At 39.3% G+C, this 57,671-nt stretch carries 54 protein-coding genes and 2 tRNA genes (1 of these 56 running past the window's edge); 15 read left to right on the top strand and 41 right to left on the bottom strand.

Annotated features, from left to right (window positions below; genetic code table 11):
* Both I6E85_RS03580 and I6E85_RS03575 read left to right on the top strand, forming a co-directional pair.
* Positions 1-744, top strand: the 3' portion of a protein-coding gene (locus I6E85_RS03580; protein ID WP_024590578.1) for an amidohydrolase. The gene continues 96 nt to the left of window position 1, outside the view; 744 of the gene's 840 nt are visible here — the last part of the coding sequence; the start codon falls outside the window, past its left edge; it ends in the stop codon at positions 742-744.
* Between the two features lie 49 nt (positions 745-793).
* The gene (locus I6E85_RS03575) at positions 794-1,165 is read left to right on the top strand and encodes a hypothetical protein (protein WP_024590577.1); all 372 of its coding nucleotides are present in this window, start codon (positions 794-796) and stop codon (positions 1,163-1,165) included.
* 95 nt (positions 1,166-1,260) lie between these two features.
* On the opposite strand, the gene I6E85_RS03570 is transcribed toward I6E85_RS03575, so the two are convergent.
* The 4 genes from I6E85_RS03570 to I6E85_RS03555 form a co-directional block, all read right to left on the bottom strand.
* Positions 1,261-2,436: a mandelate racemase/muconate lactonizing enzyme family protein gene (locus I6E85_RS03570; RefSeq protein WP_007375956.1), complete on the bottom strand. Its 1,176-nt coding sequence runs from the start codon at positions 2,434-2,436 to the stop codon at positions 1,261-1,263.
* A gap of 26 nt (positions 2,437-2,462) precedes the next feature.
* Positions 2,463-3,230 carry a class II aldolase/adducin family protein gene (locus I6E85_RS03565; RefSeq protein WP_024590576.1) on the bottom strand — a complete coding sequence of 256 codons (768 nt, stop codon included), beginning with the start codon at positions 3,228-3,230 and terminating at the stop codon, positions 2,463-2,465.
* A 165-nt stretch (positions 3,231-3,395) separates the two neighbouring features.
* The gene (locus tag I6E85_RS03560) at positions 3,396-3,719 is read right to left on the bottom strand and encodes a c-type cytochrome (RefSeq protein WP_002957866.1); all 324 of its coding nucleotides are present in this window, start codon (positions 3,717-3,719) and stop codon (positions 3,396-3,398) included.
* 183 nt (positions 3,720-3,902) lie between these two features.
* Entirely contained in the window at positions 3,903-4,442 is a 540-nt protein-coding gene (locus I6E85_RS03555; RefSeq protein ID WP_002957867.1) for a DUF2058 domain-containing protein, read from the bottom strand.
* Positions 4,443-4,640: 198 nt separating this feature from the next.
* Between I6E85_RS03555 and I6E85_RS03550 the strand changes: the two genes are divergently transcribed.
* Positions 4,641-5,789: an MFS transporter gene (locus I6E85_RS03550; RefSeq protein ID WP_010554361.1), complete on the top strand. Its 1,149-nt coding sequence runs from the start codon at positions 4,641-4,643 to the stop codon at positions 5,787-5,789.
* Here I6E85_RS03550 and I6E85_RS03545 read toward each other — a convergent pair.
* Positions 5,756-6,256: a prolyl-tRNA synthetase associated domain-containing protein gene (locus I6E85_RS03545; RefSeq protein WP_024590575.1), complete on the bottom strand. Its 501-nt coding sequence runs from the start codon at positions 6,254-6,256 to the stop codon at positions 5,756-5,758. The two genes, I6E85_RS03550 and I6E85_RS03545, sit on opposite strands and share 34 nt — an antisense overlap.
* A gap of 1 nt (position 6,257) precedes the next feature.
* The gene (locus I6E85_RS03540; RefSeq protein ID WP_024590574.1) at positions 6,258-6,653 is read right to left on the bottom strand and encodes a hypothetical protein; all 396 of its coding nucleotides are present in this window, start codon (positions 6,651-6,653) and stop codon (positions 6,258-6,260) included.
* A gap of 166 nt (positions 6,654-6,819) precedes the next feature.
* Between I6E85_RS03540 and I6E85_RS03535 the strand changes: the two genes are divergently transcribed.
* From I6E85_RS03535 to I6E85_RS03520, 4 genes are all read left to right on the top strand, one after another.
* Positions 6,820-6,895 (top strand) — tRNA-Ala (locus I6E85_RS03535).
* A gap of 179 nt (positions 6,896-7,074) precedes the next feature.
* On the top strand, positions 7,075-8,337 hold the full coding sequence (locus I6E85_RS03530) for a PotD/PotF family extracellular solute-binding protein (protein WP_024590573.1): 1,263 nt from the start codon (positions 7,075-7,077) through the stop codon (positions 8,335-8,337).
* Entirely contained in the window at positions 8,337-11,555 is a 3,219-nt protein-coding gene (locus tag I6E85_RS03525; RefSeq protein WP_024590572.1) for a response regulator, read from the top strand. Before I6E85_RS03530 ends, I6E85_RS03525 begins: the two co-directional genes overlap by 1 nt.
* A 59-nt stretch (positions 11,556-11,614) precedes the next feature.
* Positions 11,615-13,822 (top strand): EAL domain-containing protein, encoded by a 2,208-nt coding sequence (locus tag I6E85_RS03520; protein WP_197236609.1) that lies wholly within the window; start codon positions 11,615-11,617, stop codon positions 13,820-13,822.
* 76 nt (positions 13,823-13,898) lie between these two features.
* Here I6E85_RS03520 and I6E85_RS03515 read toward each other — a convergent pair whose 3' ends face one another.
* Both I6E85_RS03515 and proB read right to left on the bottom strand, forming a co-directional pair.
* The gene (locus I6E85_RS03515; protein ID WP_024590570.1) at positions 13,899-15,146 is read right to left on the bottom strand and encodes a glutamate-5-semialdehyde dehydrogenase; all 1,248 of its coding nucleotides are present in this window, start codon (positions 15,144-15,146) and stop codon (positions 13,899-13,901) included.
* Positions 15,143-16,249 (bottom strand): glutamate 5-kinase, encoded by a 1,107-nt coding sequence (gene proB, locus I6E85_RS03510; RefSeq protein WP_010554355.1) that lies wholly within the window; start codon positions 16,247-16,249, stop codon positions 15,143-15,145. Before proB ends, I6E85_RS03515 begins: the two co-directional genes overlap by 4 nt.
* An 870-nt stretch (positions 16,250-17,119) precedes the next feature.
* Here proB and I6E85_RS03505 point away from each other — a divergent pair.
* Positions 17,120-18,967 carry a sodium:proton antiporter gene (locus tag I6E85_RS03505; RefSeq protein WP_007586413.1) on the top strand — a complete coding sequence of 616 codons (1,848 nt, stop codon included), beginning with the start codon at positions 17,120-17,122 and terminating at the stop codon, positions 18,965-18,967.
* 69 nt (positions 18,968-19,036) lie between these two features.
* Here I6E85_RS03505 and I6E85_RS03500 read toward each other — a convergent pair whose 3' ends face one another.
* From I6E85_RS03500 to rpsJ, 21 genes are all read right to left on the bottom strand, one after another.
* On the bottom strand, positions 19,037-19,675 hold the full coding sequence (locus I6E85_RS03500) for a tetratricopeptide repeat protein (protein ID WP_007586412.1): 639 nt from the start codon (positions 19,673-19,675) through the stop codon (positions 19,037-19,039).
* Between the two features lie 111 nt (positions 19,676-19,786).
* Positions 19,787-21,100: an adenylosuccinate synthase gene (locus I6E85_RS03495; protein ID WP_010554354.1), complete on the bottom strand. Its 1,314-nt coding sequence runs from the start codon at positions 21,098-21,100 to the stop codon at positions 19,787-19,789.
* Positions 21,101-21,314: 214 nt separating this feature from the next.
* Positions 21,315-22,193 carry a protease modulator HflC gene (gene hflC, locus I6E85_RS03490; protein ID WP_010554353.1) on the bottom strand — a complete coding sequence of 293 codons (879 nt, stop codon included), beginning with the start codon at positions 22,191-22,193 and terminating at the stop codon, positions 21,315-21,317.
* A 5-nt stretch (positions 22,194-22,198) separates the two neighbouring features.
* Positions 22,199-23,368 carry an FtsH protease activity modulator HflK gene (gene hflK, locus I6E85_RS03485; protein ID WP_010554352.1) on the bottom strand — a complete coding sequence of 390 codons (1,170 nt, stop codon included), beginning with the start codon at positions 23,366-23,368 and terminating at the stop codon, positions 22,199-22,201.
* A gap of 100 nt (positions 23,369-23,468) precedes the next feature.
* Positions 23,469-24,758: a ribosome rescue GTPase HflX gene (gene hflX, locus I6E85_RS03480; protein WP_007586404.1), complete on the bottom strand. Its 1,290-nt coding sequence runs from the start codon at positions 24,756-24,758 to the stop codon at positions 23,469-23,471.
* A 15-nt stretch (positions 24,759-24,773) separates the two neighbouring features.
* Positions 24,774-25,037 (bottom strand): RNA chaperone Hfq, encoded by a 264-nt coding sequence (gene hfq, locus I6E85_RS03475; protein ID WP_007586402.1) that lies wholly within the window; start codon positions 25,035-25,037, stop codon positions 24,774-24,776.
* A 78-nt stretch (positions 25,038-25,115) separates the two neighbouring features.
* A complete protein-coding gene (miaA, locus tag I6E85_RS03470; protein WP_197236608.1) occupies positions 25,116-26,033 on the bottom strand; it encodes a tRNA (adenosine(37)-N6)-dimethylallyltransferase MiaA in 918 nt (305 codons plus the stop codon).
* A 10-nt stretch (positions 26,034-26,043) separates the two neighbouring features.
* The gene (gene mutL, locus I6E85_RS03465; RefSeq protein ID WP_197236607.1) at positions 26,044-27,891 is read right to left on the bottom strand and encodes a DNA mismatch repair endonuclease MutL; all 1,848 of its coding nucleotides are present in this window, start codon (positions 27,889-27,891) and stop codon (positions 26,044-26,046) included.
* A gap of 36 nt (positions 27,892-27,927) precedes the next feature.
* Positions 27,928-29,271, bottom strand: a complete 1,344-nt coding sequence (locus tag I6E85_RS03460; protein WP_197236606.1) for an N-acetylmuramoyl-L-alanine amidase — start codon at positions 29,269-29,271, stop codon at positions 27,928-27,930.
* Positions 29,272-29,298: 27 nt separating this feature from the next.
* Entirely contained in the window at positions 29,299-29,766 is a 468-nt protein-coding gene (tsaE, locus tag I6E85_RS03455) for a tRNA (adenosine(37)-N6)-threonylcarbamoyltransferase complex ATPase subunit type 1 TsaE (RefSeq protein WP_007586392.1), read from the bottom strand.
* 487 nt (positions 29,767-30,253) lie between these two features.
* The gene (gene rpsQ / locus I6E85_RS03450) at positions 30,254-30,511 is read right to left on the bottom strand and encodes a 30S ribosomal protein S17 (protein ID WP_002957888.1); all 258 of its coding nucleotides are present in this window, start codon (positions 30,509-30,511) and stop codon (positions 30,254-30,256) included.
* Positions 30,511-30,702: a 50S ribosomal protein L29 gene (gene rpmC / locus I6E85_RS03445; RefSeq protein ID WP_002957889.1), complete on the bottom strand. Its 192-nt coding sequence runs from the start codon at positions 30,700-30,702 to the stop codon at positions 30,511-30,513. The genes rpsQ and rpmC overlap by 1 nt, the downstream gene beginning before the upstream one ends.
* Positions 30,702-31,115 (bottom strand): 50S ribosomal protein L16, encoded by a 414-nt coding sequence (gene rplP / locus I6E85_RS03440; RefSeq protein ID WP_002957890.1) that lies wholly within the window; start codon positions 31,113-31,115, stop codon positions 30,702-30,704. Before rplP ends, rpmC begins: the two co-directional genes overlap by 1 nt.
* Before the next feature lie 12 nt (positions 31,116-31,127).
* A complete protein-coding gene (gene rpsC, locus I6E85_RS03435; RefSeq protein WP_002957891.1) occupies positions 31,128-31,829 on the bottom strand; it encodes a 30S ribosomal protein S3 in 702 nt (233 codons plus the stop codon).
* 11 nt (positions 31,830-31,840) lie between these two features.
* Positions 31,841-32,173, bottom strand: coding sequence for a 50S ribosomal protein L22 (rplV, locus tag I6E85_RS03430; protein ID WP_002957892.1), 333 nt, complete (start codon positions 32,171-32,173; stop codon positions 31,841-31,843).
* 13 nt (positions 32,174-32,186) lie between these two features.
* A complete protein-coding gene (gene rpsS, locus I6E85_RS03425) occupies positions 32,187-32,465 on the bottom strand; it encodes a 30S ribosomal protein S19 (RefSeq protein WP_004588689.1) in 279 nt (92 codons plus the stop codon).
* Positions 32,466-32,480: 15 nt separating this feature from the next.
* Positions 32,481-33,305 (bottom strand): 50S ribosomal protein L2, encoded by an 825-nt coding sequence (rplB, locus tag I6E85_RS03420; RefSeq protein ID WP_002957895.1) that lies wholly within the window; start codon positions 33,303-33,305, stop codon positions 32,481-32,483.
* Positions 33,306-33,320: 15 nt separating this feature from the next.
* Positions 33,321-33,623: a 50S ribosomal protein L23 gene (gene rplW, locus I6E85_RS03415; RefSeq protein ID WP_002957896.1), complete on the bottom strand. Its 303-nt coding sequence runs from the start codon at positions 33,621-33,623 to the stop codon at positions 33,321-33,323.
* Positions 33,620-34,225 (bottom strand): 50S ribosomal protein L4, encoded by a 606-nt coding sequence (gene rplD / locus I6E85_RS03410; RefSeq protein WP_002957897.1) that lies wholly within the window; start codon positions 34,223-34,225, stop codon positions 33,620-33,622. The genes rplW and rplD overlap by 4 nt, the downstream gene beginning before the upstream one ends.
* A 17-nt stretch (positions 34,226-34,242) precedes the next feature.
* A complete protein-coding gene (rplC, locus tag I6E85_RS03405; protein WP_002957898.1) occupies positions 34,243-34,878 on the bottom strand; it encodes a 50S ribosomal protein L3 in 636 nt (211 codons plus the stop codon).
* Positions 34,879-34,905: 27 nt separating this feature from the next.
* Positions 34,906-35,217: a 30S ribosomal protein S10 gene (gene rpsJ / locus I6E85_RS03400; RefSeq protein WP_002957900.1), complete on the bottom strand. Its 312-nt coding sequence runs from the start codon at positions 35,215-35,217 to the stop codon at positions 34,906-34,908.
* A 417-nt stretch (positions 35,218-35,634) separates the two neighbouring features.
* On the opposite strand from rpsJ, the gene plsB reads away from it, so the two are divergent.
* Entirely contained in the window at positions 35,635-38,073 is a 2,439-nt protein-coding gene (plsB, locus tag I6E85_RS03395) for a glycerol-3-phosphate 1-O-acyltransferase PlsB (protein ID WP_197236605.1), read from the top strand.
* Positions 38,074-38,093: 20 nt separating this feature from the next.
* Here plsB and tesB read toward each other — a convergent pair whose 3' ends face one another.
* On the bottom strand, positions 38,094-38,951 hold the full coding sequence (gene tesB / locus I6E85_RS03390; RefSeq protein WP_002957902.1) for an acyl-CoA thioesterase II: 858 nt from the start codon (positions 38,949-38,951) through the stop codon (positions 38,094-38,096).
* A gap of 77 nt (positions 38,952-39,028) precedes the next feature.
* Between tesB and I6E85_RS03385 the strand changes: the two genes are divergently transcribed.
* Together I6E85_RS03385 and I6E85_RS03380 are read left to right on the top strand one after the other, a co-directional pair.
* Positions 39,029-39,487, top strand: a complete 459-nt coding sequence (locus I6E85_RS03385; protein ID WP_024590563.1) for an EVE domain-containing protein — start codon at positions 39,029-39,031, stop codon at positions 39,485-39,487.
* 69 nt (positions 39,488-39,556) lie between these two features.
* Positions 39,557-40,591 carry a hypothetical protein gene (locus I6E85_RS03380; protein ID WP_024590562.1) on the top strand — a complete coding sequence of 345 codons (1,035 nt, stop codon included), beginning with the start codon at positions 39,557-39,559 and terminating at the stop codon, positions 40,589-40,591.
* 36 nt (positions 40,592-40,627) lie between these two features.
* Here I6E85_RS03380 and I6E85_RS20920 read toward each other — a convergent pair whose 3' ends face one another.
* Together I6E85_RS20920 and I6E85_RS03375 are read right to left on the bottom strand one after the other, a co-directional pair.
* Positions 40,628-40,825 carry a PLDc N-terminal domain-containing protein gene (locus I6E85_RS20920; protein ID WP_007587044.1) on the bottom strand — a complete coding sequence of 66 codons (198 nt, stop codon included), beginning with the start codon at positions 40,823-40,825 and terminating at the stop codon, positions 40,628-40,630.
* Positions 40,825-41,892: a potassium channel family protein gene (locus I6E85_RS03375; RefSeq protein ID WP_024590561.1), complete on the bottom strand. Its 1,068-nt coding sequence runs from the start codon at positions 41,890-41,892 to the stop codon at positions 40,825-40,827. The genes I6E85_RS20920 and I6E85_RS03375 overlap by 1 nt, the downstream gene beginning before the upstream one ends.
* A gap of 169 nt (positions 41,893-42,061) precedes the next feature.
* Here I6E85_RS03375 and I6E85_RS03370 point away from each other — a divergent pair, with 169 nt between their 5' ends.
* Positions 42,062-43,372, top strand: a complete 1,311-nt coding sequence (locus tag I6E85_RS03370; RefSeq protein ID WP_024590560.1) for a short-chain fatty acid transporter — start codon at positions 42,062-42,064, stop codon at positions 43,370-43,372.
* A gap of 46 nt (positions 43,373-43,418) precedes the next feature.
* Here the strand turns inward: I6E85_RS03370 and I6E85_RS03365 are convergent, their stop codons facing one another.
* The 5 genes from I6E85_RS03365 to I6E85_RS03345 form a co-directional block, all read right to left on the bottom strand.
* Positions 43,419-45,530 carry a peptidase domain-containing ABC transporter gene (locus I6E85_RS03365; protein WP_081709158.1) on the bottom strand — a complete coding sequence of 704 codons (2,112 nt, stop codon included), beginning with the start codon at positions 45,528-45,530 and terminating at the stop codon, positions 43,419-43,421.
* Positions 45,531-46,097: 567 nt separating this feature from the next.
* Positions 46,098-46,271 (bottom strand): hypothetical protein, encoded by a 174-nt coding sequence (locus I6E85_RS03360; RefSeq protein WP_155945840.1) that lies wholly within the window; start codon positions 46,269-46,271, stop codon positions 46,098-46,100.
* A 13-nt stretch (positions 46,272-46,284) separates the two neighbouring features.
* Positions 46,285-46,467: a hypothetical protein gene (locus tag I6E85_RS03355; protein WP_133120273.1), complete on the bottom strand. Its 183-nt coding sequence runs from the start codon at positions 46,465-46,467 to the stop codon at positions 46,285-46,287.
* A gap of 202 nt (positions 46,468-46,669) precedes the next feature.
* Positions 46,670-47,911, bottom strand: a complete 1,242-nt coding sequence (locus I6E85_RS03350) for an HlyD family efflux transporter periplasmic adaptor subunit (RefSeq protein WP_101164345.1) — start codon at positions 47,909-47,911, stop codon at positions 46,670-46,672.
* Between the two features lie 131 nt (positions 47,912-48,042).
* Positions 48,043-49,059: a metalloprotease gene (locus tag I6E85_RS03345; RefSeq protein ID WP_197236604.1), complete on the bottom strand. Its 1,017-nt coding sequence runs from the start codon at positions 49,057-49,059 to the stop codon at positions 48,043-48,045.
* Between the two features lie 166 nt (positions 49,060-49,225).
* On the opposite strand from I6E85_RS03345, the gene I6E85_RS03340 reads away from it, so the two are divergent.
* Complete coding sequence (locus I6E85_RS03340) at positions 49,226-50,437, top strand: EAL domain-containing protein (protein ID WP_197236603.1); 1,212 nt, start codon at positions 49,226-49,228, stop codon at positions 50,435-50,437.
* 32 nt (positions 50,438-50,469) lie between these two features.
* Here the strand turns inward: I6E85_RS03340 and I6E85_RS03335 are convergent, their stop codons facing one another.
* Positions 50,470-51,546: a hemolysin family protein gene (locus I6E85_RS03335; protein WP_024590554.1), complete on the bottom strand. Its 1,077-nt coding sequence runs from the start codon at positions 51,544-51,546 to the stop codon at positions 50,470-50,472.
* 84 nt (positions 51,547-51,630) lie between these two features.
* Here I6E85_RS03335 and I6E85_RS03330 point away from each other — a divergent pair, with 84 nt between their 5' ends.
* Positions 51,631-54,126: a S9 family peptidase gene (locus I6E85_RS03330; RefSeq protein ID WP_024590553.1), complete on the top strand. Its 2,496-nt coding sequence runs from the start codon at positions 51,631-51,633 to the stop codon at positions 54,124-54,126.
* Between the two features lie 216 nt (positions 54,127-54,342).
* Positions 54,343-55,047, top strand: a complete 705-nt coding sequence (locus I6E85_RS03325) for a response regulator transcription factor (RefSeq protein WP_002957913.1) — start codon at positions 54,343-54,345, stop codon at positions 55,045-55,047.
* Here I6E85_RS03325 and I6E85_RS03320 read toward each other — a convergent pair.
* The 3 genes from I6E85_RS03320 to I6E85_RS03310 form a co-directional block, all read right to left on the bottom strand.
* Positions 55,044-56,555, bottom strand: a complete 1,512-nt coding sequence (locus I6E85_RS03320; RefSeq protein WP_024590552.1) for a YifB family Mg chelatase-like AAA ATPase — start codon at positions 56,553-56,555, stop codon at positions 55,044-55,046. The genes I6E85_RS03325 and I6E85_RS03320 overlap by 4 nt on opposite strands.
* 34 nt (positions 56,556-56,589) lie before the next feature.
* On the bottom strand, positions 56,590-57,204 hold the full coding sequence (locus tag I6E85_RS03315) for a trimeric intracellular cation channel family protein (RefSeq protein WP_197236602.1): 615 nt from the start codon (positions 57,202-57,204) through the stop codon (positions 56,590-56,592).
* 255 nt (positions 57,205-57,459) lie between these two features.
* Positions 57,460-57,536, bottom strand: a tRNA-Met gene (locus I6E85_RS03310).
* Between the last annotated feature and the right edge of the window lie 135 nt (positions 57,537-57,671).

The following is a 57,671-nucleotide window of genomic DNA, read 5'->3' as shown; positions in this document are numbered from 1 at the left end:
AACCTAGAAAAAATTAAACAACCAATAAGTGCAGAGCAACTTGTTAAAAGTACTGATTTTGAACTTGCGGGTATTGTGCACATTGAGGCTGGGTTTGATAACACCTCCCCTATTAACGAGCTAAACTGGCTAGACTCGCATTTAAAAGGTATTCCATTTAAAGCCATTAGTTACAACCAAATTGACGCATCGGCTGATCAGTTTATAAACTCGTTAGAAGCTTTAGCTCATCTGAGTTTGTGTGGCATTAGAGATATAACCGAAGGTACTGACGCAAAGCGTTTATTAGATGCTAATAGTTTTAAAAACCTAACAATATTATCAGATACCCAACTGCATTTTGAAGCTCAATTTGATATTGAAAATAGCGAAATAACCAAACAAATAGCTTACTACGCTAAGCAGCTACCGCAGCTTCAAATTATAATTAATCATGCAGGACTGCCAAGTAATTTAAATGATTGGCGACAAGGTGTTGAGTTACTTGCTCAGCATGACAACATAGCAATTAAATTCTCTGGTTTTGAATTACTACAACTCACCAGCGAGCAACAAGCAGCGTGTTTTAGTTTTCTTTTTAATCACTTTGGCCAGCAGCGTATTATGTTTGCTAGCAACTTCCCTGTGTGCCAAATAAATACAAGCTACAACAATCTATGGCACTGCCATAAGGCGTTATGCTCAAACGATAAGACATGGCATGACCTTAGCTATACAAACGCTAAGCACTACTACCAAGTGTAAGTAAAACTAGTTATATTAAACTCTCTTTTTATGATAATACGGCCAATTTATGAAAATGTACTTTTTACTAATCGTTGTATTTTCAGCGCTTCTTCTCAATGGCTGCATATCTCAAAACCCAGACCCGACACCTAAGCTGCAACATGCCCTACTGGCAAAGCCAAATAAAACAGCCGTTAGCAAAGCAATTAAAACACTTGTACATATGCAAGAGACTCAATTAGCTGATGATGTATTTACTACCAGCGGCACAGTAACCCTTAGCAATGTAGATGGTAATAATATTATCGACACGCAAAGTCGCAATACACCCGATCAGTTTGAATTGATGATTAAAGGTAATCAGTGCTACATACGCCATCTCGATAGCAAAGCAACTATTGAACTTAAAGACGTGGAATGTAAAGTCAACGAGTTATAACAAGCTTTACCTCCCCCCGAACAAGTAAAAGCCGGTAAGTGACTAATCACTTACCGGCTTTTTAATGCATGACCTAAAGTTAGCTTAAAAGGCTATTATTTTATTTCTACGCGTTGAGAACGCATAACAATCTCATCGTTTAATTCAATACCTAACCCAGGCTCTTCTGATACTTCAAAGAAACCATTTTTAGGTTGTGGGTCTTGTAAACATAACTCGCGGTTCCACTTTTTAATCGCATAAGTATGGTGCTCATGAATCAAAAAGTTAGGGATAGCCGTTTCTAAGTGCAGTGATGCTGCCGTTGCAACAGGCCCGCCACATACGTGAGCTTGAATACGCACATCAAAAATATCAGCGTAATCACACACTTTTTTGGTTTCGGTAAAACCACCACATAAACCAATATCAGGTTGTAGAACATCAATACTTTGATCTTCTAAGTACGGGCGCACACCCCAGCGATTATACAAACGTTCACCACCAGCAATTGGCACATTAACTTTATCTGCTACTTTTGCATGTAATGAATGGTTTAAATAGTTAACTGGCTCTTCAAAGTACATACAGTCAAATTCTTCTGCAATTTCACCCAACTGAATGGCGGTTGTCACGCCCGGTAAACTGTGGCATTCAAAAATAATGTCTACTTCGTCGCCTACGGCTTCGCGAATAGCTTGCATGCGTGCACGGTATAGCTTCATTTCAGTGCGTGAGATTATTTTTGTACGGTCGTAATAAGTATTGCCGTCTTTATCGTACTGAATTGGATCTACTTTTACTGCATCGTAACCTTCGGCCATCGCCTTTAAAGCCGCTTCTGCATATTCTTGCGGTTGTACTAGCGCTTTAAATTCGCTATCCCAGTCAAACTGTAATTGCGAAGCGTACGTACGTAGTTTGTCGTTAACCTTACCGCCTAATAATTGATATACAGGCAAACCAAGCGCTTTACCTTTTATATCCCAAAGTGCGGTATCAATTGCGCTCATTGCAGCATATACAACAGGTCCGCCACCTAAACCCCAAAAGCTCTCACGTAACATACGTGACCATAGTTTTTCTGTTTGAAATGGGTCGTGGCCGATTAAAAAGGCGTCGGCCATTTCTTTAATCATAGCCGCTGCAGCACTGTGACCTAAATCGTATGCAAGGCCCGCTTCGCCAACACCACTAATACCTTCGTCAGTATGAATACGTACAAACACAGGTGTCCACGAAGGTCTATCAGGACAGTGAATATCAAATACTTCAACGCGATTTACTTTCATTAAAATTCCTTATTAACCGCTATGGGTTATTTTGCAAAACTAGGGTCAAGTCGATACGCTTTACGTAACATCGCAGGCCACGCAAGTTGCCCGCCAGTGCTGCCACTGTGTACTACGTTTGCTTGATTATAAATATTGTCGATTATAGGTTGCGGTACTTCAATCACCTCTTGCGAGCTTGATTGTAGTGCTAATTGAATTTCACACGCTCGCTGTAAATCATAAAAGCGCATAAACGCATCGCCTACCGTTGGGCCTACTGTTAAGCCACCATGATTTACCAATAACATATGGCTAGTGTTGCCTAAATCATCTTGCAGCACTTTTCGCTCGTCGTCGTTTACTGCAAGCCCTTCGTAGCCATGATAAGAAAGCGATGGCAGTGAAAACATTGAATACTGGCTAAGCGGTAATAAACCATTTTTTTGTGTAGCTACAGCGATTGTTTCTTTAGTATGAAGGTGAATAACACAATGAGCGTCTTCGCGTACCTCATGAATCGCACTGTGAATAGTAAAGCCAGCTGGATTAATACTAAATGGCGTATCGTCAATAATATTACCGTCTAAGTCGACCTTTACTAAATTAGACGCAGTTACTTCATCAAAGGTTAAACCAAAGGCATTCACTAAGTAATGATCGGTGCCAGGCAAACGTGCTGATAAATGCGTATAGATTAAATCCCCCCAACGAAAGTGCTCTACCAGTCTATAACACGCGGCTAAATCAACACGCAGTTGCCACTCTTGTGCCGATACTTTATTTTTTAAATCGAGTTGGGGTAAATCAAACATAATAAGCCTTTTAAAAACGTACATTATTAACCTGTACGAACAGATGTTTAGAAGTCTAAAGCAGTCTCTATTTTATAGCAAACACCAAACAAAACAGCCACACTATTGTGTGGCTGTTTGTAAAATTAAAATACCAATTGCATTAAAATGGTATAGCTGCGTAAATTATTTTACGTTAGCTAGGTAATCTGCGATTGCTTCAAACTCTTCATCAGTTACCGTTGCAACCATTGCTTTCATAGCCATGGTCATACCGTTATTACGTGCACCTGATTTGATGTCTTTCATTTGCGCTACTAAATAGTCTTTGTTTTGACCGTTTAGTTTAGGGTACATACCCATAATTGGTGCTTTACCTTCAGCGCCATGACAAGTTTGACAATTTTTAGCGGTATAAAGTGCAGCGCCATCGGCAGCAGCTGCATTAAACGAGAAGCTTGCGGCTAAAGTAATGCCCGCGCCTAATAGTAGTGTTTTCATCTTGCTCATTGTATTTACTCTTCTTTTTTGACGGTTAGAAAAACTGTTCTATTGATTGTAGTAAACAATCAAATAAAAAGCATACGTACGAAACGACGCTAGACGATCAACTTAACCAAAAACCGCTAACTCGTTTCTGTCTCACTTTTATATACTTTATCAAATAAAAATGAGCTTACCCTTAATGGACTATTACCACACTATATCATCTGGTACTTCAAAGTCTGCGTACGGGTCATCTTCATCTTTTGGTTTGTTTTCTGGCTCTACATGAAAAACAATATACTTTTCGTCAACTTCGGCCACTTTGCGTGCTGGTTCGTCGTCTAATACGTAAAATTGCCCTTCTAGTACACAAATAGCTAAACGACCGCCCGATAACGCTTTTTGCGTTTTCTCGTTCACGTCGATATTTTTTACTTTGTTTTGATAAGTAAAATTAAATGTGCGCTCACCACGAATAGCGTCTTGGTTGTGGTGCTCTAAAATTTGTTTAACACGCGCTTCTTGCTCGCGCTGCTTTAAACTCACTTGGCGTGTTTGGTTAAGCTCTTCAGCTTTTTTTTGCTGTTCTAGCTTGGTTTGTTGAATATGCTTTTGCAGATCACTTGGGTTGCTAGTAGCCCCTTTCTTTTGCTTTTTTTGTTGCTTACGCTTTTCTGATTTAGCAACTTTAGCATTATGCGATGTTGTTAATCCTGCTTGAAGCAATTGGTCTTGTAATGAACCCATGGCTTTGTTCCACTAAAAACTAATATTATCGCTATTTTAATCACCAACGAGTTCAAATAACAGCGCTATCGACATTAATCTAGCAAACTAGTTAAAACAAACCATGATATAGCGCAATGACTATGGTTTTAATTATGAATTAAAAGCAATTTTTAATACAATACCACGCAATCAATCAGCAAATGCACGAGCCATATAATGCGTTTACCTCATCTACTCGTTTGCTCGGTATTTATATTTTTTGTGCTTTATGCACCCCAACCCCTACTTAGCCTTTTTGCGAGCGAATTTAATGTAGCACCTGCGGTAGCTGGCAGCTTAATGACTGCAACTATGCTGCCCTTAGCCATTGCCCCGCTCGTTTATGGTTTATTTTTAGCAAAAATAAATCCACTACTTATATTACGTATTGCAATGGTGCTTTTAGGCCTTAGCTGCTTACTTTTTATTTATGTACCTAGCTTTGAGCTTTTATTATTAGTCAGATTTTTACAAGGTTTAACGCTCCCCGCAGCTTTAACAGCAATGACTAGCTATATAGGTATGAGCTATAGCGCTGATACACTTCAAAAAAACATGACCCTATATATTGGTAGCAGTATAGTTGGTGGTTACTTTGGTCGTGTGCTCGCAGCTTTGTTTAGCGACTTATGGAATTGGCAGAGCTTTTATTACGTAATTGCTTTTATGCTTATTTGCTTAGCTTTGACAATTAAGCATTCTCGCTTTACAAACCCAGCTACACCGTCGCAGCTCTCCCCTCTGGATTACATTAAACAACTTAAAGAAGGCGCTATCCTTAAAGTGTACGGTGCCGTCTTTTGTATGTTTTTTTGTTTTGCTGCATTACTTAATTACTTACCGTTTATATTACAAAACACGTTTTTAATTACCAATACTCGTGACATAGGTTTAGTTTACAGTGGTTATTTAGTTGGGGCCCTCGCCTCTATTGCTGCACCTTGGTTGCTTAAAAAAGTCCCTTCGCCTTGGCATTTATTAACTGCGGTATTTAGTTTTTATAGTGTGAGTATTATTTTATTAATGAGCCACCAGCTTAGCTTATTTTTAATCGCATTTACTTTGTTTTGTGGTGCTATGTTTGTGATTCATTCAACTGCCGCACCGCTCGTTAATAAAATAAGTAAAGCCCCGCCAAGCGTAACCAATGGCGGATATGTATCGTTTTATTACAGTGGTGGGGCATTGGGGTCGTTATTACCCGGTGTGGTATACCAACATCATGGGCAAACAGCGTTTATGTTTACGCTGCTTGCGGTTTGTTTATGTGGTTTATCGTTAATTATGTGGGCTTATTTTGAGGGTAAAAATACAACGCGCGGTTGATGCTTTGTGTGATTAAAAAATGTTTCTAAATCAGCTTTACTAAGCAACCATGTTTGGGTGTTTTCAAACGGATGACAATGAAACAAATCACCACCCCAAATATCTTGGTCAACCCATAAGCTCACTTCGTTTTGCTTATCATTTAAAAGAGCCAACATAGATACACACCCAGGAGCCACTTTTAAATACGTTGCTAAGCGTTCACTCGATGCAAATCCTAAACGCGAAAGCCCTTGTTGCTTTGATAGTGCCTTTAAATCGAGTTGCTTATTGTGCGCTGTAATAACTAAAAAGTGTCGCTTGCCTTCGTTATCGCGTAAAAACAGGTTTTTAAGACGAGTACCTGGGCGCTCAATCATAAACTCATCAGCCGCTAAGCTAGTATGTAGCGGCGGATGTTCTATTGCATCGTAAGTAATATCTAGGTCCGCTAAAAGCTCTGCTAACTTAGTTTTATCAGGCAACATATTACAAACAACGCCCTCTTAGCTGTACACTCAAATCTCGCCATAAAACATCATTAACTTCATGTTTGTTATCGCAGTATTTACGCTCTTTTAGCTCTTGATTTAATAATTCAACTGCTTGGTCTTCTAGCTGTAACTTCAGAATGCTCGATTCTTCAAAATGCTCTTTCTCTATATACTGCTTAACCTCACCACGGCTTGGTCTATTGTTAGGACCACGGTCTAGGTTAAAGTTTTCACGATGCTTAGCTTTTACCGAAACAACATAAGCAAAAAGCTTATTGCCTTGCTCATCTTGCTTTTCGTGAAACTGTTTATTATTTATTTCAAAAGGCGGATCGTCATTCGAGGCACAGCCAGCGAGTAAAACCATAAGCGCTAGAACACATTTTTTCATTGTTTTTTATCGTTTTAGTTTTGAATTAAGCCGAGTCTAACAAAAATTGACGTAAACAGTGAAAATTTACGAAAAAATACTTGACCAATTTTATAAAAAAACTTAAAGTTCGTCCCGCTTGGAACTCAGCAGTCAAGCAGTTACATTATATGTAACTTAGGAATGTGGGGCTATAGCTCAGCTGGGAGAGCGCCTGCCTTGCACGCAGGAGGTCAGCAGTTCGATCCTGCTTAGCTCCACCACTTTCCTACTCCTTTTCAAATTCGCTCTACTCTTCTATTTTTCCATTGTTTTTATTATTTTTTGACACCCTACTATTCTAATTTTTCATTCTATATAATTTTAAATTTATCCATTCAACTTGTGTCTTTACAAGTTTTTAGCTATACATAATGTCACACATTAGTACTTTAGGCTTAACATGGACATACCTAAGCGTTCAACGCTAAAAAAGCTAGCTGCAATAGGTTTAACAGCTGGTGCAATAACACATGCGCCTTATGTTTTTGCCCGAAAAAAAGTCATATTAAGAGTACTTGGTACGCATGTAACACTCCAAGAGGCTATTCGCAAGCAAGCGATGAGTGACTTAGGTATTAATATAGAATTTACTCCCGCAGGCAGCGCTGCTGTTTTGCAAAAGGCATCAATGGACCCAAGCTCCTTTGATTTATACGAACAATGGTCAAACAGCATTAATGTGCTTTGGGATGCAGGTTCTATACAGCCAATAGAAAAAAAACGACTCACCTACTTTAACGAGATAAATCCACTTACTAAAACGGGAAAACTAACCGAAACTGCAAGTATTGGTGCAGGTGATGCTCCCTATAAATTATTAAATGTTCAACCCGATGGCACATTAAGCTCACAAGAAAGCGATCATATTAGCTTTTTACCTTATGTGCATAATGTTGACTCTTTTGGTTACAACACCGATTTTATTAAGCCCGGTATAGCATACGAAACCGAAAGCTGGAGTTGGCTGCTTGATGACGAGAACAGAGGTAAAGTAGCTATCGTAAATGCGCCTACCATTGGACTCTTTGACCTAGCCCTAGCAGCACAAAGTAAAGGGCTTATAAAATTTAACAATATAGGTGCGATGACTCGTTCAGAACTTGATAGATTGTTTAGTATATTACTCGACTTTAAACGCCAAGGTCACTTTAGTGGCTATTGGAATTCGGTTCCTGAGTCGATTGAATTTATGAAAAGTAAGCGAGCCCATATAGAAAGTATGTTTTCGCCTGCCGTCTCTGCGTTAAACAGCCAAAATATTAATGTTCGTTTTGCCGCGCCAAAAGAAGGCTACCGAGGCTGGCATGGTGTTATGTGTTTATCGTCACAAACACAAAGTAGCGTAAAAGATGCAGCTTACGATTATATGAACTGGTGGCTTTCGGGTTGGCCTGGTGCATTTATTGCTCGCCAAGGTTATTACATTAGTAACCCACAACGCTCTAAACTACTCTTATCGCCGGCCGAATGGGATTACTGGTACGGTGGAAAAGTAACAAGCATAGATTTATTAAATACAAATGGCGACGTAGCAGTAAAAGCAGGTGGACAACGTAATGGCGGTAGTTACCATAAACGCTTTAGCAATGTAGCAGTATGGAATACAGTTATGCCAACCTATGACTACAGTCTACAAAAATGGTATGAGTTGATTAGCCGATAATGATAATAAATTCAATTAAATCAAAAATAATATTAGCTTTGTGTTCGCTGATTGGATTACTTCTTTTACAAAGCTATTTGTTTAACTATTCACAAACGTCCTTACTTAACTTGCAAAAGTCGCAGCATAACGCGCTTATTCAAAGTGAAGCTGTGAATCACTTAGAAAACGATATTATTTCCCTGCAAGGGCATGCAGTTTCATTTATTGACAATGCAAATGAAAATACGATTACCAAATTTAATTTTTACTTAAATAAGGCAAATCTAGATCTTAAGCAACTAAAAGCAAACACTCAAAACCATACACCACAGTACAAAAACTCACTAATACGCCTTGGCGAGTATCTAAATAATTACCAAGATACATTTGGCCAAGTTGTCGTAAACAGACAAAAACGCGAACACCTTTACACTACTCAGTTCAAACAGCCTATTGATGACCTACAGGTAACAATTAGTGATTTAGAAGGGTCTTCAAACAATGATAATAAAGTTATTTTTAACGATGTTTTACTCACAATAAGTAATTTAAAACACGCAATTATAAGCTATCTCTATAAACCTAATTTTGATGAAGCACAAAATGTAAAACAAAACTTAAATCACTTACATAAAAAACTAACGAGCACCTCTGTAATAAATGAATCCCTCTCCAATAAAACAACAAGCTTAAAACAAGCTTATAACCAACTTGTATTACTCACCCGTAGCTACACTTTTTCTGTAAATGTAGTGCTTACAGGCATAGAAAACGAATTGCTGTATTTAACTAATGAAATTAAAAACATAGAAAAAAATAAACTAATCAAAACAGAAGAGCTACTAAGTAGCCACTTAACAAAAAATACAGAACAGGCAAATATATTTGCCGTTTTAATTATGTTAATCATTTTATTTTTAAGCTATTTTATTTTTAGATCGGTTATAAAACCAATTACTCAGCTCACTTTATTACTTAAAGATATGAATAGCGAAAAGCCAGTGACTATTTCAAATAACAGCCAAAATCAAACTGAAATAGCATCGGTAATAAAAGCAGCTAACGCTTTATATTTAAAAAATAAGCAAACCAAAGAGCTACTCAATAAAACCCGCGTATTAAATTCCCAAATGGAAGCAATGAATGCCGACCTGACGAGTGCTATGGAGCAAACCGATAAAGCCAATAAAACAAAAATAGATTTTGTAGCCAATATGAGTCATGAACTTCGCACCCCAATGAATGGCATATTAGGTATGTTGCAACTTTTACAAAGCAGTGAGCTTCCCTCAAGGCAAAAACACTATGCAGATAAAGCCTTTTCAAGTGCTCAAAATTTATTGCAGATTTTAAATAATATTCTAGATTTTTCTAAACTAGAATCGGAAAAAGTTCAGTTAGAGCAAATCCCTTTTACCTTACATACTATAGTTTCTAACGTTCAAAATTTATTCTCAACAAATGCTAAGCAAAAAGGCTTGTTATTAAACTTTACTTTACACGTTGATGCAGGGCTTGAACTTATTGGCGACCCAATGCACTTAAGCCAAATAATAAATAACTGTGTAGGTAACGCAATTAAATTTACTGAGCATGGTGAAATATCATTAATTATAGAAGCGACATCTCAACACGAAAAAACAATAAACCTTCGCTTTAGTATAAAAGACACGGGTATTGGGATGACGCAAGAGCAATCAAAAATTATATTCCAGTCTTTCTCGCAAGGTGATTCAAGCACAACAAGAAAGTATGGTGGGACCGGTTTAGGGCTCACTATAAGCAAACAATTAACTAAATTGCTGGGCGGAGATATACAAGTAAGGAGCACGATTAATCAAGGTAGCGAGTTTTTCTTTACTCTACCCTTTACTTTATCTGAGCAACAAAAGCTTAAAAAACACGCCTTATTAATTAGCCCTGATAATGAGCAAATTAAAAAATTAATGGACTTACTAAGTGATATAAATATAACGACAGAAACAACACAAGAACCATTAAGAGCCATTGCAAAAATGTCTCAGCCTAGTAGCCCATTTAGTATTGTAATAATGTCGATAGAAAAAAAAGAGCTCAACGATAACTTTATTTTACAACAACTGTACGCTCAAAATAAAAACGTTAATGAAAAATTGACACTGATTTTATTAATTACCGATGAAGAGTCTCCTGAGCCAATTGCAAAAAATGAAAATATAGACATTATAATTATTGGTAATAAAAATAGTGAAGTTGAAATTTTAAGAAAGCTTTCACCAAATAATTTTAAAGAAAAGCAATTAAAGCCTCACCCTAAATTCTCGGGTTTTAATGCATTAGTTGTTGATGATAATAGAATTAACCAAGAAATAGCCTCCGCCCTTTTAGCAAGATTAGATATGACCGTGATCATTGCTGACAATGGACATGATGCATTAGATAAAGTAGAGAAAAATGACATCGATATTATTTTTATGGATGTTCAAATGCCAGTTATGGATGGGCTAGAAGCAACAAGCATATTAAGAGAGCGAGGCTACAAAACTCCCATAATTGCAATTACAGCAGCCGCAGATCCTAATGATAAAAAAGCAGCGTTTAGAGCGGGTATGGATGACTTTTTAGTAAAACCGATTATTTTTGATGCGCTTTACGAAAGTATAGAAAAGCATCTGCAAAGTAGCGAATCTCTGAGCACTATAAACCTGCCTTTAGCAAAAGAAAACCTAGAAAGCAATGACGAATTGTTAGCTAAATTATTTACTCAGTTTGTTAACGATTACAATGACTTTTCGATTAAAGCTGATATATTAATCAAAAATAGAGAGTTAGAAAGCTTAATTCGACTAGTACATACACTCAAAGGCTTGGCCGGCACATTAGGCTTTGAGCTACTGCAACAAAGCGCGCAAAGTGTTGAGGAAAGCTTAATAGATAAGAAAAGTATTAATTTATCTCATTTTAATGAGCAATTAATACTTACACTTTTTGCTGTAAAACAATTTTTGATAGCTGACAGCTTTAAAAAAGAACATATACAGCAACATGAACTAGAAAATGAAGACTCGGTTATTGATAATATATACTCATTAGCATTAACGGCTCGCCCCGTACCTAGCAGTTTGGTTAGACAGCTAGAAATGAATCAATATGATAGAGGCCACTCCCTATTTAAGCTTAAAGAAGCAATTGATCATTTTAACTACGCGTTAGTAATTGAGCTTATTGATAAGTATAGAAACGATAATAAAAATTAGGCATAACCACTAACCTGAACTAGATTTAATATTGTAAAGAACGCAGAGAAGGACAGATAGTGCATTCAAATTACCTCGCAAACAATAATGGATTAACCACAGAACAAAAGCATAAACCTTTAATTCTTATTGTTGATGACGAACCTAGTAATTTACACGTATTAGTAGAAGGACTTTTAACTGACTACGATGTACGTATTTCTACTAGTGGTGAGCAGGCTTTGATCTTTATTGAGTCAACTAGGCCTGACTTGATTTTATTAGACATAATGATGCCCGGCATGGACGGCTACGAAGTATGTAATACACTCAAAGCGAAACAAAATACCAAAGGCATCCCCGTCATATTTGTAACTGCGCTTACCGAGGAAGAGTCTGAAGAAAAAGGCTTTGCTATGGGCGCAATTGACTACATACACAAACCTTACAAGCTAGCGCTCGTTAGAGCACGCATTCGCACTCATATTACCGCTCAAGGCATGCTAGATAGGCTTATAGAAAAAAACTTTGACCTGCACGACAAACTACTTGAAATTGAGTCACTGGCGAAAGAATTAAGTCAGCGTGAAGAAGAATTAAAAGAACTCTCCTCAAAACAAAAGTTATTTTATCAAGCCCTAACGGGAACTGCTGATGGCGTTGTTATTACCGACAGTAACGGAAAAATTATTGCCGTAAACCCTTCATTTTGCCGGATTACAGGTTACTCTGAATCTGACTCCCTGCAAATGCAGTTGCACGATATTAAACAAAATAACCACCCTAGTATTAGCTTTGATCAAGTATGGGAACATGCTAGCCAAGCAGGCTATTGGAGTGGAGAACTTGTAACTAGACGAAAAAATGGCGAGCTTTACCCTGAGCTGCTAACTCTCAGTATGGTAAAAAGCGAGCAAGATACCAACGTGCACTATATTGGTGTATTTAGTGATATTTCTAGCGTTAAGATAACGCAAGAAAGAATTCACTACCTCACATGGCATGATGAACTTACAGGTTTACCCAACCGAAATGGTTTTTTAAAGCAGTTGGGGCAGCAACTTCAGGTTTGTAGTACCGAAAATAGTTATGCCTATATTTATATTATTGACATAGACAGCTTCCACTCAATAAATGATGGATTAGGCCTACTCGCTGGCGATAACATATTAAAAGAATTAACTAAACGAATTCATTCTAAGGTGAGTAAAAAAGATGTTATTGCTCGCTTAGGCAGTGATGAATTTGCAGTACTGTGTACAGTTGAAAAAGGCGTTGGCAGGATCAGAGCCCAAGCTATGGCTGAAAATAAAGCCCAAGAACTGCTCATAAGTGTAAACCACTCCTTTGTGGTTGATGAACAAGACGTTAGCTTAACAGTAAGTATTGGCACGTATATTTTTCCTCGAGAAGATCAGTGGGAAAGTGCTATAGAAACAATTCGTAACTGTGAGGCGGCTTGTTACAAAGCAAAAGAAAAAGGCGGTAATAGAGTTACCTTTTTTGATACTTCGTTTGGCGAGCAAGCAAAACGCCGTTTTGAAATAGAGCAAGATTTACGTAAAGCAATCTCAAATAACGAGTTATCCCTATATTTACAATCCCAATTTGACCGAAGCCAAATCCTTAAAGGGGCTGAGGTTTTATTAAGATGGGAGCATCCTCAAAAAGGCTTCATTAGCCCTGGTGAGTTTATATCTATAGCCGAAGAGTCAGATATAATTTATGACTTAGATTGCTGGGTAACTTCAAATGCACTTGAAATATTAACGCAACTTAGTAAAACTCACCCTAAGTTAAACCTATCAATTAATGTAAGTGGCAGGCACTTTCATGAAGCGCGTTTTTTAAGCTTTATTAGCCAACAAATAAAGCAACATAGCATTAATCCTCAGCAACTCACTATTGAGATAATTGAAGGTACATTGCTTAATCACATGGAAGCGGCTATTGAGGCTGTTCACTTTCTCAAGAAGCTAGGTATTAGGGTATCAATTGATGACTTTGGTACTGGATATTCGAGTTTAACTTATCTTAAACAATTACCCATACAAGAACTAAAAATTGACCGTTCTTTTGTATTGGAAGCACCGACTGATAATAACGATAAGTTAATTATTGATATGATTGTAAGCTTAGGCCGTTTATTTGAACTCGAGATAGTTGCCGAAGGTGTAGAGAACCAGTCCCACTTTGATTTATTGCAAGAATATCCAGAAGTTATTCTTCAAGGCTATTATTTACACAGGCCTGAACCTGCAAGCGACTGGCTTGAAAAATTAAATTAATTACAGAGTAGTCTGAAAAAACAAAAAAGCCGAGTATTCCCATACTCGGCTTTTTAATGAAATTAAGCTTTAGCGGTTACTCGCGAACTTGGCCTTCACCATTCACTAAGTACTTCTCAGTAGTCAGTGACTCAAGTCCCATAGGGCCGTATGCATGAAGCTTAGAAGTTGCTATACCAATCTCTGCGCCTAGACCCAGCTGTGAGCCATCAGAAAAGCGAGATGATGTATTAACCATCACTACAGAAGCATCAACACTACGCTGGAATAACTCTGCAGCGGCTGCGTTTTTAGTGCAAATTACTTCAGTGTGGTTTGAACCAAACTGTGCAATGTGTTCAACCGCTGCCGTAAAGCTTGGAACAACGCGAATAGCGATTTCTAGGTCTAGGTATTCTTCACCAAATTCGTTATCGGCTAACACAGTTGCATTATCAAAGTATTTAGCTGCAAAGCTGTCAGCATTTATTTTTACACCTTCTTGGCGTAATACAACTGCGCACAGATTTAAAAACTCATCTGCAACATCTTGATGAACTACTAAGCCCTCAAGTGCATTACAAACACCCGTACGTTGCGTTTTACCGTTAAGTAGTAAGTTAAGCGCAATTTCTAGGTCTGCATCTTTATCTACATATAGATGACAAACGCCTTTGTAATGCTGAATTACTGGGATCGTACTGTTTTCAGTTACAAAGTTAATTAAGCCTTCACCGCCACGTGGAATTATTAAGTCAATGCTTTCACGTTGCTGCATTAATTCCATTAATAGTGCACGATCTGGATCTGGAATCACTGAAATAAGTGATACTGGTAAGTTATGCTTTTCAAGTACGCTGTGCATTACACTTGCGATAGCTTGCGAACTTTTAAGTGCTTCTTTACCGCCACGTAAAATTACGCCATTACCTGATTTAAAACATAATGCGCCAGCGTCTGCTGTTACATTTGGGCGTGCTTCGTAAATCATACATACAACGCCAAGAGGTACGCGCATTTTACGAATTTTAATGCCATTTGGACGCTCTGTAATATCACGTAGTTGACCAACAGGATCGTCCAGGCTTACGATTACTTCAATACCTTCTGCCATTGCTTCAATACGCTCATCGTTTAGCGTTAAGCGGTCGATCATTGAGGCTGCTAAGTTATTGTCGCGTGCTGCGCTTAGGTCACTTTCGTTTTCTTTGATTATAAATGCTTTTTGCTCTCTTAATGCCGCTGCCATTTCAACTAGTACTTGATTTTTAGTCTCGGTATCGAGTAAAGCAAGTGTATGGGCAGCTTTAGCTGTCTGGCGTGAAATGTCCGTAATTAAACTCATGACTTCTCCAATAATGCGATATGTTTTTCAGATATAACTGGTCCAATTGAATCCTGCATTTTTTCGCTGAATTCACTCTGTTCGTTGTCTGCAATAAAGTTTAACAAACAGCTACTATAATTTGCGGTCGCTTTAGCTAAACGCGTACCGTCTTCACTACGTACTAAAATGGTATCACCAACAGCAAATTCACCATGGACTTCCATGATTTCATCACCGCGAATACATCCACTTTCACCTTCAAGGGATTCATCAAATGATCCATCAACAACAACTTCACCTTGCTCATTTGCTGTGTGTGTCATCCAATGTACAGAATCTTGCATCGGTTTTTCGTACGGTAAAAATACGCTACCAGGATTTTCCCCAGCTAGCAGTTTCGTAAATGTTTCTTCTTTAAAGCCGTTTATAATATAAGTCGCGATACCATGTGACGTTGCTTTTTCTGCCGCCTCTATTTTGGTTTTCATACCACCAGTACCAACAGCACTTGTAGCACATCCTGCCATAGCATAAATAGATTCATCAATTGATTTTATTTCAGGCAGTAACACCGCATCATCATGTAAGTTAGGGTTTTTATCATACAGCCCATCAACGTCTGAGAATATTAATAAAGCATCGGCATCGGCAGCTGCTGCGACCATTGCTGATAAGTTGTCGTTATCACCCACTCTTAAGTCGTCGGTAGTTACAGCATCATTTTCATTAATGATAGGAAAAACACCATGCTCAAGTAAAGTAAACACTGTTTCGCGAATACTTTGATAACGCTCGCGGTCACGTAAATCGCCATGCGTTAATAATAACTGCGCAGATGGAAAGTCAAAAAAGCGGTCCCACATGGCGATCATTTCTGTTTGGCCTGCTGCCGCCATTGCTTTTTTCATCACCACAGAGCGAGGTTTGTCTGATGGGAATAAATGCGCTCCAGCCGCTACAGAACCCGATGATACTAAAATCACCTCGATTCCACGGGCACGACAACGAACAATGAACTGTGCGATGGTTAATATGTAACGCGAACGGCAGCCATCTTGATCTGGTGCAATTAATGCACTACCTACTTTAAGTACGATACGTCGCCAATTTAACTTTTGCATAAATGCTCAACTTTCCATTTTATCTGCGCTCATCTTAATTAGACGAGCTAAAACTAAGTAGCTAGGTTTAAAACATAGCTTCGAATTTTTCTTTTCATTTAGGCAACACTTTTTTACACACACGCAAAAACCATATCTAAAACAAGAAGCTTAGATTTGAGGTTAGGTAAAAGTAGCAACAACCCAATAATATTGAGCAGCACTAATCAAAAAATTTAAAAGTGTTGTTTATGCATCGCTGTAAAAAGCTGTGTGTGGCTTTTTTATTAACAACATACATAGAGCCTCTAAAGTCTGATACACCAACAGATAGGGTGAAGACCAAAGGACCGAGATTTAACCGCCACGATGGGGGGCTAAATATTGAAAGTAATAGTTCAACTCAAACCTTTATTTACTTAAATAATTAAATAAACTTGTTTGGCAAAACCATACCAAGAATTCGGCAAATGATATTTTGTAATGCTCAAATACTAGAAACATCACTAACACATGATTATAAAGATTAAAAATGACGTTAAGATTAACAAGCCTGTTTTATCTTCAATAAACTTCGTTAGATGACTAATTATTAGAACACGAAGTATAATACACCAAATACCCCTTTAAAATCAAGGTTAAAATTCGAACTAAGTTAATACAAAACACTCATACCCTTTATATTGTTATTAAAATTCAATAAATTAAACAATTAATACACTTTAAAATAAGGTGGCTAAGTTCTCGCTAAATAATTTAAGCCTACTAATCTTTTATAAGCAGCTAAAATTGATTAGTAATATTTGAGTTTCCGGTGTATACCCCTGTATTAATAATTAACAAAAGTTATACTTTCTAAACATATCGTCATAAATAAGGAATTCTTAATCTATGTCAGCAATTTACATAGCCGGTATCGCACTTTGCTCTGTGCTTGCCCAATGGGTCGCGTGGGCTTTTAGAGTACCCGCTATTCTTTTCTTATTGCTTACTGGTCTTTTACTTGGACCATTTAGTGGTGTTTTAGACCCTGATGCACTTTTAGGTGATTTACTGTTTCCAGTAGTATCACTAAGCGTTGCCATCATTTTATTTGAAGGTTCCTTAACTCTGCATTTCAGAGAATTAAAAGGGATAGGAAAAGTTGTAAGGAATCTCTGCTCAATCGGTATGCTTACTACCTGCATTATTATTAGCCTAAGCGCCTACTGGTTGCTTGAGCTTAACTGGCGTGTTGCTGCGGTACTAGGCGCAGTACTCGTTGTTACTGGCCCTACCGTTATAGCACCGCTATTAAACTCAATGCGCCCAACACAAGACATAGACCGTATACTTCGCTGGGAAGGTATTGTAATAGACCCAATTGGCGCATTATTTGCTGTATTGGTATTTGAAGCTGTAATGCTTGTAGGCCAAGGCGAAGTATTTAGTCATACTATTATTGCTTTAGTTAAAACCCTAGGTGTCGGTTTAAGTATTGGTGTTGCTGCAGGTTGGCTAACAACCCTATTAATGCGTCGCGAGTGGCTGCCATTTGAATTACATAAGTTTGGGATTTTAGCACTAGTCCTTATTAGTTTTTCTGTATCAAATTATTTAAGCCATGAATCAGGCTTATTAGCAGTAACTGTATTTGGTATTTGGCTTGCGAACCAAGACGATTTAGAAATAGATTCTGTACTTGAGTTTAAAGAAGACTTGTCGATGATATTAATATCAACGCTGTTCATTTTACTTGCAGCACGTTTACAGCTTTCTGATTTGATGATGCTCGACAGCGATGTATTTATATTTTTAGCTATTGTGCTTTTTGTTGCACGCCCACTGTGTATTGCTATTTCGACCTTTGGTACTGACTTACCAATGAAGTCTCGCTTGGTACTTGCCTGGATTGCTCCACGCGGTATAGTTGCCGCAGCAGTTGGGTCGGTATTTGCACTAAGTATGATGGAAGCTGGCGTTGCTGATGCTGAAAAGATGGTGCCACTTATATTTACGGTGATCATCATTACGGTTGTGCTGCAAAGCTTAACAGCCATCCCTGTTGCCAAGCTATTAGGTGTACGCCAACCATCGCCAAACACAATATTAATTATTGGTGCAAACCATGTATCGCGTGCAATTGGACGTGGCTTACAAGAGCAGAATATTCCGGTTCACCTTTCAGATCCTGCATGGGAAAACTGCAGAATGGCACGTATGGATGGCTTAGCTTGTTATTATGGTAACCCGCAATCAGAGCATGCTGAACGCTACTTACCTCTAACAACTATTCGCAGTGTCTTAGCGCTATCGCCAAACCGTCATCATAATGCGCTAGGCGTTCAATACTTTTCGCATTTACTTAATGAAAAAAATGTATTTTCGCTTCGCTCATCAACGTCGCATGCTAAAGCAAATAAAGACAGTGCAACGTTTTTATCTAGACAAATATTGTTTGGAGACGAAGGCTCGTATGCACGTTTAAGCAGTATTATAGCTAAAGGCGGTAAGGTTAGTTCAACACGTATCTCGGATGAGTTTAGCTGGGAGCAATACCTAGAAATGAACCCTGAGGCTATCCCTTTGTTTATTCTTAAAGGTGATAAAGACAGCGACGACGATACGCCTATTAAGCTAAGACCGTTTACAATCAACATGGAAAAACCACCGCAAGAAGGTGAACGTGTTGTTGCATTACAGCCGCCTAAAATGTCGGTTTTAAAAGACCCGCAAACAAAGGCTAAAGAAGAAAGTTAAACACTTTTACAGGTAGTAAAAACTCAAAAACCCTAACTTAAAAAGTTAGGGTTTTGTTTTTAAGGGCCATTAAATAGGAAGACGAGCTCGCGCAACCACACTATCTGGCATTTTTTGCGCTAACTTAGTCAACGCTCGCTCAATTTTTTTATGAGTAGCTTTATCTGCCACCATAGAATTAAATAGCCAACGGTATGCATCTTCAAAATCTCGCGGGCTGCCATAGCCATCATTAAATAATTTAACCAAACGTAGTTGTGCTTTTAAATTGCCTTGCGACGACGCTTCACGCAAATACGTAATTGCCATTGCTTTATCTTGCTGGACTAAACGCCCAGTGTCGTAGTAACGCCCTAACTGCTCTAGCGCTGCCGCTAAGCCTTGCTCAGCCGCTTTTCGCATGTAATACACACCTAACTCTACATTACGATCCACGCACACGTTATAAGCCAGCATATCGCCGTATAAAAATTGATAAGACGGCAATGCCATTTTATTGGCTCGTGCTTCTATATCTTGCACTAACTGGCAATCATCTGCCTTTACCCGCGCTAAATGCGTATTTTTATTTATTAACGCAATTAGCTCAGATTCTGTATACAGCGGTACAGCAGCAGGGCTTTCTGTAGCTAAGCTGTTGGTTGCTATAAATAAAGACAGCGGAATTAACGAAAGCCTTAATACGCAATTACGGTAAAATAAACGCATGCTCACCACTTATAAAAATAAACTTATTAAAATATATACAAAGATCGTTCCAAGGTGAATTTTAGATACAAAAAAAGCTGCACTAGGCAGCTTTTTTTAATCTAATGGTAATTACGCAAACGGGTTGCGAAGTACCATAGTTTCTACGCGGTCTGGACCTGTAGAAATAATATCAATTGGAACACCCGTAATTTCTTCAATACGCTTGATGTAGTCAATCGCAGCTTTTGGTAAACCGTCAAGACTCGTTACACCAACAGTGTTTTCTGACCAACCTGGCATTTCTTCGTATACTGGCGTTACTTTATCGTAACCTTCAGCTGCTAATGGTGTTACGTTAGTAACTGTGCCATCTTCAAGCTTGTAACCAATACAGATTTTAAGCGTTTCTAAGCCATCTAAAACATCAAGCTTAGTTAAACAAAAACCTGAAATACTGTTGATTTGAACCGCACGGCGCATAGCCACTGCATCTAACCAACCAGTACGACGAAGTCGACCTGTTGTAGCGCCAAACTCATGGCCTTTATCACCTAAGTGCTTACCAACTGGATCTTGTTTCTCAAGACCGTCGTAAAGCTCTGTAGGGAAAGGGCCTGAACCAACACGTGTAGTGTACGCTTTAATAATACCTAAAACGTAATCAAGGTTTAATGGACCAAAACCTGCACCAGTAGCAACGCCACCAGCTGTAGTATTTGAAGATGTTACATAAGGGTAAGTACCGTGATCGATATCAAGTAACGTACCTTGTGCACCTTCAAATAAAATGTTTTCGCCTGCTAAACGCGTTTGATCTAAAAGCTCAGTTACATCTACAACCATTGCTTTTAAGATATCAGCAACAGCCATTGCATCATCAAACGTTTTTTGGAAATCTACAGCGTCTACTTTGTAGTAGTTAACTAAAGTGAAGTTATGGTATTCAAGAACTTCTTTTAATTTAGCTGCAAATAATTCAGGATTAAATAAATCGCCTACGCGTAAACCACGGCGAGCCACTTTATCTTCGTACGCAGGACCAATACCACGGCCAGTTGTACCAATTGGCTTATCGCCACGAGCAGTTTCGCGGGCTACATCTAATGCAACATGGAAAGGCAAGATTAGCGGACATGCTTCACTTATTAAAAGACGCTCGCGTACTGGTACGCCGCGTTCTTCAAGCATGCCAATTTCTCTCATTAGCGCTTCTGGTGATAAAACTACACCATTACCAATCACACATTTAACATTGTCACGTAATACACCCGATGGAATAAGGTGTAGAACCGTCTTTTCACCTTCGATAACTAAAGTATGACCCGCATTGTGGCCACCTTGATAACGAACTACTAAAGATGCTTTGTCTGTAAGGAGATCAACTACCTTACCCTTTCCTTCGTCACCCCATTGGGTGCCTAATACAACAACGTTTTTACCCATCGTAAATTCACTTAGAGAAAATTAGGACGAGATTTTACCAGAAAACTAAAGTAAAGATCACCCCTGTTCAGCTTATTTTTTCTGCGCGCATTTGTTATATCCAAATATTAGCTAATAACCACATAAATAACAGTGATTTAAAGCACTAGACTGTGTTTAACAAAAAGCCCCGCAAATGCGAGGCTTTTTAACTTTTAAATAATTAGCGTAAAGCCTATTGAGCTTTAGCGCCTTTCATATATTGGAAGAAGTCGCTATCTGGTGAAAGCACCATAACGTCTTGCTTATTTTTAAAAGTCTTTTTGTAAGCCTCAAGCGAACGCACAAAACTAAAGAACTCAGGGTCTTTGTTATACGCGCTTGCATAGATGCCTGCGGCATCAGCATCGCCTTGACCACGTACAGAACGCGCATTACGCTCTGCATCGGCAAGCATTACTGTTACACGACGGTCAACACCCGCACGAATAGTCTCGGCTTTTTCCTGACCTTCAGAACGATGCTCTTTTGCAACAGCAGTACGCTCAGCGCGCATACGTTGGTAAATAGAGCTACTCACTTCTTGTGGTAGGTTAATTTGCTTAACACGTACGTCTAGCACCTCAATACCAAGCTCACGTGCACTTTCAGAAGCTTGTACTAACGCTTCTTCCATCAACTCGCTACGCTCACCCGATACAATTTCGCGAATTGTACGTGTACCAAAGTTTGTACGAAGACCATTATTTACTTTTTGTTTAAGTAGCGTTTCAGCATATTGCTTATCGCCACGGGCACGTAAGTAAAAAGCGCTAAAGTCATTAACACGCCATTTTACAAACGAATCAACAATTAAGTCTTTTTTCTCACTAGTAACAAAGCGGTCCGGCGCACCATCTAGCGTTTGAATACGTGCATCAATACGACGTACTTGGCTAAAAAATGGCACCTTAAATTGTAGGCCTGGGCCATATACAATCGCTTGATCGTCGCTGTCTTTTTGTACTTTACTGAATAACATTACAATTGCTTTTTGCCCTTCAGGTACAACAAATACCGATGAAAAAGACATAACAATGGCAGCTAATAGTATTACTAAACTAAAGTTTTTCATTATGATTATCTCCCATCATTGAAGCGGTCGTTGTTAAAGCGGTCATTGCCACTATTAACAGAGCTATTGCGCGACGTATTTACTTTATTGCGTAAATCTTGAATATCACTAGAGCTTGGAAGTGCAACACGTGTTGCTGTCCCTTGCTTATCCATGATCTTATCAAGTGGTAAATAAAGCATATTATTACCGCCTTTAACATCAACCAATATTTTAGAACTACTCCCTAACACTTCTTCCATTGCATCAATGTATAAGCGCTCACGAGTAACTTCTTTAGCTGCTTGATATTCAGGTAATAGCTTTTCAAAACGAGCTACTTCACCTTGTGCTTCTAATGTAATACGCTCTTGGTAACCTTCCGCTTCTTGAGTCATACGCGTTACTTGACCACGAGCACGCGGTTCAATTTCACGAGCATATGCTTCTGCTTCACGAATGAAACGTTCTTCATCTTCTTGTGCAGCAATCGCATCATCAAATGCATCTTTAACTTCAGTTGGCGGACGAGAGTCTTTAAAGTTCACGTCAGTAACAATTAAACCTAAGTTATATGGTTCGATAATCTTATTAAGCTCATCCCATGTATTTTGACGAACAACCTCACGGCCATTAGTTAATACTTGGTCCATTTTTGCATGGCCCACAACGTAACGTAGTGCACTATCTAGTGCTTCTTCTAAGCTACTATCAGCGTTAGTTACGCTAAATTCATAAAGGTATGGGTCAATAACACGGTATTGCACCTGAAACTCAACGCTCACTACGTTTTCGTCTTCAGTAAGCATAAAACCAGAAGCCGATAATGAACGAACTGCTTCAATATCTACTGGGATTACCGTTTCAATAAACGTCATTTTCCAACGCAGACCAGGATCAGCAATTCGGTCATATTTACCAAATTGAAGAACCACACCACGCTCGGCTTCTTTAACCGTATAAATACCACTTAACGCCCATACAATAACGGCGATAATAAGTATGAATGAAATACCGGCTCCGCCAAGTCCACCGCCGCTACCATTGCCGGATTTTTTCCCGCCAAATAAGCCGCCGAACTTGTTACTAAACTTGCGGAACACCTCGTCTAAATCAGGTGGGCCTTGATCACGTCCGCCTTTATTATTCCACGGATCTTTGTCATTGCCATTATTACCCGGTTCATTCCAGGCCATAGCTATACTCCATTGTTATCTAAATAAATTAGGAAATTGTGTTAAATCTAACAAATCTACCGCGTTTCTCATACAAAAACCGACATTAAAACGTCAATTTTTAATTACGGTTGATAAAACCAGCAATTTCAGGACCAAATTCTTTAATTAAACGATTCCACTCAACCATTGGCATTCTAACATCTAACAGCCAATTACCTTGCTCATCAAATCGCTCTTCATGTACTGCATTTAAACTAAACAATGCAGCTCTTAGGCGACCATACAATGGCGTAAGAAATAATGTTTCGTTAAACATCTTCTTAGCAAGTAGTTCACTAATAGCCTCACTAAGTAATTCACACCCTTCACCAGTCTGAGCGCTAAGCCATACTCTTATAGGTTGGCCTTCGTCATCTCGATCAATACGTGGGCTTACGTTATCCAGCGCATCAATTTTATTATAAATTAATAGCTGTGGTACTTCATCGGCTTCAATTTCTTTAAGCACCGATTGTACTTGTTCAATATTCTCTTGAAGACGAGAGTCTGCTGCGTCAATTACATGTAACTGTAAATCAGCTTCACGAGTTTCAGTTAGCGTTGCTTTAAAAGCAGCAACTAAGTCGTGCGGTAAATGACGAATAAAGCCCACTGTATCAGCTAAGATAACAGGACCAACATCACCTAATTCAAGCTTACGTAGAGTCGGGTCAAGCGTTGCAAACAACTGATCGGCCGCGTATACATCTGAATTCGTAATTCGATTGAATAATGTAGATTTACCCGCATTGGTATAGCCAACTAACGATACCGTAGGTATTTCGTTACGAGTACGAGCTCGCCTACCTTGTTCGCGTTGCACTGCTACTTTAGCTAAACGCGCACGGATATTTTGAATTCGGGCACGAAGTAATCGTCTATCTGTTTCAAGTTGGGTTTCACCAGGTCCACGTAAACCAATCCCGCCTTTTTGGCGTTCAAGATGGGTCCAGCCCCGAATTAATCGAGTCGACATATGGCGAAGTTGTGCCAATTCAACCTGCAGCTTACCCTCATGGGTACGTGCACGTTGGGCAAAAATATCAAGAATTAGCGTCGTTCTATCAAGCACACGACACTGACAAACACGCTCTAAATTACGCTCTTGTGACGGCCTGAGTTGATGATTGAAAATTACGACATCTGCATTGTGGATTTTGACAATCTCAGCTATTTCTTCTGCTTTACCGGTACCGACGAATAGTTTCGGATGTGGTGCTTGACGGCTGCCTTGCACAACCGCCAAACTACTAACACCAGCAGAAGATACCAACATTTCTAATTCATGAAGATCTTCACGATCCCCTTCTTTAGGTAAGTCGATATGAACTAAAATTGCCTGTTCGCCGGATTCATAGCGGTCAAACAAACATTATGCTCCTAATTAAAAGTTACCAGCTTCTGGTTCTTCAGTGTCTTCACTCCCTTGAACTGCTTGGAAGTTAACTGCGCGAGCAGGGACAACTGTTGAAATTGCATGCTTATAAACCATTTGATTTACGGTGTTCTCTAGTAAAATAACAAATTGGTCAAATGACTGAATTTTGCCTTGTAATTTTATGCCATTTACCAAAAAGATTGATACTGGAATGCGCTCACGTCGTAGTGCATTCAAAAATGGGTCTTGTAACGATTGGCCTTTTGCCATGTTATTGTTCCTTCGTTCTAGGTGTTATTATAATTAAGTGGCTGAACTTATTTGATAAAAAACAATATTCAACTACTACTAGCTTAGCGAACTTACTACACGATGCAAGTTTTCTTCGTCACCCGTTGTTAACCAAGTAACATCAGGCCAGCTACGAAGCCACGTTAACTGACGTTTTGCCAATTGACGTGTTGCTGCGATGCCACGAAAAACCATTTCATCATGGCTTGTTTCACCCGCAAGGTAATCCCACATTTGTCTATAACCAACACAACGAATAGAAGGCATATTGGGGTGTAAATCCTTACGTAGATATAGGGTCGAAACTTCATTTTCAAACCCCTGATCAATCATTATTTTAAACCTTTCTTCAATTCGGCGATGTAATTCGCTACGTTCTTGCGGTGCAATCGCAAATTGATGAAAAGTATAAGGTAAAGTCGGCTGTTTTTGCTTTTGCAACTCAGTCATGGTCTTACCAGTTAACCTGTAAACCTCTAAAGCTCGATTAATTCTTTGTGAGTCATTCTCACTTATTTTTTCGGCTGCTTTTGGGTCAACTTTAACTAATTCTTTATATAAATGAGGCCAGCCAAATTCTTTAGCTTGTGCTTCTAGCTCTGATCTTATTACTGTATCTGCTTCAGGCAAAGGCGATAAACCATCAATTAAAGATTTAAAGTACAACATTGTACCTCCAACCAATACAGGCACTTTACCTTGTCTATGAAATTCGTCAATTTTTTGTACTGCATCGCGCCTAAAATCAGCAACTGAATATGTTTCACTCGGGTCAAGTAAGTCGATCAGATGATGCGGAGCTTTAGCAAGTTCTTCTGCATCGGGTTTTGCAGTACCAATGTTCATATCTTTATACACTAACGCTGAATCAACGCTGATTATTTCTGTATTTAAATGCTCGCACAGTGAGATTGCCAATGCTGTTTTACCAGCAGCAGTTGGACCCATTAAAAATATGACTGGTAAATTACTCAACACTGATACCTTAATCTAATTGCATTAAATAGTGATTTAGCTCTATTTTAACTGCTTTTTCGCGTAAGCGTTCAATAGTTTGCGGATTATTTTGTAAGCGCATTTGTTGCGCTAAAAACACATTGCTTAAATAAAACCGGGGAGGTGCACATTTTATCTGCCACTCTAACCAATTCTCTATATTTTCAAGCCCTGCTTTACACCCATCAAGTAGCTCACCTATCGCTGTACTTACATCAAGTAAATATAAGCACGCTGGCAATTTTTTAACCATTACAAACTGTTTTTCTATTACGAGTTCAAAACCAAGTAAAGTAAACCACGATTGCTGAGCTTCTATAAGTAAGCAATCTTCTTTTGATAAGTTTACTCTTACGGGCAGCAAAAGAGCTTTCCCTTCTAAACTTCCGGACTCTTTAATTTGATTATGCCAATCATCTACCAATGCATATTTGAAATGTGAGCAATACAATTGCTGCTCAACACTAAATACACACGCACCTTCATTAACACTGATGATTGAAACTGTCTTTAAAACATTATGCGCAGACTCTAACTGGTGTTGTGCTACGGGTATGTTTGCTACATTATCAAAATGCGCAGCGTGTTGCTCACTCACACCTTGATAAAACGCGTTTACATCATGATGGCTCGTACTTGGTGTAGCACGGTATGCCCCGCCACCGCCAACACTTCTAGTACCTGATGCTGAACTACCAGCACTTCCAGAGTAAGAGGGCTGTAATTGCGATTTAGGGTAATCAAATACTCCATCCGCTTTTATATCATTAGAACTACTATGCGCTGACCCCATAAACACAGGCGCAGATTCCATCTCAGAGCTAAGCGGTTCATTCGTAAACTCACCTTGCAGCGGCACTACCACTTGCTTAATAGCCTGTAATATAAAGTCATGAATTAAGCGCCCTTGATGAAAACGCACTTCATGCTTAGCTGGATGAACATTTACATCAACCTGGCGAGGGTCTATATCAATATAAATGACAAAACCGGGTAATTCTTGTGTTCCGCTTACTTCTTCAAATGCCTGGCGTATAGCATGCAGAATAAGTTTATCGCGCATCATACGATTATTAACATAAGTATACTGAGTCGTATTAGCTGAACCTACAGGTAGCACCCAACCATGCAGCTGTAAGCCACCCTCTCCTGATTGAATATGCAAACCTTGCTCAGCAAAAGCCTTACCTGCAACTTGCGCTACACGTGTAATAGCCTGAGAGGGATCTGTCTTCGCACGATACTGCCTTACTACTTTTTCGTTGTGAGTTAGTGTAATAGAGACATCAAAGCGACTAAGCGCAATACGCTTTATCAACTCATCAATATGGCTAAATTCCGTTTTTTCGGTACGCAAGAATTTACGACGAGCTGGGGTGTTAAAAAATAAATCTTTTACTTCAATGGTTGTGCCATCAGGGTGCGCTACTGGCTTTACTTGCACGGCCATATCGCGACCTTCTGCAAATGCTTGCCAAGCAGCTTCTTGATCTTTTGGTTTTGAGCTCAGCGTTAAACGCGATACAGAGCTAATTGACGCAAGCGCTTCTCCCCTAAAACCAAGTGAACAAATATTTTCAAGGTCATCTAGAGATTTTAATTTACTCGTAGCGTGACGAGAAAGCGCGAGCGTTAGCTCATCTTTACTTATCCCTGAACCGTTATCACGTATACGAATAAGCTTATGACCGCCACGCTCTATATCTATCTGAATACGTGTAGCGCCAGCATCTAAACTGTTTTCGACTAGCTCTTTTACTACCGACGCTGGGCGCTCAACCACTTCGCCTGCGGCAATTTGGTTAGCTAAACGCGCGGGTAATATTTCAATATTCATGAGATTTCCTAGCAAGCATTGCGCTAATAATAATGACTAACTTTGTGGTATATCGAGCTCTTGCCCAATAAACAAAGTATTAGAGCTAAGCTTATTAACTTGTTTTAATTCAGTGACTGTAATGCCATAGCGACTCGCCAACATACTTAAAGATTCACCCGGGCGTACCTTGTGCTTTGTTGGATATTGCGACTTTAATTTAGCAAATAAAGAGTCATCAGGTGGATTTTTTAAATAGTAATTTTTAATTGAAGTAAATATAGCTTTAGCCAAACGCTCTTGATGGTTAGCACTTTTAAGCAGCTTTTCTTCTCGTGGGTTAGATATAAACCCTGTTTCTACTAAAATTGATGGGATATCTGGTGATTTAAGTACAGCAAGACTCGCATGTTGGGGATCTTTCTTATGCAACTTAGCAACTTTACGTAGCTCTTTAACCACTTCGTCAGCTACGTTTAAGCCGGTTTTCATAGAGTGATCCATCGACATATCAAGTAATGCTTGCGCTAAGTATTTTTCGTTAGCGGCATCTTTCATTACATCCGCAGCGCCACCTAAAAGCTCAGAGTGCTTTTCTTTATCTTCTATCCATTTACCTATCTCTGAATTAGCACGCCTTAACGACAACACCCAAACAGAGGCACCATTTGGTCCCGGGCTCGTAAATGCATCAGCATGAATAGAAACAAAAAAATCTGCCTTTTTTTCACGGGCCCGATTAGTACGGGTATTTAATTTTACAAAATAGTCACCGCTTCGTACCATGCGCGAAATCATCCCACGTTCGCCATCAATCATGCGCTCTAAACGTTTTGCAATTTGCAGTGTTACTGTTTTTTCGTACGTGCCAGATGGACCAATTGAACCTGGATCTTCGCCGCCATGACCCGCATCAATTGCAATTACAATATCGCGTTCTTGGCTTAACTGGCGATTTTTAGCTGCTGCTTGAGCAGGAGAAACAACTGTGGCAGCTTGGCTTTTATTGTAGAAATCAACAACGAGCCTGTTTTTATAAGGGCCTGTAGGCGCTAAAGCAAATACAACTGGCTTTACTGGTGCGTTTAATTCAAACACTAACCGAACACTGTGCTTATTTTTAGGTTTTGAGTAGCGTAGCTTGCTCACTATTTGATGTTTTGGTGGTACACCTGGTAGTATTTTTAACTCGTTAGTGTTTTCTAAATCAATTACTAAGCGGCTTGGGTTTTTAAGCATGAAATAGCTAAAGTCAGGCTTATCATTTAAATCAAATACCACACGCGTACTATCAGGGGACGGCCATACGCGTACACTATTAATTGTATTTTTGGCCCACAGCGGCAAGCTTATGGTAATAACCATAAGGTAAATAAAGAGTTTAACTACACCTCGGCTCATTTGATAATTACTGCCTTAACTATATTATTATTTGTTATTTAGTTTTTCGACAATTGCTACACCACGCTCACTGGCGCTATTAATAACAATTTTACGTTCGTTACCCATATAGCTTAGAGTAATATCTAAATCAGGCACAGGAATAAATTCACCACCTTTTTCTGGCCACTCAACAACGCAAATTGCATCTGGTGAAAAATAATCGCGTATTCCCATGTATTCAAGCTCTTCAGGGTCACCTAAGCGGTATAAATCAAAATGATAAACATTTGCGCGCTCGAGTTCATAGGGCTCAACAAGTGTATATGTTGGGCTTTTAACTTTACCTGTATGTCCAAAGCCTTGCACTACACCTCGAGTAAACGTTGTTTTACCAGCGCCTAAATCACCATGTAAATAAATAACCGCACCTTGCTCTATAATATCAGCAACGCAATTACCCATTGCGACCGTGGCTACTTCATCAGTCAAATGAAATTCAAAACTACGCGTCATTACTACCTCAAAAATTCATTCAAAAGCGCATATTTGCTAATCATACCAGAATATTAATTTAAGGCGATAAATTGAGGTTTTAGACATAAAAAAACCAGATAAGCTAATGATAGAAGTTGTGTATGGATGTCTATTTTCGATACTTTGAAACTGTATTATTGTAATAAAATAAGGTAAGTGGGTTCTCAGACTAAAAGACTGTAAAAGAAAAGTAACACCATGAATTAGATGGCCCCATGTTGGCATTAAATTAACTGAGATATGTAAGTTTATTATCTAACTTCTTCTGATTCAGTAGATGGTTCTGCTAGCAAAAAAGTAACTGGTACATGAAACTCTCACCACTCCCCAAGATAACTTTGTATTTTCAGATAAAAGACTAACCCAAATGACCCGCTCACCCTAGTTTACTGTTTGCAGGTGCTTTAAATACAAAAAGCCCCAGCTAATGCCGAGGCTTTTTTAAAAAACTAACTTAATTAAAAAATTAAGCTTGTTTTGGACTAGAAATAACGTCTACTAAAGTCCAAGATTTATTCTTAGAAATTGGTGCGCATTCACGGATAGTAACTACGTCACCCGCTTTTGCTGTGTTATTTTCGTCATGTACGTGTAACTTAGTCGTACGTTTAATGAATTTCCCATAGATTGGGTGCTTCACGTAACGTGCGATAGCGATAGTGAAAGATTTTTCCATCTTGTCGCTGATTACACGGCCTTGAAGAGTACGAATTTTATCGCTCATTATTGACCTGCCTTCTGGTTAATAACTGTTTTTACACGCGCGATATCGCGGCGTACTGTTCTTAGCGTGTGTGTCTGAGCTAACTGACCAGTGCTAGCTTGCATGCGCATATTAAATTGCTCACGAAGTAGTCCTAGAAGTTCAGCATTAAGCTCTTCTACGCTTTTGTCTTTTAGTTCGCTAGCTTTCATCACATTACCGTCCGAGTTACGAAAGTTGTTTTGAATGGCAATTTACGAGCAGCAAGGTCGAATGCTTCACGAGCAAGCTCTTCTGAAACACCTTCCATTTCGTAAAGTACTTTACCAGGCTGAATTTCAGCAACCCAATATTCAACAGAACCTTTACCTTTACCCATACGAACTTCAAGAGGTTTTTCTGTAATCGGTTTGTCAGGGAAGACACGAATCCAGATTTTACCTTGACGTTTCACGTGACGCGTCATAGCACGACGAGCTGCTTCGATTTGACGAGCAGTCATACGGCCACGGCCAGTTGCTTTCAATCCGAAAGTACCGAAGCTTACTTTGTTACCGTTTTGCGCTAAACCGCGGTTGCGGCCTTTGTGCATTTTACGGAATTTTGTACGTTTTGGCTGTAACATTACTCGCTACCTCTACTTAGCACTTTTCTTGGCTTTCTTTGGTGCGCGTTTAGCTGGCTTCTCTTGCTCTTGTACTAGTGGTAAACCACCAATAACTTCGCCTTTGAAGATCCAAACTTTAACACCAATGATACCATAAGTGGTTAAGGCTTCAGAAGTTGCGTAATCGATATCAGCACGAAGAGTATGTAGAGGTACACGACCTTCACGATACCATTCTGAACGTGCGATTTCAGCGCCGCCAAGACGACCGCTAACTTCAACTTTAATCCCTTTAGAACCGATGCGCATTGCATTTTGTACCGAACGCTTCATAGCGCGACGGAACATAACACGACGTTCTAGTTGAGAGGCAATGCCGTCTGCTACTAGTTGTGCATCTAGTTCTGGTTTACGTACTTCAGAGATATTAATCTGAGCAGGTACACCAGCGATTTTAGTTACCGCTTGACGTAATTTTTCTACGTCTTCGCCTTTTTTACCGATAACAACACCCGGACGAGCCGTGTGAATTGTTACTCGGATTGATTTTGCTGGACGCTCAATAACGATTTTAGACACAGAAGCCGTTTTTAATTCCTTAGTAAGGAATGTACGAACTTTGTGATCGCCAAAAAGCTGTGCAGAGAAATCTTTTGAACTCGCGTACCAGGTAGAAACCCAAGGTTTAGATATACCTAGGCGAATACCAGTAGGATGAACTTTTTGTCCCATTACTTATACTCCTAGCTATCTGAAACCATAACAGTGATATGGCTTGTACGCTTAAGGATGCGATCTGCGCGTCCTTTAGCACGAGGCATAATACGTTTCATTGTAGGACCATCGTCCACAAAGATCGTTGTTATACGAAGCTCATCAATGTCAGCACCTTCGTTATGCTCTGCGTTAGCAATAGCAGACTCAAGTACTTTCTTAACTAATACAGCCGCTTTCTTAGGGCTGTACGCCAGGATTTCTAGTGCGCGATCTACAGGTAACCCGCGGATCTGATCTGCAACTAGACGTGCTTTTTGCGCCGAACCAGAGGCGAATTTATGTTTAGCTAATGCTTGCATTTATCTTCCCCTCTTATCGTTTCTTCGCTTTCTTATCCGCAGCATGGCCACGGTAAGTGCGAGTTGGTGCAAATTCACCTAGTTTGTGACCGATCATTTCGTCAGAAACGAAAACTGGTACGTGCTGGCGACCATTATGGACAGCAATGGTCAATCCGATCATGTTAGGTATGATCATTGAACGACGGCTCCAAGTTTTAATTGGCTTTTTCTCACCGCTTTCCAAAGCTTTCTCTACCTTCTTCAGCAAGTGTAGGTCTATAAAAGGACCCTTCTTGAGAGAGCGTGGCATGGCTATTCCTCAATATTACTTAGTACGACGACGTACTATAAATTTATCCGTACGCTTGTTCTTACGCGTCTTCGCACCTTTAGTCGGCTTACCCCATGGAGACACAGGATGACGACCACCAGATGTACGACCTTCACCACCACCGTGTGGGTGATCTACCGGGTTCATGGCAACACCACGAACTGTCGGACGAATACCACGCCAGCGATTTGCACCTGCTTTACCAAGTGAACGAAGCATATGCTCAGCATTGCCTACTTCACCTAGAGTCGCACGACAATCAGATTCAACTTTACGAACTTCGCCTGAACGAAGACGTAATGTTACATACTGACCATCACGAGCAAGGATTTGAACGTATGCACCAGCAGAACGTGCGATTTGAGCACCTTTACCTGGTTTTAATTCTACGTTGTGAACAGTCGAACCTACAGGCATATTACGCATTGGTAATGCATTACCAGGTTTGATTGGTGCATCAACACCAGACTGGATTGCATCGCCAGCTTTTAAGCCTTTTGGTGCGATAATGTAACGACGCTCACCGTCTGCATATAATACAAGAGCGATGTTTGCGCTACGATTTGGATCGTATTCTAAACGTTCAACAGTGGCTGGAATGCCATCTTTAGTACGTTTAAAATCGATTAAACGGTAATGTTGTTTATGACCACCACCGATATGACGAACCGTAATACGACCATTGTTATTACGACCACCTGATTTAGAGTTTTTCTCTAAAAGTGGTGCGTATGGCTTACCCTTATGTAGATCAGAGTTAACCACTTTAACTAGGTGACGACGGCCCGCAGAAGTAGGCTTACACTTTTGAAGTGCCATAATTCTATCCCCTTATTACTCGGCGCCGCCGACAAAGTCTAGCTCGCTGCCTTCTTTAAGAGTAACGTAAGCTTTTTTCCAGTCGCTACGACGACCGAAACGTGCGCCAGTACGTTTTGTTTTACCCTTAACGTTAAGTGTGCGAACACCCGTTACTTCTACTTCAAAAAGCTTCTCAACTGCTACTTTAATTTCAGCTTTAGTTGCGTCATTTACTACTTTAAAAACAATAGTATTGTTTTCTTCAGCAGCAATTGTGCTTTTTTCAGAGATATGTGGAGCAAGGATCACTTTTAAAAGACGTTCTTCGCGAATCATGCTAGCGCCTCCTCAAGTTGCTTAACAGCAGCGGCTGTAATAAGTACCTTATCGAAAGCAATTAAGCTTACAGGATCGATACCAGCTACATCACGTGTGTCAACCTTATAAAGGTTACGTGCCGATAAGAAAAGATTTTCATCTACTTCTTCAGTCACGATAAGAACATCTTTAAGCTCAAGTTCTTTAAGCTTAGCAACTAGTTCTTTAGTTTTTGGTGCTGCTAGAGCAAAACTTTCAACAACGATTAAACGCTCTTGACGAACTAATTCAGATAAGATGCTTTTAATCGCACCACGGTACATTTTACGGTTTACTTTTTGGCTGTGGTCTTGTGGTTTAGCTGCAAAGCTAACGCCACCTGAACGCCAAATTGGGCTACGGATTGTACCAGCACGTGCACGGCCAGTACCTTTTTGAGCCCATGGTTTTTTACCACCACCGCTTACTTCAGAACGTGTCTTCTGAGCACGAGTACCTTGACGAGCACCTGCTGCGTATGCAACAACTACTTGGTGTACTAATGCTTCGTTAAACTCACGTCCAAAAGTAGCTTCAGAAACTTCAAGACCGCCAGAAGCGTCTTTAATTGCTAATTCCATCACTAAATCTCCAGGACTTATGCTTTAACAGCTGGTTTAACGATAACGTCACCGCCAATAGCTCCAGGTACTGCACCCTTAACTAAAAGCAAATTACGCTCAGCGTCAACGCGAACTAGTTCTAAGTTTTGAGTCGTTACACGCTCAGCACCCATATGACCGGCCATTTTCTTACCTTTAAACACCTTACCAGGTGATTGGTTTTGACCGATTGAACCAGGAGCACGGTGAGATAGAGAGTTACCATGTGTCGCGTCTTGCATGCTGAAATTCCAGCGCTTAACACCACCTTGGAAACCTTTACCTTTAGAAGTACCGGTTACGTCAACCTTGTTGATTTCGTTGAATAATTCAACAGTAAGCTCAGCGCCTACTTCAAAATCGCCTTCACCACCGTTAAGGCGGAATTCCCACAGACCGCGACCCGCTTCAACACCAGCTTTAGCGAAATGACCCGCTTTAGCTTTGTTTACACGACTTGCTTTTTTAGTGCCTGCGGTTACTTGAAGCGCGTTATAACCGTCTGTTGCGTCAGATTTGATCTGAGCAATGCGGTTAGGTGTCGCTTCAATAACTGTCACAGGGATAGATACACCATCTTCAGTGAAGATTCGTGTCATACCCACTTTACGACCGACTAGACCTAATGCCATTTTCCTAAAACCTCTCTAATCTTTCGATTAACCCAGGCTGATTTGAACATCAACACCAGCAGCAAGATCTAAACGCATAAGCGCGTCTACAGTCTTGTCAGTTGGTTCTACGATGTCTATCAGACGTTTATGGGTGCGGATCTCGTACTGATCACGCGCATCTTTATTAACGTGCGGTGAAGTTAGTACAGTAAAACGTTCAAAGCGTGTAGGTAGTGGGATTGGACCACGTACTTGTGCGCCAGTGCGTTTCGCAGTTTCCACGATTTCTGCCGTTGATTGGTCAATCAAACGGTGGTCAAAAGCTTTTAGGCGAATACGAATGCGTTGATTTGACATTCTTAACCTCAATATAAAGAGCATATAAAAGAGCATAAAAAAACGACCGAAACAATCTTAAAACTTAAGATGTCGGCTGTTTGATTATATCTACGTTGAGTTCCAAATCGGAACTCCTGTTTATTAGCTTGAAATCCAAGCTTAATTTATCCTTTCTAATTCCCAGAGGAATTTTGAAAGCCTGCGTATTATAGAGGTATTGGTGATAAATGCAACAACTATTTAGAAACAATACAATGCCTATAAATTTGATTAAATAAGCACCCATACATGCTTACTAGCTATACTTGAACTAATACCTCTACTGTTAGTCAATAAACAAGTTAACACCTTAATTACGCAAACTAAGGGATTTTTAGATATTATGGTATCCTACTGCGCTAATTTTGCCCTTAATACTCTCAATATGGTGAGTCGATGCGTATTTTTAATTATTGTTTAAATGTTATGTCTGCTGGATTTAGCCGCTTATTTGTAAAAAGCAAAGTGCTGCCAGAAAATCCGATTAAACAGTATGATCTAAACCCTGAGTACCCTACATTTTATATAGTGCGTTTAAATTCACGATTTGATTTAGCGGCTCTCGCACATGCGTGTAAAAAAAATGGTCTACCTAGCCCAACCGAAGAGCAAGTATTAGGTAGCCAAGATTTAGACCGTTTTATTGGTATTAAAAATCCACCACCACTGTTTGGTGATGAAGCTAAGCCAACCAATGCTTTAGCTCAAGGTAAACAAATTATTGAATACCTAATACAAAGTGGGCAGCAAAACGTACAAGTGGTTCCGGTTACTATTTTATGGGGTCGCGACCCGGGTAAAGAAAAGCCAGGACTACGTACTTTAATTACACACTCTCTTACTCCAAGCTGGTTTAGAAAGTTTTTTGTGGTGTTATTTTCAGGGCGCGATAACTTTATTCGCTTTAGCCAACCACTCGACTTATCACTTTTAGTCAATGAAAAAGCCGACGTAAGTGAGTTACCTCATAAATTATTACGCGTAGCGCGTGTTCACTTTAAGCGCCAAAAGCTAGCTGCTACAGGCCCTAAAATGCCATCTCGTGAGCAATTGTTTAATTCATTATTAGCGTCACCTACTATAAAAAAAGCAATTCAAGATGAAGCTAACGCTAAAAACATTAGCCAAACAGAAGCTCGTCAAAATGCACTTAAGCTACTTGATGAAATAGCCGCTAATTACTCTGAAGCAATGATACGTGTGGCCGAAAGGTTTTTAACTTGGTTATGGAATAAGCTTTATAATGGTATTGATATTAAACACGCCGAACAAATTCATGAACTAACAGATAAAGGCCATGAAATAATTTATATGCCTTGTCATCGCAGCCATATGGATTACTTACTGCTTACTTACTCTATTTATCATTTAGGTTTAGTACCTCCGCATATAGCTGCAGGTATAAATCTTAACTTTTTCCCTGCCGGAGGCATATTTAGACGCTCTGGTGCGTTTTTTATTCGTCGCTCGTTTGCAGGTAATAAACTTTATTCTGCCATATTCAAAGAGTATTTAAGCCAACTGTTTATTAAAGGTTACTCTGTTAAGTTTTACACGGAGGGCGGTCGAAGCCGAACTGGACGCTTACTGCCGCCTAAAACGGGCATGCTATCTATGACATTACAAGCAATGCTACGCGGAATAGACAGACCAATATCTATTGTACCTGTGTACATTGGCTACGAGCACGTCATGGAAATTAACACCTACCTTAAAGAGCTGGATGGTAAAGATAAAAAAGGCGAATCTATATTTGGTATTTTTAAGGCAATCAAAAACCTTAAAAACTACGGTCGTGGTAATTTAAACTTTGGCGATCCAATCTCTATTAACCAATACTTAAACGATAACCAACCTGATTGGCGTGATTCAATACACCCAACTGACGTGCAAAAGCCACAATGGTTAGCACCACAAGTAACTAAACTTGCCGACCAAGTAATGGTTAAAATTAATAATGCAGCGGCGCTTAATGCGGTTAACTTACTAGCGATGATATTGCTGGTTAACGATAAACAAGCATTGAGTAAACCAAAGCTATTAGCTCAGCTTGATTTTTATCTGCGCTTACAGCGTGATGCAAGCTACAGTAATAAAGTAACTACACCAGACGAAACACCAGAGCAATTACTAACGCATGCATTAAAGCTTAATAAGTTTGAAGTTATCAGTGATGAGTTTGGCGAAATCATTACGATAAGCGATAAAGAAAAAGTACTGTTTAATTACTACCGAAACAATATTTTGCACTTGTTTGCAGTACCAAGCTTAATTGCACTACATCTATTTAAACAACACAGCACTACGATTGCTCAATGCCAGCAACTTGTAAAAACATTTTATCCGCTATTTGCTAAAGAGTGGTATTTACAGCCTCTTGATGAAAACTATATAACGCGTATTTTAGCTAACTTTGCTGATCAAAATTTAATTGAGTTTGATGGCGATAACATTCATATAACGAACAGTAATGACTGCCTAGCTAAGCTTGAAATGCTTGGACGAGCACTTAGCTTTACTCTACAACGTTACGCTATTGTAATTGGTTTTATTCAAACAAGTGATGGCATTGAAAAAGCAGAACTTGAAAGAGAAAGCCAAGTACTCGCACAACGTTTAGGTACACTGCACGGCATAAAAACACCTGAGTTTTTTGACAAAAAAGTACTTGTTAGTTTTATCGAAAACTTACGTGGCGAGTCATTAATAACAGAGGGTGATAAGGGCTTAGTAGGTAGCACACAACTATGTGAAACCTATGCACACCTTAAAACATTACTGCCAGCACGCGTTTGGCAGTCAATCAGCGATATAGTACAAGATCAGTGTAACTAGCAATGCATTTACAGAAGGGGTTAGCGTTGACGCATAACCCCTTCTTGCATTGTTGAGGCAACCAAGTTGCCTTGGCGATCAAAAAACTGCCCCCGTACCAAACCACACCCATTACTCGCACTTGGACTATCAATTGAATACAAAATCCAATCATCCATTCTAAATGGACGATGAAACCACATTGCATGATCAATAGTAGCTACTTGCATATTTGGCTGCATAAACGATACACCATGAGGTTGTAATGCAGTTGGTAAAAACTCAAAATCAGACGCATACGCTAATAAGTAATTATGGATACGCTGATCGTCCGGCATTTCACCATTAGCTTTAAACCAAATATGCTTTACCGGCTCCATAACTTCTGGTTTAAACGGGTTATGAAAAGTAACCGGTCGCATTTCAATAGGCATTTCACGGGTAAACTTATTACGGATAACCTCTGGGATATGCGAAGCGTTATCTTGGTAAAACTCAAGCGATGAACGTAATTCTTCAGGTGCGGGAACATCAGGCATTGTCGCTTGATGCGACAACCCATTTTCTTCACCCTGAAATGACGCGGTCATATAAAAAATAGGTTTACCGTACTGAATTGCTTTGACTCGGCGCGTACTAAAGCTCTTACCATCACGAATAGTTTCTACGTCATAAACAATGGGTTTAGCCGGATCGCCTGGGCGTAAAAAGTAAGAATGTAATGAATGAACTATTCGCCCTTCAGGTAGGGTTTCTTTGGCAGCAGAAAGCGCCTGCCCCATTACTTGACCACCAAATACAGCACCAAAGCCTAAATCTTGGCTTTGTCCTCGATATAAACCTTGTTCAATTTCTTCAAGTGTTAACAACGACAATAAATCATCTAATACTTGGCTCATTATTTCTTCCTCATTACCCTAGTGTCCAAATGATACTATACAATAGTGGGAAGTAAATATTTGTTAGGAATACTGTTATGGCTTACTGGCTATTTAAAACTGAACCCGATGCGTTTTCATTAGATGACTTAAAAAACGCACCAAAACAAACGACTCTTTGGGAAGGTGTGCGTAATTACCAAGCACGAAATTTTATGCGTGATGGCGTTAAGGTCGGTGATTCAGTGATGATTTACCATTCAAGCTGTAAACACGTAGGTGTAGCGGGTATTGCCGAAGTGGCACACGATGCCTACCCAGATCCTACTCAGTTTGATTTAAGTAGCGACTATTACGATGCAAAAGCCACCAGCGACAAACCACGCTGGGTTGTTGTTGAGGTTACTTACCAAAGCCATTTAAAAAAATTAATTAGCCTTAAAGATATTAAAGCCAATAATAATATTACTGAAATCGCACTTAAAAAAGGCGGACGACTATCAATAATGCCTGTTACTAAAAATGACTGGGATGAAATAATCAAAATGGCGCAGTAACACCCTCTCGGTTTGACCTAATTTCATTGAGTTTGATATGATCTATGCTGACTTATAGCTGGAGGATTAATGAAATTACTGTATTGGTTAGATGAATGGTTGGCTCTCCCGCGCAATGAGCAACAAACTCGATTACCCATGACGGGTAGTGATTTACTCGGCGATGTATTTGTTAAGTATGAATTTGTTGACGTTAATAAGCCCCTGCTTTTTACTTTTTCTCCTGCTGGTACTAATGTGCAAGAACAAGATCTCAATCCTGATTTTGCACCATGGGGTTATCACTTAGCTCAAAAACAAAACGTAAACGTAATCGCTTTTCAGCATTTAGGTAAAAGTAATTGGTTTCGTAATCGTAATTTAATCTTTTTTCTCGAGCAATTATCAACATTAATCACTCCATTTGACTGTCGACTTGGCTATGGTTTAAGTCGTGGCGGATTTGCTGTTGGCGCTTTTGCTAAACTATTAAAGCTAAACCAAGTACTGTTCTTTCACCCGGTAAGCACTAAAAATAAAGAATTAGTACCGTGGGATGACCGCTCTAGTACCGATATAGCTCAGCAGTTTGACTGGCAACAAGATTATCACGATCTAGATTTAGGAGATGCCCAAGGCTATATCATTTATGATCCTACTAATCGTATAGACCGAATGCACGCCAAGCGCTATAAGCAGTTAACTCACTTACGAGTATTTGGTATGGGACATGGCACACACGCTACATATTTGAATAAGTTTGGGTTTTATAAGCAAGTAGCCGTTGATTTCATTCAACATCAGCAAATCGATATTGCACAGTTTCGCCTGCAAACCAAAACCTTACGCTTAAAAGAAGATTATTATCAAAGTCTCAATACGGCTAATGCAGACTCCCCTCATCGTTTAGCATTATTGAGTACAGCGCATAAAATTTTAGCTGATGAAAAAGAAGTGTATGTACAAGAGCATCAAGCAAAAATTGATATTCAGCCATTAATAGATGTGGCACTTAAGCACCAAGATGAGCACCCTAATGATGCTATTCAGCTATTAGAAGTCGCCCAGCAACTTCTACCTGACGACCCTCTAATTGAGCATAAACTCAAACAGTTGGAAGAGTAATTATTCCAACGAAAACTGCTATAAAGGCTAACTACTCTATTTAGCCTTTTTCTTTTTGTGCCTATGCTTGGGCACAATGGTAAAGTACATCATTAAACCTAACCAAGAAAATATAATGATTCCCATTAGCCAGCCATTCTTTTCATGACCCTGTGTACGCTTACTGTTAAGTACAATAACGACAGGTAATATGTAAGCACTTAAAACAACAATTAAAAATACAACTTCATTCATTATTTTTCTAGGCTCGACCAGTCTACTTCACTATTTAATACTCGTTCTACCGATATATAGTGCAAAATATCGCCTTCACTTACTTTGTAATCTAATGGTGGGTTTAAATCCATATTTTGCGCACTTAAATTATGAGCAACACCTAACAGTATTGCATCATGCTCAAGCTTAAAGTGATGAAACAAAGTACCAAACTCCATATCTTTGCAGCCACTTGGTACTTTCAAGCTAAATTGTGTATCGCCGTGCAAAGTAGATAGCAGCTCCTCTTGCACACGGCTCGAACCTGGATCTTGCATTGAGCGTACTAATATCTCAGCTGATTTTGCACTACTACATTCTACATTTTGGCAATGCTCTAACATCATCTCAACTTTAGTTTCATCTAAAAAGTGAGCACTTATATGACAATCATCTTTTACTAAGCGACTTATGCGCAGGGCTGTCGTAAATGTCTGGTCGTCATCTTGACCATCAATAATCACTTTATCAGCACTACGAATAGCTACCCGCTCTAGTTCAGCTAAATTTGTAAAACTCGTTAAACGTGCAAAATCAACGCTTTCGTTAGCTAAAAAAGGATGATCCATTTGCTCTGTTACCGCGAGTAAAATACGACGGTCAGTACGTTTCGTATCTGCCAAAATGTAATCAATCATCTTTTTTGTACGAGTGTCGTGCCAACCAAAAATAATAATATGGTGGTTACTGTGGGCAAAGTTTTTATCACCAGTCATAGCGCGCCTAATTAAGTAAGTAACAGTTTGTCCTGCTTTTCCTAGCAAAACACCAAATAAAGCTAAACCAAATGGAATTTGTATTAATGCAACCACCCAACGACCAAGATCAGTAGTTGGACTAAAGTCACCATATCCCACTGTTGATGTTGTTACTGTGTAATAGTAAAAAAAGGTAGTAAGCGAGGTTAACGCTTTCTCATTCGCTATAAATAGTAAGCTCCATGTTAATAGCATATGAGTCAAAATAGCTAATGCCACTGCTTGCCAACTCAACTGATCTATATGAGCGCGAACAAGTAACGCTAGCCTTTTAAATATCACCGGCATAATACAAAATCTTCGTTAGTAAATTATCTATAAACAGTACGTTACTGTAAGCGATGCTTTTAAGCAATGTTTAAGCTTTTAACCGCAAATATAAGACTAAATGCTGTTTGCCAATGATGATTTTTCATGATTAATTAGCGTTAAAATAATAACCAAAACAGTTGTGCTTATGCTTAATAAAATAGCCCGCCCTTTTACTAAAATTGTAGAGCGCTATCTTCCCGACCCTTTTATATTTGTAATTTTACTTACAATAATTACTCTTGTCAGTGCGGGCTTATTTACAACCGCAACCAACATTGAAGTATTACAAGCGTGGGGAGGTGGGTTTTGGAACTTATTAAGTTTTGCTATGCAAATGCTACTAGTGTTAATTACAGGCTACATGTTGGCAAGTACGCCACCTATAAGTAAGTTATTAGAAAAACTAGCAACATTTGCAAGCACCGCACCTAAAGCAATTATATTAGTAACGCTTATTTCGCTTTTAGCGAGCTGGATAAATTGGGGATTTGGCTTAGTTATTGGTGCCCTTTTTGCCAAGGCAATTGCTAAACATACTCGTGTTGATTATCGATTATTAGTAGCCAGCGCTTACTCAGGTTTTGTTGTATGGCATGGCGGATTAGCCGGTTCGATTCCTTTAACTATCGCAACCGATGGTCACTTTTCAGAGGCCAGCATTGGTATTATTAGTACAGAGCACACTTTATTTGCGGGCTTTAATATAGCCATATTAGTTGGTTTATTCATTATTATGCCGCTCGTTAATCGCTATATGCTGCCAAGCGAGCAAGAAAGCGTATATATCGACCCAGCTCTTTTACAAGAGACAACACCTAAGCCTACTACAATAACGAGACCCGCCCAACATTTGGAACAAAGTAAACTACTCGGTATGACAATTGGCTTATTAGGTTTGGCATATTTAGGTTATTACTTTTTTATTGCTGGCGGAAACTTAAACCTTAATAGCGTTATTGCCGTATTTTTGTTTTTAGCTATTACGCTGCATCAAACACCCCATAATTTACTTAACAGTCTGCAACAAGCAATTCCAAGCGGGGCTGGCATTGTTATTCAATTTCCTTTTTATGCCGGCATCATGGCGGTAATGGTTGATAGCGGATTAGCACAACAGATATCACGTGGCTTTATTGCCGTTGCAGATGCTGATAGCTTGCCATTCTTTAGTTTTATAAGTGCAGGGCTCGTTAATATGTTTGTTCCCTCTGGCGGTGGCCAATGGGCTGTACAAGCACCTATTGTAATACCTGCAGCACAAGAGCTAGGTGCTGATATATCGCGCGTTGCAATGGCTGTTGCATGGGGTGATGCCTGGACTAATTTAATTCAACCTTTTTGGGCGTTGCCCGTATTGGCTATAGCAGGCCTAAAAGCAAAAGATATTATGGGGTTTTGTGTTGTGCAGTTGTTTGTGACTGGGGTTTTTATATCGCTGGTATTGAGCTTTTATTAAATGTAAACATAATAAAAAGGCGTGTAAAACACAAGTACTGGTCATTTTATGCACTCTCGCTCTGCTGTTGTAGCTCCACCAACCTACCCTCTTTCAGTTGATAGACTTTGCTGGCCATGTTAATGGTTTCTTGGCGATGAGCAATCATAATCCGTGTGATGGGTAAGTGCTGAATTTGCTCACTTATTTTCGCCTCGTTATCCTTATCTAAATGGCTGGTTGCTTCATCCATAAACAACACGCAGGGCGATTGATACAATGCGCGAGCAAGGAGTAAACGCTGTACTTGACCGCCAGATAAGTTTGATCCCATATCACCTACTAATGAGTTATAACCCATAGTCATTTTGGTAATATCATCATGAATAGCCGCATGTCGGGCACATTGCTCTATTTTTAAGTAATTGGGCTGTGGGTCAAAAAAGCTGATGTTATCGGCGATTGAGCCAGCTAACAATGTGTCATCCTGCATTACTGCAGCTATTTGTTTGCGGTAGTTTTTAAGGCCAAGCTGAGTAATATCTTTGCCATCAAGCAACACAGTCCCTGAGGTTGGCTGTAATAACCCTAGCATTATTTTCATCAACGTAGTTTTACCCGCACCAGATGGACCCGTAATCGCAATCGAGTCACCGGTATTCAGGGTTAAGTTAACGGTGTTTAAAATAGGCGCTTGCTCTTCACTGTAACTAAAGCAAATATTTTCGAGCGTAAGCTGACCTCTCACTTTACCTTCGTCATCACCTGTATAGGCCATTTCACCGTCACGATTAGCTTCTTGTTTCGTGAGTGCTATATCTGCAATACGGTCTAAGTGTAACCGCATCATTTTGAATTGAATAATTTGCTCAATTAAGTTGGCAAAGCGGCTGGTTAACTGGTTTTTATAAGCAATAAACGCCAGTACCATACCAACAGACAAGCTATTGCTCATAACTAGCAATGCAGCAAAGTAAATCACCAATACACTTTCAAGGCCAAATAACAGCTTATTAAATGAATCAAAGCTAATGTTTAAACGCCCTAAACGAATTTCACTGTTTATTACCTCTGCATAACGGTTTTGCCAAATACCTTGGCGCTGCGATTCATTACCAAACAATTTTATAGTTTGCATACCCCGAATATTTTCTAAAAAGTTCGATTGCTCTGTGGCAGATGATTGAATCATTTCTTCGGTGGCTTGATGTAGTGGACGATACAGCGCTAAACGTACCAAGGTATACAGCACAATTGCACCAACAACTACCGCAGTGAGTTTTAGCGAATAAATTAGCATCATAATCAATACGGTAATGCCCATTACGCCATCGACCAGTGTTTCTACAAACCCTGTAGTTATGCGCTCCCGTATTTGCGCTAATGAGCCAAAGCGCGAGACAATATCGCCAATATGGCGGGACTCAAAATAGTTCATTGGCAAGCGCAATAAGTGCCTGAGCAAATTCACGCCCATTTGCATATTGAGCAAACTCGAAAGCCGTAAAATTAGCCAACTTCGTACCGCATTAGTCACCACTGAAATTATCGCAATCAGAGCAAAACCCATGGCAAGTACCGTTAATAACGATTCATCAAAACTAATGAGTACTTCATCCACCACCCACTGCATATAATAAGGGGTCATCAAAGCAAATAATTGCAATACCAGTGACAACGCAATCAGTTTTATTAGCCCTGCTTTTAAGCCCTTCATTGAGCTCCAAAGTTGGGTAAACTTCATCTGTGCTTGTTCTTGTTTGGCTTCAAACTGACTGGTTGGAGTCAGCTCTAAACAAATACCGGTAAAGTGTTTACTAAACTCATTACTATTTAAACTACGCTTACCAACAGCAGGGTCGTTAATAGCAAATTTAGCCTTTGCACCTTTGCCAGAGACTTTGGTCAATACCACAAAGTGATTCATATCCCAATGTAAAATACACGGAGTTTGTAGTTTATGGACTTCATCAATAGGGCATTGCAATGCACGACTGGCGAGCCCCAAGTTATCACCCAGCTCAATCAGCTGTTGTAAGTTCATCCCCTTTAAATTAGCCGAAAAGCGCTTACGCATGGCTGGCATATCCAGCCTATGACCGTGATAGCTTGCCACCATTGCCACTGAGGCTAGGCCGCATTCAGCTATTTCGGATTGGAGAATTAGAGGAACTGACATGTTTATTTTAAATTCTATTGTAGCTTGCATGATAAAGGGTAAATTTTCCGTTGTTAATATTATTACCACTATAAATAAGATGGCAGAATGGAAGTACAACTAAGAAGTTTTCTATATAGTTTTACTTTCTTCTAGATATGTATGCACAAATAAAAACTGACGCTATCTCAATAATTACAACTAAAATATCTATTTTGGCGACACGTGTATTCAGATTAGAAATACTTTCTAATCCCTCTGTCTAGCTGAAAAAGTATCATTAATAGCCTCAACCTTTACGATAAAACTCCTCTTAGTAACTGCCAACGAAACTAAAGTAGTTTTATTTTCTAATATTTTTTAAATATTCATATAAATAATAAGATGGGATCATTAAAAATATTATATATAATGGATAATATAAATCAGGACTTATTATTTTTTCATAAATATTAAAGATCAAATGAATTAATAAAATATAAAGTAAAGATAAGATAATTTTTTGAATATTATTCATACATTTTCCTGCGGCTTTTTAGAGCAGCTTTAAAAAGCTACTCTATTACCTCTTTCAGCTAAATATGCTAGTTAACAGGTCGGTTCACACCCTGCTTGTTTTGTTTCTTTAGAACTTTGGTATTGTTTGTACTTTTCATGTGCATAGCCAACAATAACCCCTGCAATAAAAGTAGCAGCTATAGCTCCTAATATAGGAAAACCACCACTAACATTACTTTGCTCTTTCTTGGTTAACTCTCTCATAATTAGTCCCTTATTAATTAGCTAAAGCTTTTCCAACTTCGTTACCTACAACACCAGCACCGCCTAAAGCTGTAGCAGCAGCCGTAGCTTTCGTTCCTGCTTTAACTATTTTATAAATTCTATAAGCAATAAGTGCTACAACTATAGGATTACCACCATTTACGTCTTTAATTTCATTTACGTTTAATTCACGCATAATGTTATACTCCATAAATCCGATGCTTTTTAATTAAGTCATCGGGTTGTTAATATGCTCCCCTTCAATAAAGGTGAGCGGTTAATAGGCTAGCTTTAGCTGCTCGCTAAAGTTAACTAAAGCTGGCCGTCTTTTTCGGTTGTTTGCATTTAGCAAACCACCAAAACTTTCAAATTTTTCTTTATTTTATAAAACGCTACACTTAACTTACGCGCCCTTTTAGGCTGTACAGTGGCTCGAGTAACCACTCGATTAATGTGCGCTGCTCCAACATAATATCTGCCTCAAACAACATGCCACTTTTCAGCTCAAACGCCTTACCATAGGCCTGCATTTGTTGTTGGCTGAGTGTCGCTCGCAAACGGTACACTGGCTCTTGCAGGGTAATAGGCAGGCGTATTTCATTTGGAGTAATGAGCGCCTTGTCGATACGGCTAATTTTACTGTTAATAAAACCAAAGCGTTGGTAAGGGAAAGCATCAAAACGCAGGCGCGTATCGTTACCTAGCTGTATAAAGCCTGCTGAACGTGTTGGTAGCAGCAACTCTGCTACTAGCTCTGATCCTTCGGGAATAATATGCAACAGTGGTTTGGCTTGGGTAAGTGTTTCGCCTTCAACCACTTGAATGCCAGTAACAACACCGCTGTTACTGGCTGTTATGGTATATTGATAGTTACTTTTAATTTGTGTGAGCTGGTTTTGAATATCCGCTTGTTGGCGTTTAAGGCTATTTATACGCAAAGTATACTGCTGGGGCACGTTAGCAATATTAAAACTAAGTTGACTTAATTGATTTTCTTGCTGCATAAGCAAGCGCGCTAGGTTTTGTTTTTCTTGCTTAACATCTAACAAAGCTTGCTGTTGTTGCTCTCGCTCGATGTTTGATAAAAAGCCATTTTTATTAAGTTGATTAAGGTTGCTTTGTTGGCGGTTAAGTAGCCCTAATTTTTCATCAGCCAGAGTAAGTTGACTTTGTAATGCAGCTTGCTCATTAGTAAGTGCACGTTTTTGCGCTTGCAAGTTAAGTGACTCTTGCTTTTGTAGGGTATGGTTTTGTGTTATCTCATCATTGAGCAACTGTATTTGCATACTTAGCTGCTCAACAAGCTGGGTACTCAAAGCTATGCCTTGGCTGTTATTTTGCTGCACAATAATGGTCGCCAGCGGCTGACCTTTAGTAACGGCATCACCCTCTTGTACAAATAGCTGCTCAATCATACCACCTTGATTAGCAAAGCTTTGGATTATCCCTTTATTGGGTATTAAAAACCCCCGAACTGTTTCCTTGCGTGAATATTCTGCTGTAAATAAAAAGGCTATCACTACAATCGAAATACATACCAAAATAAATACGGTAAGTTTTATTGATAGTGGTTGTGCGAGCGTAATCACTCCTGTTAAACGCTCTCTTTGCTGAGCGACAGCTTCCTTTCTAAATAACATCCAGTTGATCCGCTAAGATTGTTCTAATTTATATTACACTAGAATTCAATTAACAATAAATCAACATAAAAGTCAAAAAATAAAATATTAATGCAAAAAATGAACTTATTTAGTTAGAAAAAATAAAAATACTAGCTCGATAAAATAGTCATCGGCAGACTCAATATTGGATTTTCCGAATCGGCAAAGTGCATCATTACAGCTACATGCCCAGCGACTACAACTGCATACATAACCGCTGAAAAGCCTTGGCCATATTTATCTAGTGGCATTAAATGCGAGTAGTGGCGACCTCGCCATTCAAATACAATTTCCAGCGCACCTACAAACAAAAAGAATACCAGTAACATTAAGCCAAAGGTGTAGCTCAGCCATAAGCCAAATAGTACGCCTAATAAGCATACGCTTAAACCAATCCATGAACGCATTGAAAAACTGATACTTTTTAATACATGCCCACCATCAAGCGGTAAAATAGGTAATAAGTTAAATAAATTTAATAACGCACTAAGAACTGCCACACCTGCAAATATCTCCATTTCTGTGGCGTAATATAAAACGACACCCAACACCGAGGTAATTAAACCAAATGCAGGCCCCATTAATGATATAACTACATCTTGCCAACGGGTTGTTATTTTATCGTCACTTACAGCAAGCCCACCAACAAAGGGGATTAAATAAATACCTTTGGTTTTTATGCCAAAGTATTTCATTGCTCGCACATGGCCGTATTCGTGTACAACTAAGCAACCAATTAGCATTAGTGCAAATTCAATACTGAATAACCACGCATAGCCTGCCACAGAGGCACCTGCAAGCACTACTTTAATTACCTTAGCACTTTTAAAAAGCTTAAAACCTAATGCAGCCAGCCCTAAAAAGCCTTTTTTAGGTGATCCATTTGTAGGCGCTGGTAACGCAAGTTGTGTTACAAATTGCTCATCAACAAAGAGCGAAATACTTTGCTCTTCGACTGTCTCTGTATCAATACCTATTACTTTGTTGTCGTAAGTAAACTGATAATAGTTTTCACGAGGATTATCAAAGGTAATAGCTTGTTGAGCATGAAACACCTGCACAATTTTTTGTCCAGACACCATAAGCGAAAATGGCTGCTCGGCTAAAGTAAGATCTATTCTTATCATAATTAAGACCATTTAAAATAATGGCGCTAGTATACCTAATCAACTTAAAAACACGAGTAAAGGTGTTCTATAACTATTTTCAAAATAAAAGCATTTGATACTGACAAAATAAAAAAACACTACTACTTTTATAGTAACCATAAGCTATACATTGAAAGGGATAACAGTGAACAAAATAGTGCCTAACATTTTAGTTGTTGACGACTCAAAAGCGATTTTGATTGTTATGGAAGCCATATTAAATGAATTAAATATGTCTGATAATGTAGTCACCTGCTTGAGTGCTGCTGAAGCCCTCGAAAAAGTTGCTTCTGATATAAACTACTTTGATGCTATTTTTACTGATCTTAATATGCCCGAAATGGATGGTATGGAATTAATCCGCCACTTAGGAGGGCTACATTATCAAGGCGGTATTATTATTGTTTCTGAAATGGATCATAAAGTTATTAGTTTAGCTGCCAGCCTTGCCAAGCAACATAACGCTCACCTCATTGGTAATATTACAAAACCAGTGCAGCTATCTCAGGTTAGTAGGTTACTTATTAAAGTGGCGCAATTAAACAGTCACACTTTATTAAAAGAGTCAGCCATTTCAAAAGATGAGCTTATTAATGCATTGAAAAACGATGAAATAACGCCTTTTTATCAACCAAAAATAAACGCTGATAACAATAGAATTGAGAGCGTTGAAGTATTGGCGCGTATTCTATCAAGTAAAGACGGCAATATTATTTTACCTAACCGTTTTATAGGTATTGCCGAACAACATAACTTAATTAATCAAATTACATTTTCTCTTTTTGAAAAGGCCACCAGCGAATTCAAAAAGATGAAAGCGCAACTAGGTCATGATTTTAAGATGGCATTTAACTTATCGCCAACTCAGCTCGACGACCTAAACTGCCCTAATAAATTACTGCTCATTTTAGAACTAAATCAACTCACGCCTAGTAATATAATTATAGAAATAACAGAACAACATGCACTCTCAAGCCTCATGCAATTAGAAACACTAAACAGATTAAGAATGCATGGCTTTGGTATATCGCTAGATGACTTTGGTGTTGGTTTTACTAATATGAATCAACTTCGGAACCTTCCTTTTACTGAAATTAAGATAGACCGCTCACTCATTAGCCATATAGAAACAGATTTATTTTCTCAAGTGGTTGTAAGTTCGTTATTTAACATTACGAGTAAAGATAATTTAGATTTAGTGGCAGAAGGTGTTGAACGACCAGAAGAGCTCGTTTATTTAAGGCATTATAAAAGAAAACTAGCCATACAAGGTTTTTTATTTAGCCGCCCTAAACCACAAGACGAATTTATATCTTGGGCTAAAGATTGGCTGAAAACTGATGGCAGTCCCGCTTAAAGAGGTATTAATATTTAATCGGGGCTGGTTAACTAATTATCACCCCGAGTGTGTTTATCTTCTTCACTGACTATATGCGCACTACTTGCTAAACGTTTGTGCCAACGCTGCCTTGCTACTGCGCGCATATTAGTAGATTGGTCACGCTCATCTACAATCTCTAGCCCCATTAAAGCTTCAATCATGTCCTCTAGCGTTACAATACCTTGCACGTCACCGTACTCATCTACAACTAGGCATATATGCGTGCGCTTTGTTAAAAGAGTTTGCAGTAACGACGATACATTTTGAGAACTCGGCACCGTATAAATAGGCTTAATCAATTTGCTAATTTTGTAATCGGTACCTAAACGGTGAAATGCCAGCATAATATCGTTTTTATGCACAAACCCAACAATATCGTCGCTGTCTTTATCAAATACCAATATACGAGAAAATGACGACGAGCCGTGATCGTTTAAATACTGATTCACGGTTAAGTCTTTGTGGATTTTAAAAATAACAGTTCGAGGCGTCATTAAGTCGCATAATTTTGCATGTCTAAAATGCAATAGATTACGAATTATTTCGGACTCATCCTGATGTAATGCACCCGACTCCGTACCTATATCAGCCATTGCCTCTATCTCTTGACGAATATAGTAAGCCTCATCGTGCTTTGGACCCATTAAATTTGTTAGCTTTTGTGCAAACCATACAAAAGGCTTTAGCGATATAACTAAAAACCGCAAAGCGTAGGTAACACTTGGGGTTAAAGCTCGCCAGTAATTAGCCCCCAATGTTTTAGGAATAATTTCAGAAAGGATTAATACGAGGAATGTCATAATGGCTGATGCAATACCTACAGCCGCATCGGAAAACACCACAGCCGCCTGCGCGCCAACCCCAGCAGCACCCGCAGTATGGGCAACCGTATTTAAAGTTAAAATAGCAGCTAAAGGCTGATCTATATTGTTTTTAAGTTTTTCGAGCTGTTTAGCAAGCTCAGGGTGATCTTTCCTAAGTGATGCAACATAGCTGGGCGAAATACTTAATAACACAGCCTCCATCACAGAACATAAAAACGAAATAACAATCGCCACTACCATATAAACTATCAGTAAAGTCACTTTCTCTCCTCTATATTGGATATGTGAGCATGGTATCAATACATGCTATATTTGGCCAAACTTCCAATAATAATAGGCATAATAATGAAATTTAGCGCACCATGGTGTCATCAAAATAAGCTATTTAAGCATGCAGCGACTCTTTTAACGCTTAGCAGCTTAAGCTTTGCTGCAATAGCTGCACCATTGGATAAATCAAAAATTCAGTTTATCGGCCCACTTGCCGAAGACATGCAGTTAAAGCCTTTTCAAACACCTCATGGCAATGCCATTATTAATAACCTATTGCCGCAACTACAAGCAGACTCAGATAGTTTTTCTGTATTTGGGAAAAAACAAAACTGGCAGCCGTTTAATAAAATCAATGCGCTCACTTTAGGTGGGTTACAGGCACTAAAATTTAATATTGAAACAACCCGCTTTACACAAGGTACGCTTACCTTAAAAGGGATTGAGCAAGGTCAGTTATTTATTAATGGCGAACTACAAACAGGCGATAAAAATAGCTATAAGTTAGCTTTAAATAACAGTACTCACTCTATTTTAATAGTAGCCCAACAAGTAGCTAATTGGCACGACGTAATGCTTGATTTTGCACCTAAAAGCGACGTTGATAAAATTACGCTTAGCGCCTCAAAAACAAAACGCTTATCTGCAAAACAATTGTTTGATGCCCCTATAATCAGCCAATTATCACTCGCACCTAATGCTAAGCAGTACGTTACTACTACTCGCACTTATAGCGATAAAACACAAAACCAAGCAAATACAGTTACAGTACTTAAAGATTCAGATAATCAAATGCTTTATCGCTTCGAAGCAGGCCAACCAAGTAACATTATTTGGAGTCCAGATAACCAATATTTAGTGTATTTGTTAAATGGTGAGCTTAAACAACTTAGCCGTAAAAACTTCTCAATAAAAACATTAGCAAACGATTTAGAAGGAGCCAATAGCTTTACCTTTTATAACGACACCAGCCTTTTGTTTAGCTGGTCTAAATCACCTGAGAGCACTAACAGCTTAACTAAGCACTATAAAGGTCTACAAGATCGCTGGTCGTATGCACGTACCACCAGCCAAATTTATATGTTTGATACTAAAAGTGGTTTAACAAAAGCACTTAGCCAAGGTCCTCTTTCTTACAGCCTTGAAGATTCAAATAGTAACCGTGGCAAAATATTAATGAGCCGCCCAGTAATGGCAATGCAAGCATCAACCCACCCTGAAACAGAGTTAGTCGAACTCGATTTAAAATCAAATAAGCTTTCATCGCTTGGTAAATTTAAAACGTGTAATTTAGCTAAATATGCAAATAAAGACATTTATGTAGTTGCAGGCCCCGATTTTAAAAATGGCGCAGGCAGAGCTCTACCAAAAGCAATGCTTGCCAATAACTACGACGGGCAACTTTATCTACTTACTGAAGGCGGTAAAAACGTAAAAGCACTTAGTAAACAGTTCGACCCCGCTATTGGCCAACTGCAAGTTTTAGAAAACGGCGATGCGCTCATTAAAGTAACAGAGCAAGACACTCAACCACTTTACCTATTTGATTTAAGTAAACAGCGCTTTAAAAAGTTAAGTACGGGATTGGATATTGTTGAACAATTTAGTTACTCATACGACCGTAATACCGAAATTTTACTAAGTGGTACCAACGCTTTAGCTCCACAACAACTAAAGCGCCTTAACGTAAGTAAAAATAAAACAGATTTAATATGGGATTCAAAACCAAGTAGCTATGCAAATACACGACTCCCTACATTAGAAGAGTTTAATTTTAAAAATAAACATGGTGTCGAAATAACTGGTCGTGTGTACATTCCTAGCAACTTAGATAAAACTAAAAAGCACCCTGCGCTCGTGTATTACTACGGCGGTACTTCACCAGTTACGCGTGGTTTTACAGGTCGTTACCCGTTTAACTTCTGGGCAGAAAATGGCTACGTTGTTTATGTAGTACAACCTACTGGCGCAACAGGGTTTGGACAAAAGTTTTCAGCGCAACATGTTAATGCCTGGGGCGACTACACCGCAGACGATATTATCAAAGGCACGCAAGCCTTTTTAAAGAAATACAACTATGTTGATAGTGAAAAGGTAGGAAATTTAGGGGCATCATACGGTGGCTTCATGACCATGCTACTAGCAACTAAAACCGATATATTTAGTGCTTCAATAGCTCATGCGGGTATTTCTAACATTACCTCATATTGGGGTGAAGGTTGGTGGGGCTATTTATATTCAGGCGAAGCATCAAAAAATAGCTTTCCGTGGAATAACCCTGAGCTTTACAGCCAGCACAGCCCTGTATTTCATGCCGACAAAGTAACAACTCCTATGTTACTTCTTCATGGTGATAGCGATACCAATGTACCTGTAGGCGAAAGTTTAACCATGTACACTGCGCTTAAACTGCTTAATAAGGACGTAGAGTTAATCGAATACAAAGGCGCCGACCACCAAATTTTTGCACGCGATAAACGATTTGATTGGTGGAACACCATGCTTGCATACTTTGATAAAAAGCTAAAAGATGAACCTCAATGGTGGGACTCAATGTATAAAAATGACTGAGCCTGAACCTTTAAAATAACGACTTAATACAGATTTATTAATAGTAGTATTAATTATTTAGCACCTTTTAATTAGTTTAAAGGTGCTAACCTCATCCTCTAATAACGTCTTATACACCTTTGAAATATTAAGTTACTTAAAACTAATAAACCCCCTTCTCAGCATTTACCTAATGGTGCTACCATACAGAGCTATAAGCATTCAAAATAAAGTACTATGGCTATTAATGTTTTATTGGTTGAAGACGATGAACTACTCGTTAAACGCATCCAAAATCACTTTGCAGATACCGAATTTACAATAGAGGTAGACCCAACTGGCGCTGATGCACTTAACATTGTAAGGCAGCGGGTAAACCTGCGCGGTGCTATATCATTAGCCATAATTGACATTGTTTTGCCAAAGCGTGATGGGCTTCAGCTGGCAAAAGAATTAAACACACTTACCGATATTGGCGTTATTGTATTATCGAGTCGTGACTCCCAAGCCGATCGTATTGCAGGCCTTGCACAAGGTGCTGATGACTATATTTGTAAGCCTGTCGATTTACTTGAGTTAGAACTTCGCATGCGCGCGCTCTATAAGCGTGTTGCAGTTAACCTAGAAGACGACGAAAGCGAAGAGTTTATAGAATATGCTGACTTTAAGCTTCACCCCGATAACCGCACACTAATTACTGCTGCAGGCGTTGAATCACGCTTAACTGAAGCCGAACATAAAGTGCTTATTTGCTTAATTAGTAATGCAGGTAAAGCCACATCCCGTGAAAAAATATCAGAAGAAATAGGCCAGCCCGATTGGAGTCCAAACGATCGTACTGTTGATGTGCTGATCGGTCGTTTACGTAAAAAATTAAATGACGAAAAAGATCAAAAACGTATTGTTACCGTTCGCGGTAAAGGCTATATGCTCTCTATTTAATATTTAGTTAATTGCGCAATAAGGCGCTCAAATGCACGGTAATTAAGTGCTTCCTTAAGCTCATTTAAACTAATATTTTCAGCCCCTTTTAAATCACTAATAGTCCGCGCCACCTTAATTACTCTATGATAAGAGCGTGGCGATAAAGACAACTTCTCGCTTGCTCTGGCTAAAAACTGCAACTCTGCTGGCGCCAGTACACAGTGCACACTCATTTCTTTATTATTAAGCCTCGCATTAACCTTACCTTGGCGTTTTAGTTGTAGGTAATAAGCCGCTTCAACTCTTGCTCTAACCTCAGCACTACTTTCCTCCGGCTGAGTACTTTGTAGTTCAACACTCGTTAAACGAGGTAGTTCTATTTGCAAATCAATACGGTCAATAAAAGGCCCCGACACGCGCGATAAATAACGCATAACTTGATCGGGAGTTGCCCGCTTATCTGTATGACTCCCTGTTGGGCTTGGATTTAATGCTGTAATAAGCTGAAACTGCGCCGGAAACTCCATTTGCCTAGCTGCACGTGAAATAGTAACCGTACCGGTTTCCATTGGCTCACGCAGTGAATCAAGTACCTTGCGTTCGAACTCAGGCAATTCATCCAAAAAAAGTACGCCATTGTGTGCCAGAGAAATTTCACCAGGCTTGGGATTTGAAGAGCCCCCCACCAAAGCAACAGCTGAGCACGTATGATGTGGATTACGAAATGGCCGCTGTCGCCAATTAGTTAAATCTATAGATTGTCCAATAATAGAGTAAAGCGCAGCTGTCGAAATAGCTTCATCGTCCGACATAGTAGGCATTATAGTTGCCATTCGCTGGGCCAGCATCGATTTACCAGTACCTGGAGGACCTAAAAATAGTAAATTATGCCCGCCAGCTGCAGCAATTTCGAGTACTCGCTTTGCACCGGGCTGACCTTTCACATCGCTTAAATCGAGTAAAAAGTCAGGGGCTTGTGTGCAGTCGGGGTACTCTATATTCAATGGTAAGGGTTGTTGATTAAGTAAGTCCCCCCACACTTCTTGAATAGAGCTTACGGCTTTGCGTTTAACGCCATTAACTAGGCTTGCTAGGCTGTCGTTTGCAAGAGGTAAAAAGCAGCAACGATCTTGTTCTTTTGCAGCAAGTACCGAAGGTAAAATAGCGTTTACACCACGCACCTCACCATTAAGAGCAAGCTCCCCATAAAACTCATACTTATGAATATCAGGACACACTATTTGTCCAGAGGCGACTAAAATACCCACCGCAATAGCAAGATCAAACCGTCCACCATCTTTTGGCAAATCGGCAGGGGCTAAATTTACAGTTATTCGTTGATCGGGAAAACCAAATTGTGAGTTTTCGAGTGCGCTACGTACCCTGTCTTTCGACTCTTTAACAGACGCTTCGGGCAGGCCTACAATATGAAAAGCAGGTAAACCATTTCCTAGGTGAACTTCTACAATAACTTCAGGGGCATTTATACCCACTTGAGCACGAGAAAATATACGAGCTAACGACATTCCTTATCCTAGTAAATGGTGTGATTACACCAGTTTAGTCAGGATATTTAAAAACGTGTAATGTGATTTGCCATTTTATAGCAGCCAAACGAAGTAATAAGGTCATTAACATACCTAATACCATCGCCATTTCGGTTACTAACGAAAAACTAATGCCAAGCGTATAAACAGTGCCACCCGCTATACAGGTAATAGCGTAAAGCTCACCTTTTAATAGCATAGGGATCTCGCGTGCAAGCACATCTCGAATTAATCCACCAAAGCAGCCTGTAATTACAGCCATAATTACCGCAGTCATATCGGGCATACCAACAAGCTGCGCTTTTTGTGCCCCCATTACTGCAAAAAAAGCTAAACCAAACGCATCCGCTGTTTGTAAAATATAATGAGGTATCGGCTTTTGTTTATTTATAAGGCGTGTTGTAACAAATACTGAAGCGAGTATGGCAAAAAAGTAACTTTGATCGTGTAACCAAAACACAGGAACATCTAAAATTAGATCTCGCACTGTACCACCACCAATAGCAGTTACTGTCGCTAAAACTACGACCCCAAAGCCATCCATTTTTTTCTCGTACGCTAGCAAAGTGCCCGATATAGCAAACACCGCAATGCCTATTAAATCAAACCAGTGGTAAAGTTCAGTCATATTTGTAACAACCCAAAAACATTTGTGCCGTTTTAACACAAACCAAACAAGGTTTTAAGTAATAACGATTTATTTTAAGAAGTTTATAACATTTTTGAAGTGTATCTCAGGGGGCGGGAGCTTGCGCTTATGAGAAGTGAATGCCTCATGCAGTGAAGATTATCTTTAACCTATAAGCTAAATCACCACACTCATCAAATTTCAGGCATAAAAAAACACGCTTTAAGCGTGTCGTTTCATTCTTATTTATTTCAGTGGTTGCGGGAGCCGGATTTGAACCGACGACCTTCGGGTTATGAGCCCGACGAGCTACCAGACTGCTCCATCCCGCGCCTGAAATTTGTAGACTTATTTAAAGTTGCTTACATTACAACTTGGCTTCCAATTAAAAATTGGTTGCGGGAGCCGGATTTGAACCGACGACCTTCGGGTTATGAGCCCGACGAGCTACCAGACTGCTCCATCCC

Origin of the sequence: Pseudoalteromonas sp. NZS71 (assembly GCF_015864715.1) — a bacterium.
GTDB classification, from domain to species: domain Bacteria; phylum Pseudomonadota; class Gammaproteobacteria; order Enterobacterales; family Alteromonadaceae; genus Pseudoalteromonas; species Pseudoalteromonas arctica.
The sequence above is the reverse complement of the archived record's forward strand: the minus strand, read 5'-3'. Positions and strand labels throughout refer to the sequence as shown.

Excerpts from the sequence above, each read along its gene's own strand:
- I6E85_RS03560 (WP_002957866.1), bottom strand. The coding sequence starts at position 3,719 with ATGAGCAAGATGAAAACACTACTATTAGGCGCGGGCATTACTTTAGCC.
- I6E85_RS03525 (WP_024590572.1), top strand. The coding sequence starts at position 8,337 with ATGATAATAAATTCAATTAAATCAAAAATAATATTAGCTTTGTGTTCG.
- mutL (WP_197236607.1), bottom strand. The coding sequence starts at position 27,891 with ATGAATATTGAAATATTACCCGCGCGTTTAGCTAACCAAATTGCCGCA.
- tsaE (WP_007586392.1), bottom strand. The coding sequence starts at position 29,766 with ATGACGCGTAGTTTTGAATTTCATTTGACTGATGAAGTAGCCACGGTC.
- I6E85_RS03540 (WP_024590574.1), bottom strand. The coding sequence starts at position 6,653 with ATGAAAAAATGTGTTCTAGCGCTTATGGTTTTACTCGCTGGCTGTGCC.
- I6E85_RS03500 (WP_007586412.1), bottom strand. The coding sequence starts at position 19,675 with ATGCGTTTATTTTACCGTAATTGCGTATTAAGGCTTTCGTTAATTCCG.
- hflC (WP_010554353.1), bottom strand. The coding sequence starts at position 22,193 with ATGAAAAACTTTAGTTTAGTAATACTATTAGCTGCCATTGTTATGTCT.
- I6E85_RS03505 (WP_007586413.1), top strand. The coding sequence starts at position 17,120 with ATGTCAGCAATTTACATAGCCGGTATCGCACTTTGCTCTGTGCTTGCC.
- I6E85_RS03555 (WP_002957867.1), bottom strand. The coding sequence starts at position 4,442 with ATGGGTTCATTACAAGACCAATTGCTTCAAGCAGGATTAACAACATCG.
- I6E85_RS03550 (WP_010554361.1), top strand. The coding sequence starts at position 4,641 with ATGCGTTTACCTCATCTACTCGTTTGCTCGGTATTTATATTTTTTGTG.
- I6E85_RS03320 (WP_024590552.1), bottom strand. The coding sequence starts at position 56,555 with ATGTCGTTAGCTCGTATATTTTCTCGTGCTCAAGTGGGTATAAATGCC.
- I6E85_RS03495 (WP_010554354.1), bottom strand. The coding sequence starts at position 21,100 with ATGGGTAAAAACGTTGTTGTATTAGGCACCCAATGGGGTGACGAAGGA.
- I6E85_RS03325 (WP_002957913.1), top strand. The coding sequence starts at position 54,343 with ATGGCTATTAATGTTTTATTGGTTGAAGACGATGAACTACTCGTTAAA.
- I6E85_RS03355 (WP_133120273.1), bottom strand. The coding sequence starts at position 46,467 with ATGCGTGAATTAAACGTAAATGAAATTAAAGACGTAAATGGTGGTAAT.
- I6E85_RS03370 (WP_024590560.1), top strand. The coding sequence starts at position 42,062 with ATGCTTAATAAAATAGCCCGCCCTTTTACTAAAATTGTAGAGCGCTAT.
- I6E85_RS03375 (WP_024590561.1), bottom strand. The coding sequence starts at position 41,892 with ATGCCGGTGATATTTAAAAGGCTAGCGTTACTTGTTCGCGCTCATATA.
- I6E85_RS03570 (WP_007375956.1), bottom strand. The coding sequence starts at position 2,436 with ATGAAAGTAAATCGCGTTGAAGTATTTGATATTCACTGTCCTGATAGA.
- I6E85_RS03515 (WP_024590570.1), bottom strand. The coding sequence starts at position 15,146 with ATGAGTTTAATTACGGACATTTCACGCCAGACAGCTAAAGCTGCCCAT.
- rplP (WP_002957890.1), bottom strand. The coding sequence starts at position 31,115 with ATGTTACAGCCAAAACGTACAAAATTCCGTAAAATGCACAAAGGCCGC.
- hflK (WP_010554352.1), bottom strand. The coding sequence starts at position 23,368 with ATGGCCTGGAATGAACCGGGTAATAATGGCAATGACAAAGATCCGTGG.
- I6E85_RS03360 (WP_155945840.1), bottom strand. The coding sequence starts at position 46,271 with ATGAGAGAGTTAACCAAGAAAGAGCAAAGTAATGTTAGTGGTGGTTTT.
- I6E85_RS03380 (WP_024590562.1), top strand. The coding sequence starts at position 39,557 with ATGAAATTACTGTATTGGTTAGATGAATGGTTGGCTCTCCCGCGCAAT.
- rpsQ (WP_002957888.1), bottom strand. The coding sequence starts at position 30,511 with ATGAGCGATAAAATTCGTACTCTTCAAGGCCGTGTAATCAGCGACAAG.
- rpmC (WP_002957889.1), bottom strand. The coding sequence starts at position 30,702 with ATGAAAGCTAGCGAACTAAAAGACAAAAGCGTAGAAGAGCTTAATGCT.
- tesB (WP_002957902.1), bottom strand. The coding sequence starts at position 38,951 with ATGAGCCAAGTATTAGATGATTTATTGTCGTTGTTAACACTTGAAGAA.
- I6E85_RS03365 (WP_081709158.1), bottom strand. The coding sequence starts at position 45,530 with ATGTCAGTTCCTCTAATTCTCCAATCCGAAATAGCTGAATGCGGCCTA.
- rplC (WP_002957898.1), bottom strand. The coding sequence starts at position 34,878 with ATGGCATTAGGTCTAGTCGGTCGTAAAGTGGGTATGACACGAATCTTC.
- I6E85_RS03315 (WP_197236602.1), bottom strand. The coding sequence starts at position 57,204 with ATGACTGAACTTTACCACTGGTTTGATTTAATAGGCATTGCGGTGTTT.
- rplD (WP_002957897.1), bottom strand. The coding sequence starts at position 34,225 with ATGGAATTAGCAATTAAAGACGCTTCTGGCGGTCTTGAAGTTTCTGAA.
- I6E85_RS03385 (WP_024590563.1), top strand. The coding sequence starts at position 39,029 with ATGGCTTACTGGCTATTTAAAACTGAACCCGATGCGTTTTCATTAGAT.
- I6E85_RS03460 (WP_197236606.1), bottom strand. The coding sequence starts at position 29,271 with ATGAGCCGAGGTGTAGTTAAACTCTTTATTTACCTTATGGTTATTACC.
- I6E85_RS03545 (WP_024590575.1), bottom strand. The coding sequence starts at position 6,256 with ATGTTGCCTGATAAAACTAAGTTAGCAGAGCTTTTAGCGGACCTAGAT.
- I6E85_RS03575 (WP_024590577.1), top strand. The coding sequence starts at position 794 with ATGAAAATGTACTTTTTACTAATCGTTGTATTTTCAGCGCTTCTTCTC.
- rplV (WP_002957892.1), bottom strand. The coding sequence starts at position 32,173 with ATGCAAGCATTAGCTAAACATAAATTCGCCTCTGGTTCGGCGCAAAAA.
- I6E85_RS03565 (WP_024590576.1), bottom strand. The coding sequence starts at position 3,230 with ATGTTTGATTTACCCCAACTCGATTTAAAAAATAAAGTATCGGCACAA.
- I6E85_RS03330 (WP_024590553.1), top strand. The coding sequence starts at position 51,631 with ATGAAATTTAGCGCACCATGGTGTCATCAAAATAAGCTATTTAAGCAT.
- rplW (WP_002957896.1), bottom strand. The coding sequence starts at position 33,623 with ATGATTCGCGAAGAACGTCTTTTAAAAGTGATCCTTGCTCCACATATC.
- proB (WP_010554355.1), bottom strand. The coding sequence starts at position 16,249 with ATGCAAAAGTTAAATTGGCGACGTATCGTACTTAAAGTAGGTAGTGCA.
- I6E85_RS20920 (WP_007587044.1), bottom strand. The coding sequence starts at position 40,825 with ATGAATGAAGTTGTATTTTTAATTGTTGTTTTAAGTGCTTACATATTA.
- I6E85_RS03345 (WP_197236604.1), bottom strand. The coding sequence starts at position 49,059 with ATGATAAGAATAGATCTTACTTTAGCCGAGCAGCCATTTTCGCTTATG.
- hfq (WP_007586402.1), bottom strand. The coding sequence starts at position 25,037 with ATGGCAAAAGGCCAATCGTTACAAGACCCATTTTTGAATGCACTACGA.
- rpsJ (WP_002957900.1), bottom strand. The coding sequence starts at position 35,217 with ATGTCAAATCAACGCATTCGTATTCGCCTAAAAGCTTTTGACCACCGT.
- I6E85_RS03350 (WP_101164345.1), bottom strand. The coding sequence starts at position 47,911 with ATGTTATTTAGAAAGGAAGCTGTCGCTCAGCAAAGAGAGCGTTTAACA.
- I6E85_RS03530 (WP_024590573.1), top strand. The coding sequence starts at position 7,075 with ATGGACATACCTAAGCGTTCAACGCTAAAAAAGCTAGCTGCAATAGGT.
- rpsS (WP_004588689.1), bottom strand. The coding sequence starts at position 32,465 with ATGCCACGCTCTCTCAAGAAGGGTCCTTTTATAGACCTACACTTGCTG.
- rpsC (WP_002957891.1), bottom strand. The coding sequence starts at position 31,829 with ATGGGACAAAAAGTTCATCCTACTGGTATTCGCCTAGGTATATCTAAA.
- plsB (WP_197236605.1), top strand. The coding sequence starts at position 35,635 with ATGCGTATTTTTAATTATTGTTTAAATGTTATGTCTGCTGGATTTAGC.
- rplB (WP_002957895.1), bottom strand. The coding sequence starts at position 33,305 with ATGGCACTTCAAAAGTGTAAGCCTACTTCTGCGGGCCGTCGTCACCTA.